The organism is Pseudalkalibacillus hwajinpoensis (assembly GCF_039851965.1).
GTDB lineage: Bacteria > Bacillota > Bacilli > Bacillales > Guptibacillaceae > Guptibacillus > Guptibacillus hwajinpoensis_E.
The window spans coordinates 57672-115342 of record NZ_CP156675.1; the positions used below are offsets into that span (position 1 = coordinate 57672).

At 37.5% G+C, this 57671-nt stretch carries 53 protein-coding genes and 4 pseudogenes (2 of these 57 cut by a window edge); 44 read left to right on the forward strand and 13 right to left on the reverse strand.

Going from position 1 to position 57671, the window contains the following annotated elements:
- Both ABFG93_RS21415 and ABFG93_RS21420 read right to left on the reverse strand, forming a co-directional pair.
- Positions 1-252, reverse strand: partial view of an NAD(P)/FAD-dependent oxidoreductase gene (locus ABFG93_RS21415; protein WP_347553136.1) — the 5' end (the start) only. It extends 930 nt beyond the left edge of the window; 252 of the gene's 1182 nt are visible here — the first part of the coding sequence; its start codon is at positions 250-252; its stop codon lies beyond the left edge, outside the window.
- Between the two features lie 37 nt (positions 253-289).
- On the reverse strand, positions 290-724 hold the full coding sequence (locus ABFG93_RS21420; protein WP_347553137.1) for a DUF1641 domain-containing protein: 435 nt from the start codon (positions 722-724) through the stop codon (positions 290-292).
- Between the two features lie 722 nt (positions 725-1446).
- Here ABFG93_RS21420 and pfkA point away from each other — a divergent pair.
- Positions 1447-2403 (forward strand): 6-phosphofructokinase, encoded by a 957-nt coding sequence (gene pfkA / locus ABFG93_RS21425; protein ID WP_347553138.1) that lies wholly within the window; start codon positions 1447-1449, stop codon positions 2401-2403.
- Positions 2404-2850: 447 nt separating this feature from the next.
- Positions 2851-3368: pseudogene (locus ABFG93_RS21430) on the forward strand (macro domain-containing protein).
- A 134-nt stretch (positions 3369-3502) separates the two neighbouring features.
- On the opposite strand, the gene helD reads toward ABFG93_RS21430, so the two are convergent.
- Both helD and ABFG93_RS21440 read right to left on the reverse strand, forming a co-directional pair.
- Positions 3503-5818, reverse strand: coding sequence for an RNA polymerase recycling motor HelD (helD, locus tag ABFG93_RS21435; protein WP_347553139.1), 2316 nt, complete (start codon positions 5816-5818; stop codon positions 3503-3505).
- 184 nt (positions 5819-6002) lie between these two features.
- Positions 6003-7580 carry a peptide chain release factor 3 gene (locus ABFG93_RS21440; RefSeq protein ID WP_347553140.1) on the reverse strand — a complete coding sequence of 526 codons (1578 nt, stop codon included), beginning with the start codon at positions 7578-7580 and terminating at the stop codon, positions 6003-6005.
- A gap of 200 nt (positions 7581-7780) precedes the next feature.
- Between ABFG93_RS21440 and ABFG93_RS21445 the strand changes: the two genes are divergently transcribed.
- From ABFG93_RS21445 to ABFG93_RS21470, 6 genes are all read left to right on the forward strand, one after another.
- Complete coding sequence (locus tag ABFG93_RS21445; RefSeq protein WP_347553229.1) at positions 7781-7942, forward strand: helix-turn-helix domain-containing protein; 162 nt, start codon at positions 7781-7783, stop codon at positions 7940-7942.
- A 17-nt stretch (positions 7943-7959) separates the two neighbouring features.
- Entirely contained in the window at positions 7960-8577 is a 618-nt protein-coding gene (locus ABFG93_RS21450) for a class I SAM-dependent methyltransferase (RefSeq protein ID WP_347553141.1), read from the forward strand.
- 63 nt (positions 8578-8640) lie between these two features.
- The gene (locus ABFG93_RS21455) at positions 8641-8793 is read left to right on the forward strand and encodes a hypothetical protein (protein ID WP_347553142.1); all 153 of its coding nucleotides are present in this window, start codon (positions 8641-8643) and stop codon (positions 8791-8793) included.
- A gap of 18 nt (positions 8794-8811) precedes the next feature.
- The gene (locus ABFG93_RS21460; protein ID WP_347553143.1) at positions 8812-9099 is read left to right on the forward strand and encodes a hypothetical protein; all 288 of its coding nucleotides are present in this window, start codon (positions 8812-8814) and stop codon (positions 9097-9099) included.
- A gap of 252 nt (positions 9100-9351) precedes the next feature.
- The gene (locus ABFG93_RS21465) at positions 9352-9513 is read left to right on the forward strand and encodes a hypothetical protein (protein WP_347553144.1); all 162 of its coding nucleotides are present in this window, start codon (positions 9352-9354) and stop codon (positions 9511-9513) included.
- Between the two features lie 1146 nt (positions 9514-10659).
- Positions 10660-12540 carry an LTA synthase family protein gene (locus tag ABFG93_RS21470; protein WP_347553145.1) on the forward strand — a complete coding sequence of 627 codons (1881 nt, stop codon included), beginning with the start codon at positions 10660-10662 and terminating at the stop codon, positions 12538-12540.
- Between the two features lie 88 nt (positions 12541-12628).
- Here the strand turns inward: ABFG93_RS21470 and ABFG93_RS21475 are convergent, their stop codons facing one another.
- Both ABFG93_RS21475 and ABFG93_RS21480 read right to left on the reverse strand, forming a co-directional pair.
- Entirely contained in the window at positions 12629-13054 is a 426-nt protein-coding gene (locus ABFG93_RS21475) for a universal stress protein (RefSeq protein WP_347553146.1), read from the reverse strand.
- Positions 13055-13136: 82 nt separating this feature from the next.
- Positions 13137-14612 carry a SulP family inorganic anion transporter gene (locus ABFG93_RS21480; RefSeq protein ID WP_347553147.1) on the reverse strand — a complete coding sequence of 492 codons (1476 nt, stop codon included), beginning with the start codon at positions 14610-14612 and terminating at the stop codon, positions 13137-13139.
- A gap of 341 nt (positions 14613-14953) precedes the next feature.
- Between ABFG93_RS21480 and ABFG93_RS21485 the strand changes: the two genes are divergently transcribed.
- Positions 14954-15166, forward strand: coding sequence for a helix-turn-helix domain-containing protein (locus ABFG93_RS21485; protein WP_347553148.1), 213 nt, complete (start codon positions 14954-14956; stop codon positions 15164-15166).
- A 465-nt stretch (positions 15167-15631) separates the two neighbouring features.
- Positions 15632-15760, forward strand: coding sequence for a hypothetical protein (locus tag ABFG93_RS21490; RefSeq protein ID WP_347553149.1), 129 nt, complete (start codon positions 15632-15634; stop codon positions 15758-15760).
- A gap of 72 nt (positions 15761-15832) precedes the next feature.
- Here the strand turns inward: ABFG93_RS21490 and ABFG93_RS21495 are convergent, their stop codons facing one another.
- Positions 15833-16093 (reverse strand): GlsB/YeaQ/YmgE family stress response membrane protein, encoded by a 261-nt coding sequence (locus ABFG93_RS21495; RefSeq protein WP_347553150.1) that lies wholly within the window; start codon positions 16091-16093, stop codon positions 15833-15835.
- Between the two features lie 183 nt (positions 16094-16276).
- The gene (locus ABFG93_RS21500) at positions 16277-16486 is read right to left on the reverse strand and encodes a hypothetical protein (protein WP_347553151.1); all 210 of its coding nucleotides are present in this window, start codon (positions 16484-16486) and stop codon (positions 16277-16279) included.
- A 1103-nt stretch (positions 16487-17589) separates the two neighbouring features.
- Here ABFG93_RS21500 and ABFG93_RS21505 point away from each other — a divergent pair.
- The 9 genes from ABFG93_RS21505 to ABFG93_RS21545 all read left to right on the forward strand — a co-directional run bounded on the left by ABFG93_RS21505 (position 17590) and on the right by ABFG93_RS21545 (position 25706).
- A complete protein-coding gene (locus tag ABFG93_RS21505) occupies positions 17590-18609 on the forward strand; it encodes a LacI family DNA-binding transcriptional regulator (RefSeq protein WP_347553152.1) in 1020 nt (339 codons plus the stop codon).
- A 145-nt stretch (positions 18610-18754) separates the two neighbouring features.
- Entirely contained in the window at positions 18755-20035 is a 1281-nt protein-coding gene (locus ABFG93_RS21510) for an ABC transporter substrate-binding protein (RefSeq protein WP_347553153.1), read from the forward strand.
- A gap of 63 nt (positions 20036-20098) precedes the next feature.
- Complete coding sequence (locus ABFG93_RS21515) at positions 20099-20977, forward strand: carbohydrate ABC transporter permease (protein ID WP_347553154.1); 879 nt, start codon at positions 20099-20101, stop codon at positions 20975-20977.
- Positions 20977-21819, forward strand: a complete 843-nt coding sequence (locus ABFG93_RS21520; protein WP_347553155.1) for a carbohydrate ABC transporter permease — start codon at positions 20977-20979, stop codon at positions 21817-21819. Before ABFG93_RS21515 ends, ABFG93_RS21520 begins: the two co-directional genes overlap by 1 nt.
- 30 nt (positions 21820-21849) lie before the next feature.
- Positions 21850-23331, forward strand: coding sequence for a glycoside hydrolase family 32 protein (locus ABFG93_RS21525; RefSeq protein ID WP_347553156.1), 1482 nt, complete (start codon positions 21850-21852; stop codon positions 23329-23331).
- Positions 23332-23403: 72 nt separating this feature from the next.
- Positions 23404-23745, forward strand: coding sequence for a PfkB family carbohydrate kinase (locus ABFG93_RS21530; RefSeq protein WP_347553230.1), 342 nt, complete (start codon positions 23404-23406; stop codon positions 23743-23745).
- Between the two features lie 495 nt (positions 23746-24240).
- A complete protein-coding gene (locus tag ABFG93_RS21535; RefSeq protein ID WP_347553157.1) occupies positions 24241-24507 on the forward strand; it encodes a CD3324 family protein in 267 nt (88 codons plus the stop codon).
- Positions 24508-24641: 134 nt separating this feature from the next.
- Entirely contained in the window at positions 24642-25277 is a 636-nt protein-coding gene (locus ABFG93_RS21540) for a FusB/FusC family EF-G-binding protein (RefSeq protein WP_347553158.1), read from the forward strand.
- Positions 25278-25583: 306 nt separating this feature from the next.
- A complete protein-coding gene (locus ABFG93_RS21545; RefSeq protein ID WP_347553159.1) occupies positions 25584-25706 on the forward strand; it encodes a hypothetical protein in 123 nt (40 codons plus the stop codon).
- A 38-nt stretch (positions 25707-25744) separates the two neighbouring features.
- Here the strand turns inward: ABFG93_RS21545 and ABFG93_RS21550 are convergent, their stop codons facing one another.
- From ABFG93_RS21550 to ABFG93_RS21560, 3 genes are read right to left on the reverse strand one after another with little or no spacing between them, the layout of a single operon-like run.
- Positions 25745-26815 (reverse strand): Ger(x)C family spore germination protein, encoded by a 1071-nt coding sequence (locus tag ABFG93_RS21550; protein ID WP_347553160.1) that lies wholly within the window; start codon positions 26813-26815, stop codon positions 25745-25747.
- The gene (locus ABFG93_RS21555; RefSeq protein WP_347553161.1) at positions 26812-27873 is read right to left on the reverse strand and encodes a GerAB/ArcD/ProY family transporter; all 1062 of its coding nucleotides are present in this window, start codon (positions 27871-27873) and stop codon (positions 26812-26814) included. The genes ABFG93_RS21550 and ABFG93_RS21555 overlap by 4 nt, the downstream gene beginning before the upstream one ends.
- The gene (locus tag ABFG93_RS21560) at positions 27866-29200 is read right to left on the reverse strand and encodes a spore germination protein (RefSeq protein WP_347553162.1); all 1335 of its coding nucleotides are present in this window, start codon (positions 29198-29200) and stop codon (positions 27866-27868) included. Before ABFG93_RS21560 ends, ABFG93_RS21555 begins: the two co-directional genes overlap by 8 nt.
- A gap of 264 nt (positions 29201-29464) precedes the next feature.
- Between ABFG93_RS21560 and ABFG93_RS21565 the strand changes: the two are divergent.
- The 13 genes and pseudogenes from ABFG93_RS21565 to ABFG93_RS21625 form a co-directional block, all read left to right on the forward strand.
- A pseudogene (locus ABFG93_RS21565) lies at positions 29465-29928 on the forward strand (FMN-binding negative transcriptional regulator); the annotation flags it as partial.
- A gap of 146 nt (positions 29929-30074) precedes the next feature.
- Positions 30075-30245 carry a GNAT family N-acetyltransferase gene (locus ABFG93_RS21570; RefSeq protein ID WP_347553231.1) on the forward strand — a complete coding sequence of 57 codons (171 nt, stop codon included), beginning with the start codon at positions 30075-30077 and terminating at the stop codon, positions 30243-30245.
- Between the two features lie 189 nt (positions 30246-30434).
- Positions 30435-31160 carry a polysaccharide deacetylase family protein gene (locus tag ABFG93_RS21575; RefSeq protein ID WP_347553163.1) on the forward strand — a complete coding sequence of 242 codons (726 nt, stop codon included), beginning with the start codon at positions 30435-30437 and terminating at the stop codon, positions 31158-31160.
- Positions 31150-31740, forward strand: coding sequence for a DedA family protein (locus tag ABFG93_RS21580; RefSeq protein ID WP_347553164.1), 591 nt, complete (start codon positions 31150-31152; stop codon positions 31738-31740). Before ABFG93_RS21575 ends, ABFG93_RS21580 begins: the two co-directional genes overlap by 11 nt.
- A 5-nt stretch (positions 31741-31745) precedes the next feature.
- Entirely contained in the window at positions 31746-32918 is a 1173-nt protein-coding gene (locus ABFG93_RS21585; protein WP_347553165.1) for an MGDG synthase family glycosyltransferase, read from the forward strand.
- A gap of 541 nt (positions 32919-33459) precedes the next feature.
- Complete coding sequence (locus ABFG93_RS21590) at positions 33460-33792, forward strand: hypothetical protein (RefSeq protein WP_347553166.1); 333 nt, start codon at positions 33460-33462, stop codon at positions 33790-33792.
- A gap of 172 nt (positions 33793-33964) precedes the next feature.
- Positions 33965-35509 (forward strand): nickel ABC transporter substrate-binding protein, encoded by a 1545-nt coding sequence (gene nikA / locus ABFG93_RS21595; protein WP_347553167.1) that lies wholly within the window; start codon positions 33965-33967, stop codon positions 35507-35509.
- A 63-nt stretch (positions 35510-35572) separates the two neighbouring features.
- Positions 35573-36532, forward strand: coding sequence for a nickel ABC transporter permease (gene nikB / locus ABFG93_RS21600; RefSeq protein ID WP_347553168.1), 960 nt, complete (start codon positions 35573-35575; stop codon positions 36530-36532).
- Positions 36532-37386: a nickel transporter permease gene (gene nikC, locus ABFG93_RS21605; RefSeq protein ID WP_431522112.1), complete on the forward strand. Its 855-nt coding sequence runs from the start codon at positions 36532-36534 to the stop codon at positions 37384-37386. The genes nikB and nikC overlap by 1 nt, the downstream gene beginning before the upstream one ends.
- Entirely contained in the window at positions 37383-38189 is an 807-nt protein-coding gene (locus ABFG93_RS21610) for an ABC transporter ATP-binding protein (RefSeq protein WP_347553170.1), read from the forward strand. Before nikC ends, ABFG93_RS21610 begins: the two co-directional genes overlap by 4 nt.
- 2 nt (positions 38190-38191) lie before the next feature.
- Complete coding sequence (locus ABFG93_RS21615) at positions 38192-38956, forward strand: ABC transporter ATP-binding protein (protein ID WP_347553171.1); 765 nt, start codon at positions 38192-38194, stop codon at positions 38954-38956.
- 413 nt (positions 38957-39369) lie between these two features.
- Positions 39370-40758 carry an MATE family efflux transporter gene (locus tag ABFG93_RS21620; RefSeq protein ID WP_347553172.1) on the forward strand — a complete coding sequence of 463 codons (1389 nt, stop codon included), beginning with the start codon at positions 39370-39372 and terminating at the stop codon, positions 40756-40758.
- 99 nt (positions 40759-40857) lie between these two features.
- On the forward strand, positions 40858-41280 hold the full coding sequence (locus ABFG93_RS21625) for a hypothetical protein (protein ID WP_347553173.1): 423 nt from the start codon (positions 40858-40860) through the stop codon (positions 41278-41280).
- A 967-nt stretch (positions 41281-42247) separates the two neighbouring features.
- On the opposite strand, the pseudogene ABFG93_RS21630 reads toward ABFG93_RS21625, so the two are convergent.
- Positions 42248-42352, reverse strand: a pseudogene (locus ABFG93_RS21630) (AraC family transcriptional regulator); the annotation flags it as partial.
- A gap of 120 nt (positions 42353-42472) precedes the next feature.
- A complete protein-coding gene (locus ABFG93_RS21635; RefSeq protein ID WP_347553174.1) occupies positions 42473-43852 on the reverse strand; it encodes a PLP-dependent aminotransferase family protein in 1380 nt (459 codons plus the stop codon).
- Between the two features lie 128 nt (positions 43853-43980).
- Between ABFG93_RS21635 and ABFG93_RS21640 the strand changes: the two genes are divergently transcribed.
- From ABFG93_RS21640 to ABFG93_RS21695, 12 genes and pseudogenes are all read left to right on the forward strand, one after another.
- Entirely contained in the window at positions 43981-44595 is a 615-nt protein-coding gene (locus tag ABFG93_RS21640; protein ID WP_347553232.1) for an FMN-binding negative transcriptional regulator, read from the forward strand.
- A gap of 178 nt (positions 44596-44773) precedes the next feature.
- A pseudogene (locus ABFG93_RS23210) lies at positions 44774-44848 on the forward strand (hypothetical protein); the annotation flags it as partial.
- Positions 44849-45537: 689 nt separating this feature from the next.
- Positions 45538-45729 carry an EamA family transporter gene (locus ABFG93_RS21650; protein ID WP_347553233.1) on the forward strand — a complete coding sequence of 64 codons (192 nt, stop codon included), beginning with the start codon at positions 45538-45540 and terminating at the stop codon, positions 45727-45729.
- A 421-nt stretch (positions 45730-46150) separates the two neighbouring features.
- A complete protein-coding gene (locus tag ABFG93_RS21655) occupies positions 46151-47158 on the forward strand; it encodes a DUF3231 family protein (protein ID WP_347553175.1) in 1008 nt (335 codons plus the stop codon).
- Between the two features lie 6 nt (positions 47159-47164).
- On the forward strand, positions 47165-47632 hold the full coding sequence (locus tag ABFG93_RS21660; RefSeq protein ID WP_347553176.1) for a hypothetical protein: 468 nt from the start codon (positions 47165-47167) through the stop codon (positions 47630-47632).
- A gap of 508 nt (positions 47633-48140) precedes the next feature.
- Positions 48141-51893, forward strand: coding sequence for a GH32 C-terminal domain-containing protein (locus ABFG93_RS21665; RefSeq protein ID WP_347553177.1), 3753 nt, complete (start codon positions 48141-48143; stop codon positions 51891-51893).
- 266 nt (positions 51894-52159) lie between these two features.
- Positions 52160-52780 (forward strand): YesL family protein, encoded by a 621-nt coding sequence (locus tag ABFG93_RS21670; RefSeq protein WP_347553178.1) that lies wholly within the window; start codon positions 52160-52162, stop codon positions 52778-52780.
- Between the two features lie 51 nt (positions 52781-52831).
- The gene (locus ABFG93_RS21675; protein ID WP_347553179.1) at positions 52832-53809 is read left to right on the forward strand and encodes a LacI family DNA-binding transcriptional regulator; all 978 of its coding nucleotides are present in this window, start codon (positions 52832-52834) and stop codon (positions 53807-53809) included.
- 254 nt (positions 53810-54063) lie between these two features.
- A complete protein-coding gene (locus ABFG93_RS21680; protein ID WP_347553234.1) occupies positions 54064-54948 on the forward strand; it encodes an ABC transporter permease in 885 nt (294 codons plus the stop codon).
- Between the two features lie 22 nt (positions 54949-54970).
- The gene (locus ABFG93_RS21685; RefSeq protein WP_347553180.1) at positions 54971-55858 is read left to right on the forward strand and encodes a carbohydrate ABC transporter permease; all 888 of its coding nucleotides are present in this window, start codon (positions 54971-54973) and stop codon (positions 55856-55858) included.
- A gap of 19 nt (positions 55859-55877) precedes the next feature.
- Positions 55878-57482 carry an extracellular solute-binding protein gene (locus tag ABFG93_RS21690; RefSeq protein ID WP_347553181.1) on the forward strand — a complete coding sequence of 535 codons (1605 nt, stop codon included), beginning with the start codon at positions 55878-55880 and terminating at the stop codon, positions 57480-57482.
- A protein-coding gene (locus ABFG93_RS21695) for a glycoside hydrolase family 32 protein (RefSeq protein WP_347553182.1) crosses the window boundary here: on the forward strand, positions 57483-57671 show its 5' portion. 609 nt of this gene lie beyond the right edge of the window; the window shows 189 of its 798 coding nt (coding positions 1-189); its start codon is at positions 57483-57485; its stop codon lies beyond the right edge, outside the window. It begins immediately after the preceding gene.

Consider the following 57671-nt stretch of genomic DNA (forward strand, 5'->3'; position numbering starts at 1 on the left):
GGAAAATGAAGCTACCGTTCCAATCTTTAGATTGATATCCTTTCCCTTCAATAACTTTTCTAAAGGTAGTGCTGCAGCTCGTTCAGAAATATTTCCAGCTGCCAGACGGTGTAATTCTGTAATAATTTGGTGTGTTGGTGTTTTGTTGATCAAGGTAACAGTTGCTTCTGATTCACTTAAGTATTGACGTACGGATAAAGCAGATAGAAGCCCGCCATAACCTGCGCCCAAAATGACTATTTGTTTTGACATAATTGTTCCTCCATTTCTTCGTAACTACTCGTAACTATTAGTTATTGTTATTATTTCGTTCTGCTGAAACGTTAAGATAGGCGTTAACAAATCGGAAGAGCTTCTGAGCTTGTGGGTCTTTTAGCATTTTTAAAAGGCCGAAAATGCCGATTACTTCAGAACTTTTTTCTGCCTGGTCTTTCGACTCAATTACAGTTGCTGCTACACCTTTAACGGAAGATTTCATAGGTCCCACTATTTCGGTGAGAAATTCAGAAGTATCACTCTTAAGAATGTCATCTGTAGCCAGTGACTGAACCGTATCATATGATTTTGAAAGGATGTTTACTAACTCGGTTAATTTAGGTAGCTCTTTAATGAGGGTGGTCAATGACTCTTGTACCTGCGGATCTAATAGCTGATCTAGTAATTCACGTTCATCTGGCGTGACACCTTGTTGTTCGTTTTTTTCTGTTGTTAATGGTTCTGACATAACCAATTCTCCTTTTTTTTTGCGAATTCTTTTAATTAATTTATAGTAAGGTAAAATCCCGTTAAGGTGTTTAAGCAGCAAATAAATTCATGTTAACATTCAATTTTAATGTCTGTTTTTCTAAAATCTTTTATACCTACTATAATAGAGTAGAATACAATGATATAAATTTCAATACATAACTCTAAACTTAAGCGGTTACAAATATTCTTTTTATAAATACTAGGAAATGTGGGGGTTTTGGGGAAGGGGTGGAGGGAAATGAATATTCGTAATTAAAGTTCGAATGAAATCAGGATATAAAGTGAAACTTCCATGTAAGTTGACTCCTACCGCATAGCAAATTTTACAGTAGAGAATTAGTTGCTGTTGACCAACGTCGTTCATTAACAGGTCTTTATAGAATAACAATCTCAACAGTGAATAACACGATTTGATATAATTTAGTTAAAATTAATTTAAATAAATATAAAATACTACAAATAAGGCAATTAATTTGATAAAATTTCATTTATAAAGAGATACACCCCTTCTGTCTCTTTATACAATGAAAGACTGCAAACATTCTTATACTCTTTTAACTTGGTCTCTCTTTTGAGACCATGCTTTTTTGAATATAATGGACGGTTTATGTCCCGACAGGACGTTTTTAGCCCATTAAACCATGAAAGATGTTTGGTTTCTACATAAAAGACTTTAATCAGGTGCAAAGGAGTAGAATAATGAAAAGAATAGGTGTCTTAACAAGTGGCGGTGATGCCCCTGGTATGAATGCTGCAATTCGAGCCGTGGTGAGAAAATGTATTTATCATGATATTCAACCATATGGAATCTCCTGTGGATACTCGGGTTTAATTGACGGAGATATTAATGAAATGAATGTCGGAGATGTGGGTGATATTATCCATAAAGGTGGAACAATTCTTCATACCGCACGTAGTGAAGAATTTAAGACACCAGAAGGTCAAAAGAAAGCTCTCTTTCAAATTTATCGACATCAACTTGATGCACTTATTGTAATAGGGGGTGATGGTACTTACTGTGGAGCTCAGGCATTGATTAATCAAGGGGTTCCTATCATGGGTATACCAGCTACAATTGATAATGACGTAGCATATACAGACTTTACTATTGGATTTGATACAGCTTTAAATACCATAGTGCAAAGTATTGATCAGATTAGAGATACAGCTACTTCTCATGAAAGAACGTATTTAATAGAGGTGATGGGAAGGGATTCAGGGGCGCTTGCTTTACGGGCAGGTTTAGCTGTAGGAGCTGAATCAATTTTGATTCCAGAATCTAGAATGAGTATGGTAGAACTAATAGATCGAATTAAAAGTGGAATAAGTCGAGGGAAGAAACATGCTCTCATTGTTGTTGCTGAAGGGGCAGGTAGTGTGGTTGATTTAGCTAAAGTAATAAATACAGAAGCGAATCTTGAAACGAGAGTGACTATTCTTGGTCACACACAGCGTGGTGGGTCCCCAACTGCCTTTGACCGTGTTCTGGCAAGTCGATTAGGTGGCTATTCAATCGAGCTACTTTTAAATGGAATAATGAATAAAGCTGTTGGTATGCGAGAAAATCGATTGATTCATTACGATTTTTCTCAAGAGGATGACAATAGTATGGAGATAGAGAAGCTCTATTCTCTATCTAAAGAAGTATCAAATTAGATGGACCTAGTTATGGACTTTTTCTTTAATCTTCAGAACTAGTATGTCATAACATATTTCTGAAAGTAGATTTGCTTTAAAAGTTTTAGTAGCAAGAATCCATTATAAGAAAAGCTTCAGATTCTGATCTGTAGCTTTTCTTTTCACTGACCTGGTAATTTATTCCTGGCTTATCATTTACAGTAAGTAACCTCTCGATAGGTCGTGAGTTGTGACAACTGTGATGATAAAGACCATCACGACGGTATCCGATTTAGGCATCTTATAAAGATGGTAAGGGAAGACCAATCAAATGTACCAATAACTAACATTAATATGGCGCCGTCAAGAGCAAATGATCGCTATGCACTTGTAACAAAAAATCAGTTAGAACTGCATCAGTCTAGATTAAACGAAGCAATGATGTGGAAAGAACTTTGTAAAAGCTTTACAGAGGAGAGGAATCTAATGAGAAAAGAAGTAAACCGTGTATGTATTGAAGCCGTAAAAGGAGACATTTCAATTCAAGGTGATATCGAAGCTGTTGTAAATGCAGCGAATGCTGAGCTGTTGCCAGGAGGAGTAGCGGGTGCCCTGCATAAAGCGGCTGGAACAGAATTAGCTGAGGCAGGAGCACCCTATGCTCCTATTTCACCTAGCGAAGCGGTGCTTACAAAAGCTTTTGAACTCCCCAATGATTATGTCATTCATTGCCTGGGACCTGTGTATGGGCTAGACCGACCTGAGAAGAAATTGCTGAGAAATAGTTACATTAATGCATACAAATAGCAGAAGAGAAAGGTATAAAAAGCATTGCCTTTCCTTCCATTTCTACTGGTGCTTTTGGCTATCCCATTGAAGAAGCAGCCCATATCGGGATATCGACAGTAATGGACTTACTAGACGAGCTTCGATCTATTAACCATATTCGATTTGTGTTGTATAGCGAGCAAGACTTGAGGAAATATTTGGCTATTCTAGGTTAAAGAAAGGAGTCCTTTATAACAAGGGCACTCCAAGAACGGACCTATCTTAATCCAGGTTTATTAGGATGTTCCTATAAACTACATGACTTGTATAGACGTGAATTTGACCAGTGGCAGGATCAAAACGCCACTTCTCAACCACTTTGCGCTTCTTCTTTAATAGAAATGCCGGTGTTATCCATCTGGATATAGTCAATTAAAAAAGAGGATGGATCTGTAGCCAATAGAACCAGTCGGTGGAGTGGTCTGGTCATAGCTACATATAAAAGCTTGATGTCAATTTCCTCTAATTTGTAGAATTCTGTTAGATTTACAAGAACCACACCATCAAACTCTAACCCCTTTGCCAGTGCCGCTGGAACAATAACCAAATCATTCCCCTGGATTTCTACATCTTCTGAAAGAAGTAGGAGATCAAGTCCAAATTTTTTATTGAGTAGTTTTTGAATCTGCTTACATTCGCTTTCTGTTCTCCCAACAATCGCAAAAGTTTTCAATCCTTCTTCTTTCATCGTTTTTATTTCCCTATAGACTTTATCCGCCATATCTTGCGTTGAAGAAAAAGTTGAGAATATAGGCTGCTTTCCGTGTCGTACGACTGGCTCTGCCTTTATATCATCGGGAAGTTGAATGAGTGAAAGAATTTGATTAGCAAGATGCATAATTTCGACCGTTGTACGATAGCTTTTATTTAATGTTAAATAGTTTGCCTGTGGGAAAATAGGATCAATAATTTCTCTCCAATCCTGAATGCCTCGATAAGAATGAATACCCTGTCCTAAATCACCTAAAATAGTAAATAAATTTGTGTTTAGTACAGTTTTAAGGGAATAGATCTGAAATGGACTGTAGTCCTGTGCTTCGTCAATCACGACATTTTTAATATCGTTTTTGGTCTTGAGGCCAAATAAACGGTGTTGCAAATAGAGTAATGGAGCTAAATCTTCTACCTCGATCTTATTTTTGTTCAATAATTCAAGTGATTTGTTCATTAGAAATGTTAATATATCCCAAGGAATAGGATTTTCTGTTAATGAGTCGATAAGATCGGAATCAGCAAGAAGATCTTTATAATAATCTAATACAGTTTTTTTATCAAAATAAGACATATAAGACTTAACTGCTGTTCGTGATTTCTTTATGATCATTTGTTTTTGTACTTCTTGCCGATCCATCAATTTAGTAACTCTACGTCTTCGCTTTTCTTTATCTTTTAGATTATAGATGGCATCTTGTATTTTTTCTTCATATGTTTCATCAATTCTTTGAAGAATCGTTTTCTTCTTTGCCTTTAATTGATTTTGTAGCACTCGTTTAATTTTTTCTAGACGCTGATGGAAGGGGAGATACGTATATTCTTTCTGAAACAGTCGTTTTATTTTGTTCGCTCGATATAAAGTAAAACGATCGACTTTAAAATCCATTTCAGGGATGAATTCGGTTTCAAGCTTATCGACGTATGATGCAACGATCTTTTGAAATTGAAGCGAACCTTTTATCCTCGATGCCCACGTAATGTTTTCTGTTTCCGTGTCATTCTCTACCAATATATGGGAAAGTTTAGTGTCAGGGACCAATTTCAACGATGGGCCAATTTCTTTAAGAACATAATCGGTAAAAGTGATTTGAGTAACGCGGTCTACACCAAGTTCTGGAAGGACGTCAGAAATATAATCAATGAATAATCGACTGGGGGCAAGGATCATTAAATTCTCCGGAGAGAACGTCTTAGCAAACGTGTAAATAAAAAAAGATACCCGGTGTAGAGCGATTGTTGTTTTCCCACTCCCGGCTACTCCTTGTACAATCAATGGTTTTTGCATATCTGCTCGAATCACTTTATTCTGCTCAGCTTGTATTGTAGAGACGATTTCCGTTAGGCGATTAGTCGAACTACCAGCTAATGAATTCTGAAGTAAATCGTCTCGTGTTGTTAAATCGACGTCTCGATAATCAAGTAATTCACCTTTATCTATCGTATATTGTCGCTTGAGGGAGAGGTAACCATGAATGGTATCACCCTGGGATTCATATGAAACTTCTCCCAGTCTGCCTTCATAATAGAGATTTGCAATCGGAGATCGCCAATCGATAATCAAGGGTTCGTGACTATCTTTTCGGAAAAGGGAAGTTTTTCCTATATAAAACGATTCACTTTTCTTTGCCTGTTCTCTCATGAAATTCATCCTGGCGAAGTATGGTTTTGACTCAATTGCTTTTAATTGTCTGAGTTCATCATTGTTCATTTCTAAAAAATTCGTGTTCGTTAATACGTTAATGTAGCTTAAACTGCTATCGACCCAATCTAAATCCTCCATCGCTTCCTGGATGTTTGCTTTGTAGGTTTGTTCGTTTTGTTCTACTGCTTCTAATATCTTATGAATATACAGTCTGGTGTAAATCAGTCGTTCTTTCTCGAATTGGTATTCTGATTTTTTTTCAGGGTTCATACCTTGTCACCTCTTATAGATTTCGAATATCTTTGGACAGTTTAGCTTTGCTTTTTAAGATAATGTAGCGAGGATAGTACTTTTTAAATTCATCTAGATTCTCAATATTGTCAAGGCGTTGTTCTAAAATTTTCATTTCATTTATTTCTTTTGCTGTGAGACCATCATAGTTGTCTATCATCATTCACTCCTTTCTCTCTGGAGGGGATTCAAAAAGTGAAATGTTGGGATGGTGTTGTTGAAACCATCTAAGTGAAAAGTTTGATGCAAATAGGATGACAGGTCGTTGCTTAACGTCATAAACGAGAAGGTTGGACGACCCCTTGAGAAGTGTGGCTGGATTTTCATATTCGATCCATTTGGCAAGTATGTGGGGAAGGTCATCCATTTGTAAATCTACGCCGTATTCGTGTTTCATTCGGTATTCGAAGATCTCATACTGTAATTTTCCAACCACTCCCAAAATGACATCTTCAGAAGGAGACGATCGGTATACCTGTATAGCACCTTCTTCTGCTAATTGTTGAATGCCTTTATAGAAATGCTTCTGTTTTAGAGCTTTTCTTGCTTTTACTTTTGAGAAATGCTCTGGAGGAAATTGTGGTAAGGGACCATAAGAAAAAGTGTCCTTTGTGCCACAAAGCGTATCACTAATCTGATATGCTCCAGGATCATAAAGGCCAATGATATCACCAGGATATGCTGTATCAATGTTATTTCTATTTGAAGCGAAAAATTGCTGTCCCTGCGAAAGTCGTATAGCTTTTCCAGTTCGATCAAGGTAGGCAGTCATCCCTCTTTCAAAAACACCTGAACAAATTCTTAAAAAAGCAATACGATCACGGTGTGCAGCGTTCATATTTGCTTGAATTTTAAATATAAAACCCGAAAAGGTTGTATCTACAGGGTGAACTTTTCCGTTAGAAGTTTCTCTTGGAAGCGGAGAGGGAGCTAATTCAATAAAGTGGTTAAGAAAAGAAGGAACACCGAAACTTGAAATAGCACTTCCAAAAAACACTGGGGTTTGATTACCTGTTTGAATCTTCTCATTAGAAAACGAGTTACCAGCTTCATCAATTAAAAGAAGGTCTTCTTTTAGTTTTTTGAGGTCGGGAGCTGGAATTTTTTCTTTTATCGAGTTATCAATTAATTTAATTGTTTCTAGTGTTTTATTGGGTTGATACAATTCAACGTGTTCTAATTTTCGATCATATACTCCTTTGAATTGTTGCCCCATTCCAATTGGCCAATTCATAGAAAAGGTCTCTATATTTAGAACAGATTCAATTTCCTCCAGGAGTTCTAAGGGTTCCTTTCCATATCGATCCATTTTATTAATGAATGTAAAAATCGGGATACCATGGTCCCTACAAACTCTAAAAAGTTTTTTTGTTTGAGATTCAATTCCTTTTGCTGCATCAATAAGCATCACCACGCTATCAACTGCAAGTAGTGTTCGATACGTATCTTCACTAAAGTCTTCGTGACCAGGTGTATCTAGAATCGTGATTTCATAGTGATGATAAGTGAAATGCATGACGCTTGACGTAACAGAAATTCCTCTTTGTTTCTCAATTTCCATCCAGTCAGAAGTTGCGAAGGTAGACGATTTACGAGATTTAACAGTACCCGGTGAACGAATAGCACTGCCAAGAAAAAGCAATTGTTCGGTTAAAGTGGTTTTGCCTGCATCAGGATGGGAAATAATAGCGAAAGTTCTGCGCTTTTTTATTTCTTTCTCGTTAAGTTCGTGGTTCTCCATAACCAATATCCTTTCTTGATTAATTCATTCATAAGATATCATAGATAAAATGATAAGTAAAACCTATTAGAGGTAAATTCATTATAATTTATTATAATTAGATATAAATTGAATGTATTTATTGATAATTAGTTTATTTTGAGTTAAAGTAAAATAAATAAAGCACAAAGAAGGAGGGACTTCTAGTGCAACGAGACATTATGACCATTACCCAAGTCGCAAAATACCTTCAAGTAAGTGAAGTAACTATGTACAAACTTCTTCGTGAAGGGAAAATACAGGGATTCAAAATTGGTCGCGGTTGGAGAGTAAGAAGTGCAGATCTTTCCCTTTATATAGAGGATTGTAAAGGTCTAGACTAGTAAAGCGGTGATAGTTAATGTTACACGATACAGGGGAACGCGTGATTCCAGACTTAGTGAAAGCAACGAATGGTTTATATTTAGAGCATATTGCTAGGTACTATTTTTCTACACCTTATGTAAGGGGAAGGGTATTAGATTTTGCATCCGGGTCTGGGTATGGCACGTTCTTTATTGCTAAATCATGTAAAAAGGACTGTGAAGAAGTGATTGGTATTGATTTAAGCGAAGAGGCAATCGCGTATGCAAGCAAGCGATACCACCATCCTTTAGTTCAATATCATGTAGCAGATGCCTTGGACCCCAATTTGATCAACAAAATTGGTCAATTCGATACTATATTAAGTTTCGAAACAATCGAACACGTGCAGGACGACTTTGCTTTTTTAGAACAAGTTTTTCGATTACTGAAACCCGGGGGTAAGCTCATTTTATCAACTCCGTATGGGCAAGGAAGAAATGAACCATGTCATTCACCTTTTCATTATTTTCAATTAACGCCAATTGAATTTAAAGATCTATTTAGTCACTTCCCCTTTAAAAAGGTGGAGTTGTATCAACAAAGAGGCGTTACTATTGAAAATCCTCGCGAAGGAGTAAAATATTATTTGGGTGTTGCTGTTGCAACCAAATAATTTTGTCGGTTTTCTCATTCTGAAGATGGTGTACATATCTAACAACAAAAGGAGTGCTATCTTATGGAACAAAAAGTTCTGGGAATCAGTCTACACGTAGCTGGCGATGGTTTACAATACTTCATTCATTTCAATGATGTGGGGACGATTCAAGTTTCTCAAAAAGCTTATGATCAAGCTTACCAAGAACTTACCCACCATCAGAAAGCTATATAATGGAGAGGGAGCGATATTATGGTGAACAAAGTATTAATCGAGAGCCATGGAGAAAATGAAGTAAGATTTGCAGTAGTTATGGATGGACGTTTATACACCTTTCAATTGATTAATGAGCACATGCAGTGGACATTTAAGGCTTACGATGAATCATTAATAGGGGATATCCACTTAGTTCATTTGATTTTTCGAGAAATTGTAAAACATAAGAAAGTAAAAGCGAAGCTTGAAGATCTAAAAGTAGATCCAAAAGATATCAATTTTGAACTTGTTCAACCCGCTTTTGGTTTATCAAAACCGTATTAAAGGAGTAGAGAATTGTGGCAGTTGAGTTGGTTTGCAGAAAATGTAGGGGAACTGGTGAAATGACTACTCTTTTTTCCGTAAAGAAGAAATGCCCTCGTTGTAAGGGAAAAGGGAGAATAAAAACCAAAAAAAGATTGTTTCATAAGATATGATAATTGGTTGCAGATTAAATAATAGATATGAAGGTAGTGGTTGATTTTATAATTAAGGAACATCCATTGGTTAAGTTAGAAAATGTTAGGGAGGTCGCTTATGTTCAAAAAAGGCGATAAAGTACGATATAAGCAGATTATTTATCGCGTGTTATGGACTTATGATAACGGGTATTTAAAGATCACAGAAGAAAATGGATCTGCTCAAGGAGAGGTAATGATCATATCAGCAGAGGATGCAAGCAATTTAAATCATGAATAAACCAGCCTAAGTACTCCATCTCCTTCAAGACTACCTTTTTATGTGAATAATTGATCATGATATGAAGTGAGGTTTTTGATAATTCAAAGAAATGTTTGAAAAATATAAGTAGATTCATTATAATAATATTAAATGAAAGCGATTACATTAAAGGGAGTGGTATTTTTTATGATAGTAAATGAAAAAAACCTCCGTAAATCAGACCTTTATGTTGTCCGGAATCTAGATGATGAGCATAGTCACCAAGAAAATAATGGTTTGTTCAATTACACTGTTGTTCTACTGGGTACTGTAATCGTATTTTTGACACAATTCTTCGACCTAATGTAAAATCTGCTGAAAGAAACTAATGAGATTGGTGATTAGTTTCTTTTTATTTTTTATCCCAGCCTTAAGGGGCAGTAGACCCCCACCTAAAGTATAAATCAATCGAGACGTTTAGGTGGGGGTCTACTGCCCCTTAAGGTCCGATTGGTTCAACTAACCATCAGAGGGGGATGAAGCAAAACCCCCTCTGATGGAAGTTTCACTTTATTTAATTTTAGGATACATATTTTTATTATCTAGATAAACTTCATATAAAAATATATAAATTAATACAAAATAGTTTTATTTAATGGTAAGATCTAAATGTACAGATTTTAACCCCTTCTGTACGCCATCAGTAACTTTCACCTTTTGCATACCCATTAATGTCTATAAGGACATTAATGGGTATGCTGCATTTTATCCCAGCCTTAAGGGGTAGTAAAACCCCCACCTCAGGGATGTAAATCAATCGAGACGTTTATAGGTGGGGGTCAACTGCCCCTAAAGGTCCGATTGGTTCAATTAACCATCAGAGGGGGATGAAGCAACCCCCTCTGATGGAAGTTTCACTTTATTGGGCATATACCGTTAGAGTGTAGGTTGGCATAACGATATACAACAAAATTTTCTTCAAGTTAATGAGGCTAGGAGTAAAAAATGTGTCTAATAGCAATGATTTCCTCCACCTTTTAATGAAATATTTTCAAATGAATTGGAATAGAGTGGAAAACAGTGATAAAGGGACTAAATTAAACTAATATAGTTAAAAGTAGTCACACCTATGGTATACTTTTATCTTAAGTATCACCAAAAATTCAACAGAGTGAAGGAGTTTATATGGATAATAAAAAAGGTTTGCTTATATACGGAATAGCGATCTTGTTGATCTGGCTAAAAACGTATGTTTCCTATGAAATGAATTTTAATTTAAATATTGAGAATGGCAAACAACAATTTCTCCTGATTTTCAATCCACTTAGCAGTATTGTTTTATTGTTGGGTATTACGCTGCTTTTTAAAGGAAAGGGTCAGAAAGTTACGATTCTATTATTTAGTTTTATGAGCGGCGTTGTATTATTTAGCAATGTTTTATACTACAGGTTTTTCTCGGATTTCATTACCATCCCTGTTCTTTTCCAGACTGGGAATGTAGGAGATTTGGGAGGAAGCTTCACGGAGCTTCTCGCATTTAGTGATCTTTTCTTATTCACAGATACTCTCATTCTAGCCATATTGATGCTGGTCATGAAGTTCGAACCGCTTGTATTAAACAAAAGACAGATCGCATCAATGTTTGGCGCAGCGCTTATTCTCTTCACTGTCAACCTTGGTATTGCTGAAACAGAACGGCCTCAATTGCTTACACGTACATTTGATCGTGAAATGCTCGTTAAATTTATCGGGCTTCAAAACTATCATGTGTATGATGCCGTACTTCATACAAAAACAAAAACGCAAAAGGTTTTTGCGAGTGAATCTGAAACAGCTGAAGTTCAAAATTACGTGAATGCGAATTACAAAGCTCCTAATGAGGAGATGTTCGGGAAAGCAAAAGGGAAGAATGTTTTTGTGATTACCCTTGAGTCAACTCAGGCATTTGCAATGGAGGAAAAGGTGAATGGCAAGGAAGTGACTCCCTTTTTAAATCAGTTGAAGGCTCAAGAGGATACCTATTATTTTGAAAACTTCTACCATCAAACACAACAGGGAAAAACGTCCGATTCTGAATTCCTACTTGATAATTCTCTTTATCCATTACCAGGGGGTGCTGTCTTTTTTACTCATGCTCAGAATGACTACAATGCCACCCCTAAAATCCTACAGGATTCAGGTTATCAAACAGCAGCTTTGCATGCGAATAATAAAGGGTTTTGGAACAGAGATATTATGTATCAGTCGTTGGGATATGAGTTATTTTTCGATGAAACGAACTACGATATAAATGAAAGTAACTCATACAACTGGGGTATGAAAGACATTCCGTTCTTTGAACAATCCATTGACCATTTAAATAACATGAAACAGCCTTTCTATACAAAATTTATTACCTTATCAAATCATCATCCGTTTATCTTAGAAGAAGAAGACAAGTACATCGATGAATTGAACACTAATAGTACAACAGTTAATCGATATCTTCCAACGGTTAGATACACAGATGAAGCACTTAAAGTCTTCTTTGAAGATCTTAAAAAAGCAGGGCTTTATGAAGATTCGCTCTTTATCATTTATGGGGATCATTATGGGATTTCAGAAAACCATAACAAAGCAATGGCAGATGTTATTGGAACTGAGGTCACACCTTTCGAATCAACACAGTTGCAGAGGGTTCCAATGCTAATTCATATGCCAGGAGAAGGAAGAGTGGACAATATTGATACATCTACAGTATCTGGACAAATTGATTTAAAACCAACGATTCTGCATTTACTCGGAATTGAAACAAAAGGTTCGATTCAATTCGGGGAAGATCTTTTCTCACCTGAGCGAGATGAATTAACGATTCTACGAGATGGACGTTTTATTACAGACGACATTGTGTACGCTCAAAACACGTTCTATTGGAAAGATACAGGCGAACCGATCGAGAAAGATACTCAGAAATGGGAAAAGTACAAAGAAGTCGCTAATGAGGAATTAGCATATTCGGATCAAGTGGTTTATGGGGATTTACTTCGATTTATTGAGAATTCACCATTTGATAACCAAGCTGAGTAATAAAAAAAGAGGATGCTGCCATGATGCAGCATCCTCTTTTTAATTTCTTCTGAAGGAAAAGAAGTGCAAAAGGTGAGTCTTTACTAACTTACTTTACTATGAGAACAGGGCAGTGTGCTTTCTGAATCACCTTATGGCTGACACTCCCCATGACCATTTCTTGAAGGGTGTTTAGCCCGCGATTACCTATCACGATAAGGTCGATATTATTCTCGTCTGCATATTTAACAATTGTACTACCAGGTTCGCCTCTTAAAATTTTGAGAGAGTAGTCAACACGTGCCTTAAAGGCTTTTTGTTCAACGGCACGAAGTTTTTCTTTGCGTTCTTCTTTAATGCCAAGCGAGTCCCAATTCCTGAGTACATCATATTTTGATGTATTTCCATCTACTACATAGACAACTTCAACCAGTGTTCCTTCTTCCTGGTGCACTTTCGCTAGTTCAATTGCTTTTTCAGCAGCTTTGATTGAGTCGGCTGATCCATCGGATGCAATTAGAATTTTTTTGAACATTATTTTTCCTCCATGTAAAATAAATTTATTCTAAAGTATATTTTAAGAAATGCCACAGATCTTAATCTGTGGCATTTCTTTTTTAGTGACCTGATATTTTCTTTCCAGGCTTATCATATACAGCCAGCTTATCAATTAACTGTGTACTGTCTTGATTAACCCCGGTTAATTTAACCGTTTTGTCGTTCTGTCGGAACTTCATCACTACTTTATCAATCGCGCCGACAGCTGAGTCATCCCAGACGTGAGCGTTTGATAAGTCAATTTCAATTTCCTGCAAGTTTTCCTTTTTAAAGTTGAAGCTATTCACAAAATCTGTAACAGATGCGAAGAATAATTGTCCATGAACCTTGTAAATTCTCTTATTATGATAGTCATCCACTTCTTTTTCAATCCGAACTTTAGAGATTTTAGCTGCAAAGAAAATCGCGCTAAGCACAACACCTGCCAACACACCTTTGGATAAGTCGTGTGTAGTAACCACCGTAATCACTGTAACAACCATAACAAGCGTATCTGATTTAGGCATTTTGTGTAGATTGGTAAGAGATGACCAGTCGAATGTACCAATAGATACCATTATCATGACACCAACAAGAGCTGCCATTGGGATCATAACAAGAAGGTCATTTAAAACAAGAATCAAGAACATTAAGAACACACCGGCTACAAGTGTTGACAAACGTCCACGTCCGCCTGACTTAACGTTAATAACGGACTGACCAATCATCGCACATCCAGCCATACCACCAAAAAATCCAGAAACAACGTTTGCAATTCCCTGGCCTTTTGCTTCTTTGTTCTTATTACTCTCCGTATCCGTCATATCATCTACTATTTGAGCAGTTAAAAATGACTCTAGTAATCCTACAATGGCTAGTGCAAATGAATAAGGAAAAACAATGGCTAATGTTTCAAAATTTAATGGAATACTTGGGAGTAAGAACATTGGCAACGCCTGAGTTAATTCGCCCATATCTCCTACTGTTCTTGCCCCACTTCCAGTCATTACCGCAATTACTGTAATAACGACAATGGCGATTAATGGAGATGGGATCGCTTTTGAAAAGCGTGGAAGAATATAGATGATCGCTAGTGCCCCAGCAACCATTGCATACATGCCCCATGACTCTCCAATAAAGTGTGGAAGCTGAGAGGTGAAAATGAGAATACCAAGCGCATTTACGAATCCTACCATAACCGATCGAGGTATAAACTTCATAAAACGAGCTAATTTAAATACACCGAGTAAATATTGAATAATTCCTGTTAAAATAGTAGCTGCAAGTAAATATTGTAATCCATGGTCTGCAACGAGGGTAACCATTAGAAGGGCCATAGCTCCTGTAGCTGCCGAAACCATCCCTGGTCTACCACCAACAAATGCGATCACCACAGCGATACAAAAACTTGCGTATAACCCAACCATTGGATCAACACCAGCAATGATAGAGAAAGCAATAGCTTCTGGAATTAAAGCAAGCGCTACGACCATACCGGCCAGTGTATCGTTCTTAACATTGCCAAACCAATTTTCTTTTATTGAACTTAAATTCAAATGTTGCACCTCTTTCTAATTTATTGTATATCTTGACTTTTAACTTTCATAAAAGTCGTGTTCGTAAGTCAACAAAATGAATTGTAGCACAAAATCTACATAAACAGAAAGGTCTATGTAAGCGCATAAAAGTCCGGTTTTATTTCGAAATACTACCTAATGCTTAGATATACTGTTATTTTCTTAAAGTGAAATATAATTGAATTTAGTTAAATACAAATGCTCATTAGGTATAATCTACATCATTTGATATAATTAGTTATGTTATAGTCACTTTTGATGGCTAATTATAATAGTATTTGACCAATAGGAAGTAAAGTTTGTTAGAATAAAGGAGACAAATGAGAAGGAGCGATAATATGGCCCAGGATAACGAGCATGATATTATGACGATATCCCAAGTAGCGAAATATTTTCAAATCAGTGAAATGACCACATATAAATTGGTTCAGGATGGCAAAATACCAGCATTTAAAATTGGTAGTCATTGGAGAGTTAAAAAGTCTGATCTAAACGAACTTATTGATCAGCTCAAAAATGGCCAACGTATCTAATACCTTTTATAATAATTAAGAAGTTATATGCTTTAGCATGTGACTTCTTGTTTTTTAGTATGAGACTGAAACTAATATTCAAACGCGAATCATGGGGTTTAAAGCTTGATGCTAAAGTAAATAACACTTATATTGTTTACGAAACTGAAAATGGACTCGTGAAAGAGTATCCCGATGGACCATTGTAAAGTCAAGCTCCCCCCAATGTCATAAGTGTCCTGTTAGCTTTTAGGGATAAGATAAGAAGCGAAAGAGAGAATCTCACCTAGCAGTTAATATTTAGGATGAACCTAACTGTTCCTATCGTGGAAGAGTGGATCCGGGGTAACCTTTCCTGTTTGGGGCATTCAGAAAGGTATTATTCGATCTGCAGAGAAACATGGATTTCAGATCAGTACACAACGTTTAAGAAATATTTCACGACATTTAATCATAAGCATCCTGTAAATCTTTATGATTCTCCTTATGATAGCGAAGCTGACTTTGTTAAACGCGTCAATCCAGTGGAAAGATATTATTCATAATGCAGTTGGAAAATATGAATTAGGCGCAGAGGAATGGATCGATGCTAAATACTTAAAAGTAACCAAATAAAAGGAAGAAGCGGAAATCTACAATAGAATTCCGCTTCTTCCTTTTATTCGATTATCACGCTTGTGTTGAAGGTTAGGATTCTCTCTTTTTGCGACTTTTTCCCATAATAAAGCTCACAATTAACACTAAGATGATTGAACCTATGATAGCAGGGATGATGTTAAATCCACCAATATCCGGTCCCCAACTACCTAATATCAACGTACCTAACCAGGCACCAACAAATCCAGCAATAATATTTCCAAAAATTCCACCAGGAACATCTCGTCCCGTGATTACACCAGCAAGCCAACCAATAATACCACCAATGATTAAACTCCAGATAAAACCCATTGAAAACACCTCCCTATAATTCTGTTTTAATCTTTCTGTATTGTTTTATCCTAAGAGGAATAATCCTATTCGCGTCTACAACTCATTAGCCGTTATAAAAAAACTTTGGCTAACAAAGTCCTTCTAAGTCTATGGAAGGTTGACGCAAAGATGATTGGCTCTTACTTTGCCAAATACCTCATTCTATTCATTTTCGTAAGTTTTATGGTGATATTTTTCTGTTTGATTCCAGATTCGCTCAAGATTTAAAGGAACATAAATGGCATCGCCATGAACCTGACGATGAAGAATCGGTTTATGAAATGACGACCCCAAAAGAGGAGCATCACCTTTTCGTCGTGCTCGATAAGTAACTCCAAGTAACTTATCAAAATTTGCAGAAGAGGATTTCATCTTTATTTCACTCCTTTGGTTATAAAAGGTTAGTACTAATATAGAGAGAAATATTTGATTAGTGTCCATTTTCTAATCTAAAAGGAAAAGTTGCGATAGTGGGTAAAACCTCGTGTATAATACTTATTTTGCGAGAATATCAACACCTCTCTCAGTGCCAAGATATTCATCCAGAAATAGGTCTGACTTATTGAACCTAATAGAATGTACAAACAGCAATCCGCCACACTTTAAAGTGTGGCGGATTGTATTATTTATATTTAATCAAGGGGGAAGGAGTTAGGGGAAACTCCTTGGAACATAGATTATCATAACAAGCATTATATTCTAAGAATATGGGAGAGTTTTGATAATTTAGCATTTTTGACCTAACAAAATACTATTTTATAATTCTTGTTTGAAATTGATGCGTAAATAGAACAATCACTTGTGAAAGTAATAGTGATTTGAAATAATTGGTATTAAGCAATCGGGCAGTTAAACTGAACAAGAGATTGTTATATTTGATCCATAAAAGGGCCATATTGTTGAGGAAACAGACTCCTTTATACTTGGATATTTATGTCAAAATGCATTAAGGATTGTGTGAAAATGTTTTTAGTTAACGAAGTATTTGCTTGCAAAAATAATAATCGTTCCTTTATAAGATTAGATTTGGTATGTCTTAATAAAAAGGAAAATATATTTGGTAGATGAATATTAGTATAAAATTAAACATAAATGATGTCAGATTTATTCCGAAATAGGTTTCTAATCAACTTAAAACATGTAGAGGTAGAATATAATTTATATAACAAAGGAGTTTCATGGATAGAATCATTTAATGACGAAAAATTTATCTAGTATGGATTTGCCAAAGGTGAAGGGTTGGAATGCATGGTTTTTGAAGCGAGAGAACCACGCACCCATGTGAGTTAAAAGAAATCCTGGATACGCCGACTGAGTAAAACAATTCATAATAATAGGGTTCTTTCGGGGAACCTTTTTTCTTTAAAGTGTGATAAGATTATTCTCGGTAAATTATTGAATTTTATATGTTTAATTGTCATGTAACAAACCTTTTTATTCTATAATTCACTAATGAATAGTGGGAGGAAAGAAGTATGAAACCTAAAATTACGGACGGTACTAAAACTGTTGATGTTTCATCTAGTACTAAGCCCAAAATTGCAGATGTAGCTAAAGTTGCTGGTGTCTCACCAACAACTGTCTCTAGAGTTCTAAATAATCGTGGCTATATAGGTGAAAAGACAAGAATAAAAGTCCAGCAGGCGATGGAGCAGTTAAATTATTTTCCGAATGATATTGCTAGATCCCTATTTATTAAAAAAACTTACTTAATTGGCATTATTTTTCCCACCACAAGCAATCCGTTCTATGGACAACTTATCTTCCATTTAGAAAATATTTCTGCGTCTTTGGGATATAAGACTTTGCTATGTAACAGCCAAGGCAGAGAGGATAAAGAAAAAAACTATTTAAAAATGCTTCAAAGAAATCAAGTGGATGGCATAATAGCTGGTGCTCATAATAGGAGAATAGAAGAATATGATATACCATCATTACCCGTCGTCGGAATTGACCGTTATTTATCAGAAACGATTCCTGTAGTTTCAAGTGATAATTATGATGGAGGAAAACAAGCCACTCAATTGTTAGTTAATAAAGGTTGTAAACACATCATCCATATAAATGGACCAATTTCTTTAGAGACACCTGCCAATTTAAGAAGAAGGGCATATGAGGATACTATGAGAGAAAATCATTTACCTTATCTTACCTATGAAGTTGATGGAAATGATCAAGAAATCATAGAAAAGTTATTTGACGAAAACCCGCAGGTTGATGGAGTTTTTGCAAGTGATGATATTATTGCGTCGAGGGTTATAAGAGAAGCAAAGAAAAGAAAAATCGATATCCCATCTAATTTAAAAGTAATAGGATATGATGGTACTGAAACAACTAGATTATTGTTACCGGAATTAAGTACAATACAACAACCCATAAAAGAAATAGCAGAAAAGACCATTGAGATTTTACTTAAACAAATAAGTGGTGAAAACGATGATGTTCATCCAGAGACAGTGCTCCCTGTTACACTAATTGAGAGCGAAACAACGTAAATAATAGTGAAATTCGACTCTTCAAAAGCAAAATTTAGACGCGTTAAGAAAAATTTTTTCGAGTATATGTCATCCGGTTGACACATGAAACCGGTTGACATATACTTTGTTTGAAGGCGATTACATTACAGGGAGGAATTAAAAAATGAAGAGGTTTACATTTTTGATTTTTTGCACATTGGCAGCTTTAGCACTCTCAGCTTGTAGCGGAGAAACATCTTCAGGAAGCAATAACAACGAAGTTGATATTTGGGTTCATATGTCTAATGAAACTGCTGAAGGAGAAGCAATTCAGAATATAATAAATAGATTTAATCAGGAATATGAGGGCGAATATAAAGCAAACGTAGAATTTATTACGAGAAGCGGAAGTGGTGGCGGATACGAGGATAAAATAAATGCTGCTCTTACCACTAATTCATTACCAGATGTACTGACTTTGGACGGACCAAATACAGCGGCTTATGCTAAATCTGGGGTAATAGCCCCAATAGATGATTACATAAGTAATAAGGATGATTTCTTGCCTAGTATTATTCAGCAAGGGACATATGAAGAAAAGTTATATGCTATAGGTTATTCAGAGTCTAGCGTTGGTATTTACTATAATAAACAAATGTTAGAAGAAGCAGGTGTTGATTTATCTACTTTACCTACTGTGGAAAATCCCTGGGATTGGAATCAATTTATGGACTTAAGTGAGACATTAGAAAATCATTACAATGCCCCTGCAATTAATATGGGCCTAGACGATAAAAGCGAATGGTTAATGTATGCCTTTACACCTTTTCTATGGTCACAAGGCGGTAATATAGTGTCTGAAGATGGAACTACTGCAACTGGTGCCTTTAATGACGAAAACAGTGTAAAGACTTTCAATTTCATTCAAGATATGGTTGAAGAGGGTTACACAACAATTGATCCGGTTGAAAAAGGATTTCATACTGGAGAATATCCAATGAAGTTGAGTGGATCATGGACGATTCAAGAACTGGAAGAATATCCGGATGTAGAATACGGTATTATGCCATACCCAACATCCCCAGACACGAATGAATTAGTTTCGCCTTCGGGGAGTTGGCAGTTTGCTATGTCAGGTACAACAGAAAAGCAAGAAGCAGCTGGTGCATTAATTGATTTTATGACATCTACAGAATCTCTAACAGAAATAACTATAGCAAATAGTGTTCTTCCGGCTACTAATTCAGTAATAGAAGAGGTCCGAGATAAAGTTTCAACGCAGATGAATGTCCTTATTAATCAAAACTCAAATTCAGCGAAAGCTCGACCAGTTTTACCGGCGTATCCTCAAATTAGCCGAATCTTCCAACAAACTGTAAGCGATGCAACTTATTACGAAGAAAATGATAATATCCAAGAACTGTTGGATGATAAAGCCGCGCAAATGGATAATGCGTTGAACTAGAAAATCAGTAATCCCGGCTTGGATTATTCCGAGCCGGAAGATTTTTAAAAGGAGTTTTCACTGATGAATAATATAAAGGATAATCAAAATTTCGTGGCATACTTATTTCTAGCCCCAGCTTTTATCTTGTTAGGACTTTTTTTAATTGTGCCTGCGACGCTGGCGATTTATTACGCTTTTACGGATTATTATTTATTAACGCCTGGCGATAGACAGTTTATCGGCTTAGATAATTTCATTGAAGTCTTTAAGGATCCCATATTTATTCAAAGTCTTAAAAACATAATGATATTTGTAATTTGTATAATTCCTATCCAAGTGGGTGTAGCTCTTGGATTAGCTTTATTAATAAACAAGCAAAGAAGAGGAAATATTTTCTTTAAAGTAGCCTTTTTCTCTCCGGTTGTTCTATCGTTGGTTGTTATATCCGTTTTATGGCTATATTTGCTTAACCCTTCAGAAGGTTTAATAAATAGCCTTTTAGTAAACATTGGGTTAGATCCACAGCCCTTTTTAAGCAGCCCTAATCAAGCAATTTATACCATTGTTTTTGTTTCCGCTTGGCAAGGCGCAGGTTACCAAATGCTGATTTTTCTGGCGGGGCTTCAAAATATCCCTTCGGATGTTTACGAAGCAGGTAAGATTGATGGTGTAAATCGATGGCAGAAATTCCTATACATAACCATGCCTTTGCTAAAGCCTACTTCTATTTTAATTATGATCACGACATTAATCTCGGCTTTTAAATTAATCATACAACCAATGATTATGACACAAGGTGGACCAATGAATTCTACTATGACTCCCGTTTACTATATTTTCCAAACTGGATTCACTGATCGAATGATTGGGTACTCGAGTGCCATGATGGTCACTTTTGGGATATTAATTGGAATTGTAACGTTTGTTCAAAGTAAAATCTCCAAGGAGGATGAATTTTAATGAATAAAAAATTTAAAAAAACGATAGAATATCTTTTCATGCTTTTCTTAGCGTGTATTTTCATCTTTCCTTTGATATGGATGATCGTTTCCTCAATGAAACCTGAAGGAGAAATCTATGTTGATATGGGTGGTATTCAAGCTTTACTCCCTTCTATGGATCCATCTCATTGGTTTGAAACATATCAAGAATTATTTTCAAGATTTAATATTATTCAATATCTATTCAACAGTGTGTTCTATGCGGTCATGATAACAGCAGGCTCTATTGTGGTAAATGCAATGGCAGGATATTCGTTTGCTAAGTTTGAATTTAAAGGAAAAAAAATTCTGTTTGGTCTTTTAATTGCATTGTTAATTGTACCAGCCGAAACAATTCTCATTACCCAATTCACAGTAGCTCACAGCTTAGGAATACTTAACACCAGATTAGCAGTTATATTACCATTGATTGCTAACATGTTTTTCATTTACTTATTTAGAAATTTCTTCAAAGCAGTTCCGGATGAGATTATAGAATCTGTTAAATTAGATGGGGCAAATTACTGGACTATCTTCTGGAAAATAATGTTACCAATGTCTAAGCCTGCAATTGCGACAGTAGGAACATTAACCTTTATTTTGAGCTGGAACGATTACTTATGGCCATTAATGGTTTTAACAGATACGGATAAGTTACCTCTTCAAGTAGCAATTACAAATATAAATACAACAGAACCTGTCTTTACAAACCAGGTAATGGCAATTCTTACACTTTCAACAATACCTTTAATTATTGTCTATGTTGTAGCTCAAAAATATCTACTTCAAGGAATGGGTGGATCTGGAACCGGTATAAAGTAAAAGTATGGTTGATTAAGGGAGGAGTATTGAATGTATACATTAGAACGTGCAACTAATTATATTAGAACAAATAGTAATCAGGTAAAAGATGATTATCGCCATCACTATCACATTATGGCACCTATTGGCTGGATTAATGATCCAAATGGGTTTATCTATTATAGAGGAGAGTATCACTTGTTTTATCAGTACTATCCATACAAGGCTGAATGGGGGCCGATGCATTGGGGTCATGCTAAAAGTAAGGATTTAATCAATTGGGAAACCGCCCCAGTTGCTTTAGCACCAGACCAAACTTATGACAAAGACGGTTGTTTTTCAGGAACGGCAATAGAAAAAGACGGGGAAATGTATCTCATGTACACTGGGCATATCATGGGGGAGAAGGACGAAGATATCAGGCAAGTCCAGTGTATCGCTGTTTCTTCAGACGGCATTAATTTTGAAAAAGTCCAACAGAACCCGGTTATAGCAGAAAACAACCTTCCTAAAAACGCTAATCCTCAAGATTTTAGAGATCCGAAAGTGATTAAAAAAGGTGAGTTTTATTATTCTTTAATTGCTTCCAAAGCGGAATATGGTGGAGGCCAAATCCTTCTTTACAAATCAAGGGATTTACTAGATTGGGTATTCGTCTCTGTCATGTTAAAAGGAGAAGAAGGCGAAGGTATAATGTGGGAATGTCCTGATTTATTTAGCTTGGATGGGAAAGATGTTCTAATTATTTCAGTCGAAGGGTTACCAAAACAGGGAATTAAGTTTCCTAATACCCATTCTGTCATTTCAATCATTGGTAAAATGGATTGGGAAGAAGGGACTTTTCATAAAGAGAAGACGGAGGAGTTAGATTACGGTTTAGATTTCTATGCCCCACAAACCATCACGGATAATAAACATAGGAGGATTATGATCTCTTGGATGCAAATGTGGGGGAGAAATATTCCAACCGAAACAGAAAACCATGGTTGGGCAGGAGCCATGACATTACCAAGAGAACTGTCTATCAAAAATAACCATATCTATCAAAGTCCTATAGCAGAAATTAAAAATTATTATAAAAACAAACAAAGCATAAACAATATTAGATTGAAAGACGACAGTAAAGAATTTATAGAACTATCAGGTGAAGTCTATGCTCTTGAATTAAATTTAAACACAAAGATGGGGAAACGTTTTGAATTAGAAGTACGCTCAAATGAGGAAGAAAGAACGCTAATAGCATACGATTGTGACTCTGATCTGCTTGAGCTAAATCGTAAGAGTAGTGGGGTGGAGATAGTTGGCAAGGAAGACGAGCATGTACATAAACGAGCAGTTTATTGTGATTCGGAGAGAGGTAAATTAAACTTAGAAATTTTTATTGACAAGGCTTCTATTGAAGTGTTTATAAACAAGGGAAAGTTCACTATGACATCTACTATTTATCCAAAGAAAAAGGCAGATAAACTAAAAATTGCCGCTGAAGGAGACATAGAAATTGTCAGTTTAGATAAATGGGACATAGAGGTTTAGCCATGAAAAAAGTTTATACGATAGGAGAGGCCCTTATTGATTTTATCCCTCATGAAATAGGAGTATCAATAAATTGTAGAGAGTTTTAAAAAAACCCCAGGAGGCGCACCTGCCAATGTCGCTGCTACTATTGCAAAACTAGGAGGACAAAGTACTTTTATTGGTCAGGTAGGAGATGATATGTTTGGTTACTACCTAAAAAAGGTGTTAGATGAAAATGGGGTAGATGTGACTCAAATAATTCATACGAGCGAAGCGAATACAGCTTTGGCTTTTGTTTCATTAAAAGAAGGTGGCGAAAGAGAATTTGCTTTCTATCGAAAACCTAGCGCAGATATGCTGTTGGATAGAAAACATATAGAAACAATGGAATTACCAACAACGATATATTACATTTTTGTTCTGTTAGTCTGATTGAGAGCGAAGTTAAATATGCTCATATAGAAGCAATTAAGAGAATAAAGGAACAAAACGGATTGGTAGTTTTTGATCCTAATGTTAGAAAGAATCTTTGGGAGGACAAAGAACTAGCTTATTGGCGCAAGCGATGATGGCTACTTTATGGGGCATGTGCCATATCTGAGAGAAAATTTTCCCACCGGCCTCAGGGGCGAGTGCTTGTATAAGCATTTGCCTCTTATTTTTCATTGGACTATACCAAATGAATAATAAAGATTGCTATAACTACCTGTTTGGTGTAAATTTACAGCTAGAAAGTGAAAATTTCAATGAAAAAGGGTGATGATGGCAATGAAAATGCCTTATATTGCACCAGCTCATGCAAAGTCTTATTGTTAGACTGGCGACACTTTGCATGAGAAAAACACCTGCTGTCGCTTTTACAAGCCGTAACAATAGACTTTGCTACCTTCACTATTTACAGATCACTAAATAGAAGGGGCTGTCTATATGAATTATGTAAAAGCTAATGACGTTTTGCCGGAAGAATTGATTACAGAAATTCAAAAATACGTACAGGGAAAAACGCTGTACATTCCAAAACTTAAAGGAAATTATGAAAAGTGGGGCGAATGTTCCGGAATAAGAGCTTATATAAAGGCACGTAACCTTTCCCTGAAAAAAGACTTTGCTGCCGGAGCAACTTTCGAAAGCCTGATGGAGAAATACTGGCTTTCTGAGGAAACAATTAAAAAAGTGGTTTATTCCACGAAATAATCCAGGAGCTGAAGACCTATGCGTAGATCTTCAGCTTTTTTATGATGAGTTTGTTTCTAAATCAATTTTGGCATAGGGGAGCGCTTCGTTAGGGTTTACACTTAAGATAAATTGAAAGAATGGGAGCGGTTGGAATGCAGCCATTTATTTATCCACATCAATATCATTATTTGAAGAGCCAGGTTTATAAGCTTATTAAAGCGCGTGTCAGTTCCACTGATAAAAATGTAATCAATGCGGTCAAGGGGCTTGTGGAAGACAATATTACCAGCGATTTTGCCCATTGTTCCGCAGAAGAACAGAAAAAATTTGCCAAGGCCGCTTCTGTAAAGGACGAAAGGGAAGCGGAATCTTATTTAGAGGATTTAAAAACATATGTGATTCCATTTAATATTTCTGAAAAAGAAATAAAAAAACTATTTCCTAAGGTGAAAAAATTGAAAATTCCTGACCTCAACCAGTTTGATAAAAGAGAATTGACGTATTTAACTTGGTGGGATGCAGCGACCCATAGGAAATTCATAGTGACGAGAAAGGATGGAAAACCATATGGGGTCGAGGGTACGTTTACGAATAGCTCACAAAAAGGGGTTTGTTCTGTTTGCAATCAATTAGCTCCCGTGGGACTGTTTTTAGTTAAAAAGAAGGGAAAAGAAATAGGAACGTATAAAAAAAAGGGAAATTATATTTGCGCTGAAGGAGACGGATGTAACCAGAACATCACATCTAGCAAAAATCTGGAGGATTTTATAGCCAGGCTAAGCAAATAATGAAGATTTAAAACCAAGGTTCTCTGAAAATTCGTAGCAATGGCTGAAATTTTTTTCAAAAGGTGTGAATCAATAATCGGGGAATATGTGTGGCTAATGAGGTCTTCGCGGCACATGAAAGGTTTTAAGAAAGCAGGGCTGGTTTTCAGTCGGTGTAATTGTTTTTTATTAAGTGGCGCTTTAAATTCTTTTTTAGAAATCTTAGTTCATTCACAATCATTCTGATTTCGATCGTTTTCGATATAGGATACGCTACCATATAACACTCACCTTCATACTTATAGCATATAAAATTAGAGGTGCTGTATGGCAAAAAATGAAGTAACAACTCAAAGTATTATAGCATTAGGTGCTGGAAGTATTGTCATTGGTGCATTGGTTGTATTTATTGGCGAATATTCAAAGCTTCTCCAATTACAGTCAAAATGAAGGGAATTATTACTAATGGATGATTCTTCAAGGTCGTATTAATCAGTCATTAATTTTAGCTGCCCTTCATTTTGGATTACTGTATGGACTTCAATGTCAATTCTTAAGTTTGGATATTGTGTAGATCGCCATTTTTTTAGTTTTTCCTTGGGTATTTGGGTCCGGAAATATTGGCCAACCCCTAAAATATCAGCTTCACTCTCCTGTATTTTAGTAAACATCTCATTGAAGCGATTTGTAAGGAGTGTCTCTAAGGAAGTCCTGATTTCTTTTACAGTAGGGTTTCCTTTGGTCTCTAAGAGGACGACTTTTAAATGAAGCTTGCTGTTCAAGTAAGGCACTTGATCGATGACCTGACTTTTATGATCCATAGAATTTTTAACAATCATGACTGTTGCTTCATCCATGACCTCTACTTTTCCATAGGTGCTTTCCTCATAGAATGCATTGACGAGCAATGTTTCTTCTGTATTGATCTGTTCAACCATCTTGCCCTTCTTAATGACAGCGGAACCAAGGTGTTCAATGATTGTACTATCGCCGGATTTTATTATAGGCAAAGCAACATCTCTCGTATAGGAATGAATACTGCGATAGACTTGCCATACCCTTGTAAGTGCAATTTCCGGGTTCCATCCTGCATTCTTATCAAAAAAATCAAATAGGGTGGTACTCTGGGGTTCTGTAGTATTTTTTAAATTAGAAAAGAACGGCTCAATCTCCTCATCGCTGATCACAACCAAAGCTTTTGGCGATACGTCACGAGACCTCATGAATCCAGAAATGAGGTCCTTAACTCCTTTCTTCGCCAACTCCTTGTCGATTACAATCACTTTTACATGCAGCAAATTGATACTACTTTCCAAATTGGCACTAAGTTTATCGACTGCTTTACTGACTGTTTCTCCGGTTTCTGAAACGATTCTAACCTTCATCGTAGTTGGGCTAGGATCTGGTATTTGCAGATGAACTTTATACTGGTCATCTTCCATGGCAACACCCATTACTATGGGCAAAGAACGATGATTGATATCTTTAGTGTCCCAACACCCGCTTAATAGAAATAAAGCACATAAAATAATTAATATTTTGAGGGAGTTTGTTCTCATGCTCGTCCCTGCCTTCGGAGTCCTATACAATAGATCGATAATGGAACTGTGACTATGACATAAAACCGTAAAAATGAATTTAACCATAACAGCTGCTCAACAATATGCCAATCAGTAATCATCAGGGAAGTGATGAAGATGATAATAGCTAACGTAGCAACACTGAAAATAGGGTTATGCGGAGCCCAGTGATTGAGAATCTGATATGCCATCCACAATAACAGTGAAACTTGAAGCATGATAAACGTAACGAGAGATAAGATGAAGAATATCGTGATCCTCTCGAACATCAGCCAATTGATATAGGTCGAGTCAACGGTCATCATATATGGAAACACAAAAGTTGAAGCAGTCCCATGTCCAAAAGTGAGAACTGGTATATAGACGGCCAAAACAAAAAATGGGATGAGGATTGCTGATGCAATCAGCACTTTTTTTCGCTTATAGGTAAGGTATGGCGCCAAAAATCCGAGAAACAGAAACCCTCCTGTAAAAGCAGAAAAACTTTTCAGATAAGAAGGAGACGTTATGAACTTGAAATCATCGCCGATGAGGGGAAAAAGATATCGCCAATCAACATTTTGAAAGGAAGCAATTAATACAAAAAAAACGATTGGAAAAAACACAAGTGCTAATATGACCCCTGTACGGAAGATCGCTTCAACTCCTTTAGCAGCTAAATACGCTGAAATAAAAAGGAACAATACAATGATGGCCCAGGAGGGAGTATTTGATAGGAAGATGATGGTTATAATTTCGGAATAAGCTCTAACTCCAATGATATCCACCAACAAAAAATAAATAAAAACCGGCAAGAGAAAAAAAGCTGCAAAGCCTTTGCCAGTCTGTGAATAAATATGGATGATGTTCTTTTTCGGGAAAAAGCTAAGTCCCTTCATATAAATCCAAAGAAAGACAAAATGAAAAATGAGCCCAATTATAATCGGTATCCACTGTGCTTCATCGGAGCTGGTAATGATATCGTTGGGGTACAAAAAGAATATGAACCCTAAATGTATCATAATGTACATCAGGAACACATGAAAACTCCTATCCATATTTGGTTCCTTCCTTTTCATAATTTATATGAAGATAAGATATCTCGAATGTTTCAATACTGGCTAGATACGCACTTATCAATACGATACCTCCCAATATCCCCAAAATGCCATAAATGGATGCCAATATAACCAACACATATTTTAAAAAACGTACGGCCAACGTATTTTGTATTCCTACCAATGTCGAATTGGCGATTGTAGTAGCTGCGAGTATGATGATCAGAAGGGTGCTCACCAGTTGTGCTTCCACTACAGCTTGTCCAAGAATGATCCCGCCGACCATTGTGATTGTCGGACCGATAGAACCAGGCAGCCTGACTGATGCCTCAATAATCAATTCCAAAATAATAAGCATCATTAATATCTCAACTAAAGCAGGGTATGGAATGGCTTCTCGACTTTGTGCAATGCTCAACGCAAGCTCTATTCGTAAAACTTCAGGGTTGACTGCCACAAGGGCAACATATAAAGCTGGTAAGATTAATGCTAGCAGAATACCGATGACCCGTACTATTCGTATGGAAGCCATCAAAGGGATGGGATAGTTCCGATCGTTTTCGGTCGCAAACATATCCCACAAAAAACACGGGAGAATAATAGCGAAAGGATAACGATCAATAAACAATGCTACCCTCCCTTTTCTTAAGAAAGGAACCGTTTCTGAAGGAAGCTCTGTCGTATATATTTTGGAAAAGACAGACCATCCTGAAAATCCTAATGTTTTCGCCAAATTTTGCAAGTTATTTATTTCTCGGTCTTGATTCTTTTCAATTACCACCTTTATTCTCTCTACCAACTTTTTATCTACTTGTCCATCAAAATAAAGCATTGAGATTTTCGTTTTCTGATCAGGACCGACTGAAAAGGATTCCGCCCGTATGTTACTAGAGTTGATTTGCTTTCTGATTAGGCCCATGTTCGTCTCGATATCTTCATTGAAAGAACTTAAGGAACCTTGTAGTACATTTTCATTGGTAGGTGGTGCAATAGCCCGATTCAAAATTTTAGGAACAGATTCCATGGTAATGTATGTAGGGTGATTTTTGATGGCAATAAGTAATTTCCCTGTCATTATTGATGAAACTGCTTCTTCTACGTTTTTTTCTTTCACCACACCTATTTCATTTATTAGTTCACTTATCGTTTTTTGGGAGTATATAGCGGTATCTATGTACCTTTGAAGGGTCATTTTGGTTTTGGTAAGATCAATCAACGTCTTGAAACCTATTAGGATTACGGAAACATCAAGGATTTCTTCCTCCTGAAGGAACAAATCATCGCTGTTCCTTAACCTTTCTTTTAGCTCTATTAAGAATTGGTCCATGATACGATGTTCCTTTCCAAAAAGACTATTGTTATGATTGTTTCCTTGTGAAGGCTATTTATACAGGCTAAGGGAATGTGCAATTGGTATTAAATAAACATGGATATAATTACTCGAACGGGCCATATAATTCACATAAATACCTTGAAATCGAGTCTTCAGGCAAAGGGGGCGCACGACAAGTTCTGCTATAAAAGTTTTTCAGCATGAAAGGCAGGAAGTTTATTTGATTAAATTTCAACTTTACAACGGAGGTGGATGATTATGTATATACCTAAACATTTTAAAATGGATGATGAAGAAATAATTTATGATTTTATTGAAAAAAATGGATTTGTAATCTTTTTTTCAGCATAAAGGAGTACCATTTGCTACTCATCTTCCACTGATAAATCTGAAAATGCTTTATATGGTCATTTTGCACGTCCGAATGGACAATGGAAGGATGCTGAAAAACAACAAGTCCTTGCGGTTTTTCATGGCCCCCACTGTTACATTTCACCAACCTGGTACAAAACAACTAAAGCAGTACCTACTTGGAATTATGTATCTATCCATTTATATGGAAAATTGGAAATTGTTGAAGATAGAAAGATTATTTTCGATTCTTTGAATGACATGACTTGGTAACTAAATATGAAACTCCTGATAGTACATACAATTTAAATAATATCGAACCTAGTTTCATCGAAGGAATGAGTAAAAGAATTGTAGCGTTCAGAATAAAAAACTTATTGATCCTAATAGAATGTACAAACAGCAATCCCCCACACTTAAAGTGTGGGGGATTGCATTATTTATATTTAATAAAGGGGAAGGAGTTAGGGGAGACTCCTTGAGTCATTGATTATCATAACAAGCATTATATTCTAAGATTGGATATACAAAAGAAGCAAGGAAACTAATATATGATTTTGCTTTCGAAGAGTTAGATATTGAAGAAATCTATGGACAAGCTTGGGATTTCAATATTAATTCCTGTATTTCAATGGAGAAGAGTGGTTTCAAGTTAGTAAGTTCAGAAAAGAAGTTGTTTCCATACTAATCAGGAAAACCTTGATATCAAAACTACATCACTTTATGATGGATGAAGACTTTAGGGAGGAGTAGACGCGTTGTTTTTCTGGAATGAATGGTTATGATGAACCATGTAACTTAAAAAGGGCGCTTCAGAAGCAGAATAGTTTCCTTTTTTAAAAATAGAAATAAAAACACTTTTGTGGAGTTGTGAACAATGATTTGGGTATATATTGCTTTATTTGTAGTGCCGTTGTTTTTAACATATTCTATCTTTAGCACAATTTATATTCGGAGAAGGAACCTCTGTATTAGTAGAAGGGTAAATAGTCGTAATGCGATTGCTTTAACTTTCGATGATGGGCCAGACCCCATTTATACTAGTCACCTACTCGATATTCTGGCAAAGTACGGTGTAAAGGCTACTTTTTTCGTGGTCGGAAGCAAGGTTGAAAAATATCCTGAACTGGTCAAACGGATGAAATTAGAGGGGCATTCTATAGGAATTCATCATTATTCTCATGTTTCTAGCTGGTTTTTAAGTCCTCTACAATTAAAGAAACAGCTGAACCAATGTCGGTTGATTATTGAGAAGTACACCCAGGAAAAACCGGTATATTATCGTCCGCCTTGGGGTCATTTTAATTTATTCGCACTGCTTATAGCGAAAGAATATGAAGTGGTCTTGTGGTCGCATATCTTTCAGGACTGGAAAGTGAAAAAAAGTGGGGATTTGATTCGTCGGATGAAGACGGTGGATAGGGACGGGTCCATTTTCGTTCTTCATGATAGTGGAACTACATTTGGTGCCGATGAAAGAGCACCCTATTATATGATAGAATCTTTAGATGAATTCCTTGCATATGCATTGGGAAAACAAATCAGATTCACTTTATTGGAAGGGAATTTGACTTCGAAGGAGCAGACAGGAAGTGGGCAGTGAAGAGCTTATCCAGTACATCTTGAGCTATGGTTATTTTATCATTTTCCTGTTTCTCTTCTTCGGTATAGTGGGAATACCAGCACCAGAAGAATCACTTCTGTTTTTAGTGGGACTGTTGGCATCAAATGAGCAGTTAATGCTTTCTTTGACTTTGGTATGTACATTCCTTGGTGTCTATTCTGGAATGGTTACGGGATTCTATGGTGGAAGATTCATTGGCTCACCACTTATAGAGCGATACGGAAGATGGATTGGATTAACGAAAGATAGGGTTCAAAAGTATGAAACCGTATTTAAGAAGCATTCAACTAAAACCTTATTGTTGGGTATTTTTTTGCCGGGTCTACGACAATTGATTCCTTATCTGGCAGGGATTTTCGGTACCTCGCACGTGAGATTTTTATCCTTTACAATCGCAGGTTCAGCAATTTGGACGATTTCGTATGTTTTATTAGGTTATTGGCTTGGAACCACTCTTTCCATTGACCCATCCTATGTTCCATATGCAGGAGTCGGATTATTATTGATTTTCATCCTTACGACTGTTTGGGGATACGTTAAAAAGAAAAGAGAGAGGTAATTGGAATGAAGATTGTTATTCTATCCATGTTCAGTGTTCCAACCGGTCACACTAAAGTAGCTGAGGTCCTCCGAAACAGCTTAAGTCAGGAATACCCGAACGCTGAAATAAAAATTATTGATTTCCTAACTTTTTCGAGTTCTCTTCTGGAAAAAATGGTTTCCAATATATATTATAAGTGGATTAGAGAGTCGCCGGAAAGTTACAAAAGCTTTTACCAAAAGGTGATGATGAAGGAAAGCGATCAGAGTGTTTTTTTGAAGAGTATTTCAAGGTTTTCCCCTTACTTTGAAAATAAAGTGTTGACGTTAGTAAAGAATGAAAAACCTTCCTTGCTGATGTGTACACATTCCTTTCCTTCGAGAATCATTGGAAAGATAAAGTCACAATCCAATAATCTTACATGTAAAACAGTGAATGTTTATACGGATTTTTTTGTTAACGATGTGTGGGAAAAAGAACAAATCGATTATCACTTAGTGTCGACTGAGCAGGTAAAGCAAAAATTAGTTACAGAGCATCGGATTTCACCGGATCGAGTGTATTACACCGGGATCCCTGTATCTGAAGTGTTTAAACGAAAAAATCCTTCTCTTCCTCTTCAACGGAAAGGTCGAAAGCATGTTTTGGTAGCCGGTGGGAATAGTGGATTATGTATGGGGAAGAATGTTTTCAGGGATTTTTCCGAATCCAAACATCTACAGTTCTCAGTACTATGCGGTCATAATCATCGGTTGTACCGTTCACTGCTTGAGAAGCCCAATATTACTCCGTACATGTATATAGAAGATCTGGAAAGACTGAATGACATTTATGACTCAGTTGATTGTATTATTACAAAACCAGGTGGGGTAACGATAAGTGAGGTCCTCCATAAACAAATTCCGGTCTTTATTTTTGCGTATCTTCCCGGGCAAGAAGAATTTAATTTAACGTACCTTTTAGAGCGAAATCTCGTATTTCATTTTGATGAGAAAGAGCCATTTTCTTCTTTAGAGGAAATACTTTATGATCCCAATGAGGTGCAACGAAAAGTAGAAGGTGTGGAGCGATATTTATCCTCACTACAATACGGTTTACCAGAAGTATGGAAAAAAATCCAGGTAAATACCCGACAAAAATTCAATATGAACCCAGTAGATCAAAAGCCAAGTAGCGAGATATTCCTATCAGGTTAAGGATCTCATTGAGAATTCTATATGCACACAGCAATCCCCCACACTTTAAAGTGTGGGGGATTGTATTATTTATATTTAATCAAGGGGGAAGGAGTTGGGGGAAACTCCTTGAGTCATAGATTATCATAACAAGCATTATATTCTAAGATTATGGGAGGGTTTTGACAATTTAGCATTTATTGACCTAATAAAATGCTTTGTTTTAACAAATCTTGTTTGAAAATGATGGGGAACATAGAATAATTTCTTGTGAAAGTGAAGCTAAATTGAAATAATTGGTATTAAGCAATCGGGGAGTGTGGAAGACTCAGTTTCGAAATAACCATAAAAACCCTTTACAAAACGAGCATTCCATTCTATGATAAATCGTAATTGTTACTATTTGCTTCAAAACCTCCTATGCGGAAACATCAAATCTCTTTTTCTAAAAAGGGGAGCCCTATGCTTGCACTAAGAGGAGCGCTGGGGTCGCTTTATCTGTTTAGCCTATTTCTTTACCATTGCTCATATTCCTCTGGGGGATGCCAGCATACTGGCGCATATGTCACCTTTCTTCGCTTTTTTGTTTTCCATGGTTATGAAAGAAAAAGTGAGCAAACAGACCGTCTTGTACCTGCCTTTGTTTATCATTGGTGCCATTATCCTGATCGATCTGTTCCAGTTTGACAGCTATACGGTTTATGCATGGGCTGGAGTCGTGAGCGCCATGCTTGCTGGAGGTGCAGCTACAAGTATCCGATATTTGAGCCGCTCGCATCATACATACGAAATCGTTTTTTGCTTTCTGGCTACAGGAACTATTGTCGCTCTTCCTCTTATGTGGATGAATATGTCCTCCCTTCTGCTGATGGGTGGTTTTATCTGCTTGGAGTAGGGATTGTATCATTGATCGGACAATTTGCCTGGACGAATGCCTTCACTCATGAAAGGGTCCTAGTCGCTTTGACTCGAAGGAAGGAAAAGACGAAAGGTAAAAAAGCGGCATAGAAGGGCTAGTACACATATTTTTAAATAGTAATGATTACGAAAAAGAGAGGAAGAAATCAATGAAATGTTTAATACGCAATTTTATGTTTTTAGTACTCGTATTATTTTTGGCGGCATGTAATGGAGAGAGTGAAAGTACTTCCAATGAAGGAACAAAAGAGGAGGCTTCCGGAGGAGATAAATCGTTGACAATGCTGTTCAGCTTTGCTTCTGACTCTTTGGACCCCCATCAGGATGCGATAGGAGTTCGGGCAGGGATTACTGAAACGCTGTTGAAGATTGATGAAAATTTAGAAATACAACCATGGCTGGCAGAAGATTGGAAACAAGTAGATGAAACGACTTGGGAGTTTGATATTCGTGACGGTGTAACCTTCCATGATGGTTCAAAAGTGGATGGAAAAGCGGTGAAAGCCTCTTTTGAACGAGTGATAAAAGAAAACGATGCGATGGATGCTGCCTTAAAAATAGATTCCATCGAAGCGGATGGACAAAAGGTGACGTTCACAACCCGGGAACCTCATCCGATTTTTATCAGTGAACTCATTCACACTCATGCTTCAGTAATTAAGGCAGACGAAGATCAAATTGCTGAAAAGCCGATCGGAACGGGACCATTTACAGTAGCTGATTTTACCCCGGGAAGTGAAATCAACCTGGAACGTTATGACGATTATTGGGACGGGGCGGCAAAGCTTGATGAGGTAACCATCCGTTTCAATTCTGATGCAAGCGTCCGAGCATTAAGTCTACAATCGGGCGAAGCAGATATTGCCTATCACTTGCCTCCAGAAGGCTTGGATTCAATCGAGTCGAATTCTGAACTGAAGGTAGAATCTGTACCGAGTATACGTACTCATTTCTTCCTCTATAATCAACAGAACGAAAAATTGAAAGATCAAAAGGTCCGTAAAGCGCTGGACATGCTGATCAATCGTAAGGTGATGGTCGAGGAAATCATGAACAATCATGCCACAGAAGCTGCAGGGCCTTTCAATCCTGATTTTCCTTTTGCTGGAGAGGAAGAATCCGTGGAGTACGATCCAAAACAAGCAGAAGCTTTGTTGAAAGAAGCCGGTTATGAGAGAAATGAACAAGGCATGATGGAAAAAGATGGCGAACCGTTATCACTGAAAATTGCCACCTATGTCGCTAGACCTGAACTGCCGCTTATGGCTCAATACTTTCAAGCAGAAGCAGGCAAAATAGGCGTTGATGTAGAGATTATGAAGATTGAAAATATCGACAGTTATTTACATGAAAAACAAGAGGCGTGGGATCTCGTCACATACAGCAATTTGACAGCGCCCCGAGGGGATGGCGGTTATTTCTTGAATGTTGCTTATCTGCCGGACGGATCCTTGAATCCTGGACAAATAAATATTTCTAGGATTAATGAGCTCACAGAGCAATTGAATGGAACAGCTGACCCTGAACAAAGAACAGCCCTCCAAAAAGAAGCCGTGGCTATCATCAATGAGGAAGTCCCTCACTCATTCGTTATGCATCCGCATATTATCGTTGGTGTCCACGATCGAGTGAAAAACTGGACACCTGGTTCAGAAGAAAATTACCTAATCACCAATGAAATGGATGTAGAGTAAAGATCCGAGTGGGAGTGTTTGCAGACGCTCTCACTTTCCTGTTTATAGAAAGGAGGAAGTGTGATGGGAATGGCGAGACAAGTGTTTCGGATAGTAGGAAAAAGGATCTTTCAATTGGTTCTTACCATTCTTATTTTGTCCTTTGTTACATTTCTTATGATGAAATTGACCCCGGGAGACCCGGTACGTACGATTTTGAAAGTTGAGGATATGGAGACCTCTGTGGCAGACGAAGAGGAGCTCCGTGAAGCGTATGGCTTCAATGATCCTCTCCCTATCCAATATGGACAGTGGTTATGGAAGGCAGCTCAGGGGGACCTCGGTGCATCGTTTATCACCAAACGACCGGTCCTGGATATGTTGATGAGCCGTCTGCCGGCTACGCTAGGGTTGACGTTTGGCGGGTTGTTAGTCCTTTTTGTCATTGTGTTGCCTCTCGGGATCATTGGTGCTGTTTACAAAGACCGCTGGCCGGATACGCTTAGTAAATGGTTCGCTTTAGCGGGAGCTTCTATCCCTAGTTTTTGGCTCGGACTTTTATTGATTCATTGGTTTTCATTGGAACTTGGTCTCCTTCCCGTCATGGGTACAGGGACATGGGCTCACTTTGTCCTTCCTTCTGTTACTTTAGGTGTAGCGATGGCCCCGATGTACATTCGCTTACTTCGGGAAAGACTCATTCAAACGATGAACAGTCCTTACATTGAAGCAGCGGCAGCAAGGGGAGTGAAAAGAGGACGTATTCTTATCCGCCATGTTTTAAGAGGCAGTTTGATGTCAGTTGTGACCCTCTTCGGGTTAAGTGTCGGAGGATTATTGGGGGGAGTGACCGTTGTTGAAATTCTTTTTTCCTGGCCGGGCATGGGGGAGTTGATCGTTCAGGCAGTTTCCCAACGAGATTACCCGGTGGTCCAAGGATACATCTTGATTATTGGTGTGATCGTCATTGTTGTCAATCTCCTTGTGGATTTGCTTTACACTTTACTTAACCCAGAAATTCGCTACGGAAAGGAGGAAGGATGATGGAGGGAGTATTAAATACGGGGGTACCTGGTAGTAAGAAAAACAACCGGGGACTTCTATTCGGGTTGTTGCTTTTCGTTGGACTGATGGTGACGATTGGTTTCGGGTCCTTCTTGACGCCACATGATCCGTTCGCGATTGACATGGGTAACCGGCTTCAAAACCAGTCCTTCACTCACTGGTTGGGGACCGATCAACTCGGAAGGGATGTTTTCTCAAGAATCATTTACGGGGCAAAAATTACGGTCGGCTTAGGTGCGTTAACCGTTCTGTTTTCATTATTGATCGGAGTCCCACTGGGATTGTGGTCTGGTTACACTGGCGGAAAAATAGATCAAGGATTAATGAGAATCGTCGATGGTATTCTTGCCTTTCCTGATTTTATTCTTGCGATAGCCATTGCCGGCATCCTTGGACCTAGTCTAACGAATATCATCATTGCCTTAGTTTTAGTGAAGTGGATCACTTATGCGCGTATGGTAAGAAGCCTTGTTCTGGCAGAAAAGGAAAAAGAGTACGTAATAGCAGCGAAGATTGCTCATTCTGGTACGCTGAAAACGATTCGGATGCACCTGCTTCCACATATCCTTCCAGACATCACCGCCATGGCAGCGATTGATATCGGAAAAGTTATTCTTATGATTTCGGCACTATCTTACATAGGGTTAGGAGCGCAGCCGCCAATTCCCGAGTGGGGTGCGATGCTGAACGAAGGCCGTGGATACTTTCAAACCCTGCCAGAATTAATGATTTATCCCGGAGCAGCCATCATGATCACTGTGCTCTGTTTTAATCTAATCGGTGATGGTTTGAACCGCCATTTTGATAGAAGCCAAAGGGGGCATAAAAAATGAGTGAACCAATTCTGTCTATCGAAAACCTTTGCATCAAAAGCGATCGTTCCCTCATTCGTAATCTTTCCATGTCCGTCCATGAAGGCGAGATCGTTGGTCTTATTGGAGAGAGTGGAAGTGGGAAAAGTTTGTCGGCAAGGGCTGTTCTTGATCTGCTTCCTAAAGGAGTAAACATGGAGTCAGGGTCGATCCACTATTTCGGACAGAATCTTTCCAAACTTGGAAAAAGAAAAAGACGTTCGTTGGCTGGAAGTGAGATGGCTATGATCTTTCAAGATTACCGAGGCAGCTTTACCCCTTATATTAAAATGGGCAAGCAAATGATAGAAGCCATCCGTTCCCACCAGAAAATGAGTAAAAAGGAAGCAAAAGAGAGGGTCCTTCGTGCATTGGAGGAGATGAATCTTTCTCCGGAACGTATATTCTCCAGTTATCCTTTTCAATTGAGCGGCGGACAAGTTCAACGGGCTGCGATTGCCACAGTAAGGTTGCTTACCCCCTCGCTTATTTTATGTGATGAAGTCACGACTGCTCTAGATGTCATTAGTGGAGAAATAGTCATGGATGATTTGGAGAAAACGTGTAAAGAAACGGGAAGCGCTTTGCTTTTGATCACCCATGATTTAAGTGAAGCCTTCCGGAGAGCTGACCGTATTTACGTCATGCACAAAGGAGAAATTGTAGAACAAGGACCCACGGATAAAATAAAAGAATATCCCAGTCACCCTTACACCAAAAAGCTTTTTTCTTCCCTCTTGAGTCTCCCGGTGAACGTGGAAGCGGAAAGGAGGAGAGTCCTTTAGATATGGAAAGATTAGAAATGAACCATGTATCAAAGTGTTTTAAACATGTGAACGCCCTGGATGATGTGTCTCTGCGCCTTGAAAAAGGTGAATGTCTCGGGGTGCTAGGGGAGAGCGGCAGTGGAAAAAGTACGCTTGCTAAACTTCTATTAGGCATAGATACGGCCACCTGTGGACAAATCCTTATGGATGGAAAACCGCTCAACCTTAAAAAACGTGATACTGTAAGGAACTTTAGAAAAGAAGTGCAAATGGTTTTTCAGGATGCGACAAGCTCCTTAAACCCGAAACTTCCGTTGTGGAAATCCATACTGGAACCGCTGAGTAATTTCAAGGAAATCACGCCATCGTACATGAAACACGAGAAGAGTGGGGAAAAGGAAACGGCCGCTGATCTTCTTTCCTTGTTTGGAATGGAAAGGGAGATGATTGAACGTTATCCTGACGAGCTTAGCGGCGGACAGAAACAAAGGGCGGTAGTGGCTAGAGCTTTAAGTATTGAACCGTCTTTTTTAGTTTGTGATGAACCGACTTCAAGTCTTGATGTCACGGTCCAATTGGATCTTTTACACTTGCTGAAAGAAAAACAGCAAGAACAGCGTATGGGTCTCTTGTTTATCTCCCATGACGTGAAAGCGGTCGTTTTTTTATGCGATAGAATTGTAGTAATGAAAAACGGCAAGGTTGTGGATGAATGTAAACGGAGCGAGTTATATTCAGAAGATCGACACCCTTATACGAAAGCACTTATAAAGGCAGCTCGTTGAAAGAGTTTCCTATGATGTTCACTATGGAATCGGTGCCTTTCCCCCCACTCCGTTATTCCTTTATTATTGTAGGGATCAGGCACTGAAATATGTATAAATTGCTTCCTAACTAATACCTGCCACTCTCAGCTCTCCCTTCAGGTAGAATGAGGGTGGCCGGTATGATTTATGGCTCAACCATTGCAATATCCTTTTAAACTCTGTTCTTCTCTTTCAATGTTTTTAGAAGAGAAAGAGCGAACCATATTGTAAACAAAACAACTACTATAGAAAAAAAGTTTACTAAAAAATTCAGTTCCTTTATTGGCGCCTATTTATGTAAGAGAGTCATTGTTCCAAAAAACGGAATCATGGTTGATGGGTTCAGAAGGATCTTTATCCTTATACAAAAGCCCTTATCGAAGCAGCTTCGATTGAATAAGTTATATAATAAAGTAGGAGGGTTTTACGAATTGGCACTAGAATCAAAGACCTTACATAGCACTACATCCTTTAGCCATAGGGAGTATTTAGTGATAGCCCTTCCGCTTATTATATCAGGCATTTCTACACCCATTTTAGGGGCTGTTGATACAGCAGTAGTTGGAAGAATTCCTGATCCTGCTTCTATTGGTGGAGTTGCTGTGGGGGCTGTTATCTTTAATACGATGTATTGGCTGCTTGGATTCCTTCGAGTGAGCACAAGTGGATTTACTGCTCAGGCAGAAGGCGCGAAAAATCAAAATGAAATGATCCTATCCTTACTTAGGCCAATGATTTTAGCTATCTTGTTTGGTATGTTCTTTATCATTTTAAAAGGCCCCATCTCAACCATTGCCTTATCATTAATTGGAGGAAGTGAAGAGGTATCATCTTTCGCTTCCACCTATTTTTCTATTAGAATTTGGGGAGCGCCATTTATTCTACTAAGCTATGTCATTATTGGTTGGCTTATTGGGATGGGAAAGGTTCGCTTAGCTTTAGCTACTCAAATATGGATGAATGTTTCAAACATTATTTTGGATCTTGTTTTTGTTTTAGAGTTAGGAATGGGAGTTAAGGGCGTTGCCTATGCTACTCTTATCGCTGAGGTTAGTGCTGTGGTTTTAGGGACATGGCTTCTGTATTTGACAAATAAAGAGAGAATAGCTCATATTAAGTTATCCATGTTACTAGAAAAAGAACCCATTCTAAAGATGATGAAAATGAACAGAGATTTATTTCTACGGACTTTATGCTTGCTTACTATGACCATATTGTTTACTTCTATTGGTGCAAGTATGGGCGAAGTGACGTTAGCAGCAAATGCCATCTTATTACAAATTCAATATATTATCGCTTATTTATTTGGTGGCTTCGCGAATGCTTCAAGTATCTTGGTTGGTAGAGGTATAGGTAAATCAAATTTGTTTCTTTATAAGCGTGCGTTTACTCTCTCCGCTCAGTGGGGATTTGCTTCGGCGATACTCTTGAGTTTAAGTGTATTTATTTTTGGTGAGAGTATAGTCTCCTTATTTACGACAATTACAGAAGTGAAAGCAGTGTCAGAGGATTTCCTAGTGTGGATGCTTGTGTTTCCAATCGTTGGTTTCTGGGGTTTGCAGCTAGAAGGAATCTTTTCTGGTGCTACTGAAGCGAAATCGATTAGGGATTCCATTGCTTTAGCATTGATTGTCTTTATAATGGCGCTTTGGTTGTTTATCCCCCTATATCAAAATCATGGATTATGGCTTGCGTTTATCGCATTTAGTTTATCTCGATCCTTATTTTTATCGTTATTTGTTCCAAAATTAACTCGTGAAAAATTTATAAGCATCAATTAACTGGGATGCCGCTTTATCCATGGAAGAAGCTTGTTTGCGAGTGAGAGGTATTTTGCTGATATGCAGGTATTCTTTTAGTTCCATGATATAAAGGATAGCTTGAGTTTTCTAAAAGATCATCCTGAAATCACCTTTATAATTTTAGGTCAAGGACTAGGCATTTTAATTAATACAGGTCTATGGAGGGTTGGTTTACCGATTTATCTCGAAGGATACTTGAATGAAAATATCATCACTTTTGGATACATAACTGGTGTGATGGGTGCTACCTCTTTTATTACCTCAATGGCACTGGGAATTTCAAAAAAATACAATCCTCTGGTAGTTTTTAACGTTGGAATGGGATTGTGGGGATTAGGATTGCTTATGATCGGGACACCTCCTACCATGTCGGTCATTTACATAGCTACTACTTTAATCGGAATGGATCAAGCATCAGAAGGTTTATCTCGGGTGGTTATTCTTCAGGAAAAAGTTCCTGCCAATATTCTTGGTAAAGTGTTTAGTAGTCGTCTTCATTAAATTATGCGAGTGATACGATTTCATTGGGTGCGATAAGCACTATTCTTGGTCTATTTACAACCGCAATGCTTTTTAGTAGTGGAGGACTCTCATTTTATTGATTGTGCTACTGGGAGCTATCCTAGGAAGGACTCGTAAAAATGGCAAGGTTAATCTTCAAACAACAAAATCAGGTTGATTGTGAATAGTCTTGGGATAAATAATCATCGCTTCCATTCTCATTCATTCTTGGATGTGATGAAATATAGGATATACATATTGGAGGAATAATACCTTACGATTGAAGGTCTGAGTTTCTGGATATCTAAGCTTCATATTTATGGGGCTTTTGCGATTTACACAATTCATACAATATATCTTGGTTTCGAGTCTTGAACAATCGGGAGCGATTGTTTAGTAGTGTGTTAATCCTTAGACCCAAAGTGAGCATGTCACTCTCTTTATTTCAACTTCTTGTATAATGTATTTTGCGAGAATATCAATTTCTCACTCAGTGCCAAGATATTCATGCAGAAATAGGTCTGACTTATTGATCCTAATAGAATGTACAAACAGCAATCCGCCACACTTTAAAGTGTGGCGGATTGTATTATTTATATTTAATCAAGGGGGAAGGAGTTGGGGGAAACTCATTGAGTCATAGATTATCATAACAAGCATTATATTCTAAGATTATGGGAGATTTTTGACAATTTAGCATTTATTGACCTAATAAAATGCTTTGTTACAACAAATCTTATTTGAATTGATGGGGCACATAGAATAATCAGTTGTGAAAGTAATGCTAATTTAAAATTGTATTAAGCAATCGGGCAGTTATCTGGAAGACTTGGTTGAAAATAGAGGTTGGGCTGACTAGCAAAGAATTATGATTCACAATTTGTTGGTTATATAATTTTTCCTCTTGATCTTTTCTCTAAATGATTGTCCTTTTTCTCTTCAAAAACCCCCACCAAAAGGAAGGGGGTTATAGATTTATCTTTTGGTCATAGGTTTCTTTCAGTCGTTTAATATCCTCTTTAGGCGGTAAACCAAACATACGGGAATATTCCCGGCTGAATTGAGATGGACTAAAATTATAAAAAGCCTAAAAAATAAGGGAGAATACATATTATTAATGACTAATATGTATTCTCCTTTTTATTCCATTAAAGCGCCCGATTGCCGAAGAACGTCCTTCTAAAAAGATTTTTTATAACCATGCTTTTCTTAAAAAATTTACACCAAGTTCGATTTCATCATAAGAAAGACCACTAAACCCTAGTTTAATCATTGGCCTATCCGGATGGTTTTTTATGAAATAGATCGAAGTTGGCCGCACTTTAACACCATAAAGGAAAGCCCGCTCGATTAGCCATTCTTCTGAATGCCCTAGATATACCTTAATTAAAACGTACAAACCGGACTGTTCGCCAATAATGGATATATTTTGCCCAAAGTGTTTTTTTAATAATGAAACGAGGTATTTCATTTTTCGTTTATAAACAAGGCGCATTCGCTTAATGTGCCGATTCCATTCCCCGTTTTCCATAAATTTAGCCATTGTAATTTGGCTAAAAAGTGAAGTTGAGCTTTCAAAGTTCAGGAACTGATTTTTATAACGGTTTAAAAGCTGCTGTGGTAACACCATATAGCTTAAACGTAGTCCCGGAAGAAAAGCCTTTGAGAAATTTCCCAGATAAATGACTCTTGTTGAATCAATAGAAGCGAGTGCTGGAAACGGGCGTTGCGTATATCGGAACTCACTATCATAATCGTCTTCAATAATGTATCCCTGTACCTTGTTTGCCCATTGAATGAGCGTTTGTCGTTGTTGAATGGACATGCTTACACCGTACGGACTGTGATGAGAAGGTGTTACATAGATTAAAGCTGAATCCATTTGTTTAAGTTGCGAAAGATCTGCACCTGTTGCATATACCGGCAAATATTCAAGCAAAAAGTGATGGAATTGAAAAGCTTCCCTGGCACCATCGAACCCTGGATCTTCTACGAGAATACCTGAATAATCTTCCTGTAGTATATGGCCTAGATTGATAAGCATTTGTTGTGTACTGCTACCGATGAAAATGGCATCTGCATCTGTTCTTACCCCACGTGATTGGAGTAAGTATGCGGCAATTTGTTCGCGCAGACTCACCTCTCCAAAAGGTTCCCCATACCGAAAGCTCTCAGGTAACGTTAAGACCTGATTCGCTATTCGCCTCCATATTTTTAAGGGGAAATGGGATTGATCAACAGCATCTGTCCGAAAATCGACACGAACGGACGCTTCCTTTCCCACCCTCTTTTTGTTAAAGGGAATTGGTGGTTCCTGGTATAAAGATGGCTCTAATTGATTGACAAAATAACCTTTTCTCCCTTCCCCGCGAATATAACCCTCTGCTACAAGCTGATTATATGCTGTTAGGGTTGTATTACGGCTTACTTGGAGAGAATCAGCAAGTTGCCGAATGGAGGGTAGTTGTTCATCAGCTTTCACATTGCCTCGTTCAATAAATGATTTAAACTGCTCGTAGATTTGTTTGTATTTGGGAGAGCTTTCGTTTAAGGCAAAAAGATAATTTTTCATATACAATTTCTCCTGACATGCTTATTTATTTTAAATTGTATCTTTTTAAATGTCAGTTTATATCATAATATATTTTATATGAGCGATAAAATATTTTCAAACACAAAATTAGATGAGGAGTGATGATGATGTATATTCCAAAGCACTTTGAAATCAAAGATGAAGAAGTGATTAATGAGATTATTGAGGAAAACAGCTTCGCTACTCTATTTTCCCAACATCAGGGTCATCCGTATGCGACCCACCTTCCTTTGATTTTAGATAAAGAAAAAAGATATTTGTACGGCCACTTTGCAAAACCGAATAAGCAGTGGAAAGATATAGAGGGACAGGAGGTACTTGCCATTTTTCAGGGACCGCATTGTTATATCTCGTCTTCTTGGTATGAAACAAATAAAGCTGTTCCGACATGGAATTATGTAGCTGCTCATATACACGGAAAGGTTGAGATCATAGAGGGGGAAGAAATGATGGATTCCCTTCATCAAATGGTGTTGAAATATGAAGATCCAAATAGTTCATATCAATGGGACCAACTGGATGCTCATTTTTTAGAAGGGCAGGCAAAAGGCATTGTTGGATTCAAAATCAAGATCGATAAAATCGAAGGAACGGCAAAGTTGAGTCAAAATCATTCCGCTGAGCGATTAAAGCTTGTTATTTCACAACTTGAACAATCTACAAGTGAGGATGAAAGGGAAATTGCATCTCATATGAAAACAATTCTTAGAAAGAAAGCTTAAAGGTATAAATGTACTCTTTGGTGAACAAAACTTATTAAAATATCTCAATTGAAGCAAACAAGGATTCATGATAACACATCATGACAATAATCTTTGAAAGCGAGGAATATGTATGCGTTTTGAAACAAAAGCCATTCACTCCGGGCGTTCGATTGACAAATCAACGAGCTCGGTCACCATGCCAATCCATCTCTCTACGACATTCGAACGAGCTCAAGATGGATCTTATCAAAATGAATTCGTATATAGCCGTGAAAATAATCCCAATCGCCGGGAAAAAGCTTTACGCTTTGTACTATCCAGTAAACGGGCGTACCGAAGTGTCATTTCGGGTGAGGCATGTGCTAATACCCTATACTAGCGCGTGGATACAACGAAAATTGAATATTTTAGCAAGAGAGCGAAATCGTTACATAAACTGGATGTGCGTTGCCACTGTTTTTACATCGTTTATCCTTTTAATCGTAATATCACCTAAAACAATGGCAGTAACAGAAGATACATACCAAATGTTAGCTACACGAAAATGAAAAGATTTTATGTTTACACCCACTACTGTCTTATTTATTGGTGGGAGCATAGTTCTTCACCTATTGTTATTTCAAGGATATAAAGTAGGGGACTTATCCATTGTGTACCCTGTTTCGAGAGGATTTGCACCAATGGTTCCAACTATACTAGCTATTTACATATTTAACGAAAGCCATACAGCTATCGCTCTTATGGGATTTTGATCGGCCTAACAATTGCTAGTTATACTCTTCTAGATAAAGCAGCAGTGAGCTTGGTTTTTATTTCTCCAATTATTTTAGATTATTTTAATACTGTGGGTCGTCTAGCCTTTTTAACACCTACAGTACTTTGGAATTGGAAAGGTGTTAAAGAACAATGGATGGTAAATAAAAAAGAAGTATTTGGCGTCGCAGTGTTGAATTCGTTAGGATATATTCTTGTGTGTTAACTGCTTTGCAATTTACACCTGTGAGTTATGTTGCTCCTTTAAGAGAGAATAGTATTTTATTTGGTACGCTTATTGGAGTGGAATGGTTAGCGGAAGAATTTGGTTATCAGAGAGTGATTTCGTCTGTAATCATTCTAGCAGGGGTAATGATTATCGCTTTTACTACTTTATGACTTGAGGTAATAAATCCTAATTATCTTGAAGTCAAGTCTTCATGAATAGGGGTCGATCGTATTATAAGGTTAATCAGAATTTATCTGATTGACCTATTTTTTATGGGTTATATTTTAGTTGTAGCCGGGGTAGAACGTAAGGGCCATGGGACATTCATTTGATCTCTTGGGTAAAACTGTTCAACCCCTGCTTGTTCAAACATGTGTGAGGCTGGTTGGGACATTATATTCTAATGATCTCGTATAACAAGCGAATGCATGAAAGGGCAAGTGTAAAAGGGGCACCGGCATAATATCAAGGAGAGGAAGTGAGGCTAATTGAATCCAGTCTTAGGTCTGGAAATTTAATCAGGTGGTTCCTAAATATTTTTCCTGTTTTTGAGAATATTATGCTTGATGCATTAAAATAGGAGGTTGTTTAATGGAAAGTAATCACAATCATATTAAATTGACGTCTAGTGAAGTTGCAAAATTATGGGGTTCCTATCTGAGCGATTCATTAGGCATCTGTACGATTTCGTATTTTTTAAAAGATGTAGAAGATCCTGATATTCGCGAAGTGTTAGAGTATGCCTCAGATTTATCCAAAAGACATATTGAGATAATAACTGATATTTTTAAGGAGGAAAAATTCCCTATACCTGTGGGATTTATTGATCAAGATGTGAATTTAAATGCTGCAAGACTTTTTTCCGATTCGTTGATGCTTTATTATATTCAAAATATGGGTATGATGGGGATTAACAGTTATAGCGTAGCTTTACCTAGTACGGCTCGGAAGGATATTCGAGAATTTTATACAAATTGTATGCAATCATCAATGGAGCTTTTTAATCGAGCAAGTAATGTGTTGCAGGAAAAGGGCCTTTTTATTCGTGCACCTCATCTTCCTTATCCAGCTCAAGTGGAGTTTGTTCATAAGCAGCATTTCTTGGCTGGATGGCTAGGGAAACAAAGACCACTCACAACGACTGAAGTCTGTTTTTTATTTGAAAATTTGTACCGTAATTCGCTTGGAAGTGCTTTGCTAACAGGATTTTCTCAAGTGGCACAGTCGAATGAAGTTCGTGTTTATATGGCGCGTGGAGCAGAGATAGCGAAGCATCATAGTGCTGTATTTAGTAAGTTTTTAAGTGAAAGTAATATTCCCACTCCAATGAGTTGGGATCTATCACCGTTAGCGTCAAAAGAACCTATCTTTAGCGATAAATTATTAATGTTTCATACCACAGCATTAAACAATGCAGGATTAGGTTACTATGGGGCAAGTATGGGTGGAACACCTAGAAAAGATGTGTTTGGAGCTTATGCCCGGTTAATGGTGGAAGTCGGGGAGTTTGCAGCAGATGGGGCAAATATTATGATTGATAATGCTTGGTTAGAGAAACCGCCTTCAGCACCTGATCGAAAAGATTTGGCAATGGGTTAAACTAATGTGGCTAACCCAAAAGAAAAATTATTATGGAGTATTGCTCTTCCAGGCTTTGGTCAATTTTTAAACGGAAAATTGATAAAAGGTATTGTCTTCTTATTCTTAGAATTTTTGATTAATGTTCAGGCGAACTTCAATGAAGTGATTATCTCAAGTTTTCAAGGGGACATTGAAAAAGCGATTGGACAAGCTGATTATCAATGGTTAATGTTTTATCCTTGTGTGTATTTTTTTGCAATGTGGGATGCCTTGAAAGATGCAGGTGGGGGTAAAGAAAAACATTCTTTTCTTCCTTTTGCGTTTGCTGCTTATTTTGTAACTGTTGGCTGTATTTACTCTTCAAACTTTCGGCTATTTGGCATTTTATTAGGACCTGTTTGGCTACCAATGTTGTCTGCAATACCAGGCCTAGCTGTGGGAGTTATAATGGGGAAAATAATAAGAAAAACGACTGGCGTTTGTGGGAAATGAGTATTTTAGAGAATGAATGGTCTGAAAGAAAAAAAGATTAGAGAATACGAAAACAAACCGTTGTGCAAATCATTCTTGTTATCTTGATTTCAAGTCTTCCAGATAATCGGAGCGTTTCTGGAGTAACTAAAAAAGTCCAATTTCTCAATTTTAATACTGAGAAATTGGGCTTTTTAATATTGTAATTTCCTTAACGTTGTAAATCCGCATTTTCCTGACGCTACCCCAATGCATTCTTGTAGTTACTAGACTTTTGAAATTCGAAAATGATAAATAAATTCAATTGTTAATATCATGGAATTACCATAATTGATTTTCATGTCAACCGATTGACACATGAAAGCGCTTACTATATATTGGTTTGTAATAAGTTGCTTTTTTAAATGTCAACCGGTTGACTTGTAGTGGTGGAACTACTTTGTCTGAACGAAGAAAGGTAGGGGAAAGAAGGTGATTTGAGGTAAAGCAAGAGGAGCAACCAAATTAAATATGAAAAGGAGTTTTGTTTTTGAATCTTGTAATGAAAAAAGAAAAAGGCGTTCGCAGTCTGTTTTTATTCATTGCAATCGGTTTAATCATGACTTTACTAATTTTCAATAAAGTAATGGCAACAGAGCAGGCGGAGGTTACAGCAATGAAAGCAACAACAAATTTAACTGATTGGGTTATTCATGGTAAAGGTACACTTGAAGATACGGTACAAGGATTAAAGCTTACTTCTGAAACAAATGAGAATGTAATGGCGATTTCAAGTGTTCAATCAGAAGATTTTGTGTATCAATCTGATATACAGATATTGGATCAATCAGCAGATGTGACTTTGATATTCCGATCTAGTGAAGAGGGCTGGGATTCTTATATGGTTCAAATAATACCGGAAGCAGGCCTGATTCGTATGCGTGATGCACGTGACGAAAATAGATTAATAGAGGAAGTAGACGTAAACATTCAAGAAGGAGGGATCTATCATTTAAAAGTGAAGGTAGTGGAAGATAATATTAAAGTATACTGGGAAGACCAATATACCCCCGTGATAGATTCCAATGTATCGCTTTATGATTACGGATACCTGGGGCTCCATGTATGGAATGGTTCTGCCCTATTTCAAAATGTGAAAGTCAGTGAACTTGAAACAAGTTTGGGGCCATCTCTATTTGAAGAAGGGAATTGGGAACCAAACATAAAAGGATTAAAAGGAATAGCTGGAGAGAATAAAATAGCTAAAAAAGTGTATGACACACAAACCAACAACTTCGTTTTAGAAGGCAATGTCTCCTTTGATGAAAACCAAATGGAGGCCGGTTTGACATTTCGCATGAATAAGGATGGAACAGAGGGATATCAAGCTTTGCTTAAGAAGCAAGGAGATGAAGTTGTAGCTAGATTACAAAAAATGGATGGTACGGTACTTGGAGAATCAAGTCGAAGTTTCGAATCACAAATTAATACCAAACACCATCTGGAATTAATAGTGAATGAGGAGCAAATTACAATATATCTAGATGGCTATTCAGATCCTGCAATTGAAGTAACAGACAGTAGTTATACGAATGGCTTAGCAGGGTTGATCGTTTTAAACGGTGCAGCGTATTTTCAAGATATTTATTTAGTACCTACGGAGAGTTATTATAAAGAGAATTACAGACCCGATTATCATTATACACCAGCTCGAGGATCGGTCAGTGATCCAAATGGGCTTGTATATTTTGAAGGTGAATACCATCTATTTCACCAAAATGGCGGAAAATGGGACCATGCAGTTAGTGAGGACCTAATTAATTGGAAGCATCTACCTATCGCTTTGCCTTGGAATGAATATGGACATATATGGTCTGGATCTGCTGTGGCAGATTTGGATAATGATTCTGGGCTTTTTTCAGACTCAGGGGGAAAAGGCCTGATTGCCTACTATACTTCTTTTAATCCTGATGCCAATAATGGAAATCAACGAATTGGACTTGCTTATAGTACGGATAAAGGTCGTACGTGGGAATATTCAAAAGAACATCCTATTGTTATAGAGAATCCTGGAAGTAATGGGGAGGATTCAGGTGGTTGGGATTTTCGTGATCCCAAAGTGGTGCGTGATGAAGCGAATGATCGCTGGGTGATGGTTGTTTCGGGAGGGGATCATATTAGATTCTTTACTTCTCATGATCTTATACAGTGGGAGCATACCCAGAACTTCGGGTATGGTGATTATATTCGTGGTGGAGTATGGGAATGTCCGGATCTGTTTCAGCTTGAAGTTGAAGATACAGGAGAGAAGAAGTGGGTCCTCATGCTCAGCACAGGGGCAAATCCGAATACAGAGGGATCGGATGCAGAGTATTTTATTGGAGAATTAACCCCTGACGGCCAATTTATCAATGACAATCCACCTGGAGAGGTATTAAAAACAGATTATGGGAAGGAATTCTATGCATCTATGTCTTTTGCAAATATGCCGGATAATCGTCGTGTTGCAATGGCATGGATGACAAATTGGGACTATCCATTTTCATTCCCAACAGAAGGATGGAATGGTCAATTAACTATTCCGAGAGAATTACGGCTGACCTCAACAGATCAGGGCGTTAGGCTTGCCCAATCTCCAATTGAAGAATTACAAACGATTCGAAGAACTGTTTTTGAAACAAATAATGAGCTTGTATCTCCAACTAATGCACAAAATTTATTAAGCAAAGTAAACGAAGCTTCCTATCAAATAGAAGCGGAAATTGAAATCCCAGCTGGCAGTGATGTGACAGAGTTTGGTTTTCAAGTTCGAGAAGGTTCAGAAGAAAAAACTGTAATTGGATATAATAAATCGGAAGAGCAAATATTTGTTGACCGTTCTGAATCAGGCAGGACAGATTTTTCGAATAAATTTACAACAACTCATGCGACGGAATTACAACCACAAAATCAGCGAATTAAATTGAATATTCTGGTGGACAACGGGTCTATTGAGGTTTTTGCAAATAATGGAGAAACTGTTTTTTCAGATCTCATTTTTCCGGATTCCACAAGCAGAGGAGTTAGCTTCTATACTGAAGGTGGCAATGTTCAAATTATTTCTTTGAAAGTACACTCTTTAGAGGATATTTGGGATCGAGATATTGATGATGGAGCCCAGATTGTACTCGATACACGCGAAAAAGAAATGAATATTGGGGATACGCTAGCTGTTAATGCGGCAACTATAGGTATTAATGGGAATGGAACGAAAAAACTTAAATGGAAATCGTCGGATCCCGATATTGTGAGTCTTCTACCTTCCACTAATAACAATACTTTAATCGAAGCTTCTGGTGCTGGAAAAGCAACGATTACAGTTTCCACGCCAAATAACAAGGTGTATGAGAGTTTTAAAGTGAATGTATTTGAGGGGAATTTTAAGACTAATCTTAGTGGATGGAAGTCAGATATTGATACCGTCAAGTGGATTGCAACTGAAGAAGGAATTCGCGGGTTACATACCAGTGATTCCAATTATATGGCTGAGGGTACTGGTGGCGACTTTGTTTATGAAGCAGAGATGACACTTCATGAAACTGGAGGTGCCGGATCCATTCTTTTTCGTGCAAGTGAAGACGGTAGAAGTGGTTATTATTTTAATTTAGATCCTAATATGAACGCTTTCCGTCTTTTTTATAAAATGAATGGAAGTTTTGAAGAACGTATGGTAATCGGTAACGTTCCAGCATTCATTCAGCCTGGGAAGACCTACACTGTGAGAATATTAGCTAAAGGTCCTCATATTCAAATTGAAGTAGATGGGGAAAAGGTTATGGATTTAAGAGATGGAACCTTTGCAGAAGGACATTTTGGTTTAAACGTATTCGGTGGAAAAGCTACCTATCAAAATGTAAAGATCAGTAACGTATCTGAAGCTGCCTTACAAGAAACGACCTTTTTCAATCAAAAAACAGGTCAATCACTTTATGTAACCTCTTCACAAAACGGCGTACCAGTCACTGCTGACGAAGAGATGACAATATGGACACTTATACCTACCGGTGATGATCATAGCTCGTATTCTATAAGAACGGAAGAAGGTAAAGCTATTGATTTTGATGCAGCACAGAAGAAAATTCAATTATATGATTATCTCGGTTATGATAACCAAAAGTGGATCATTAAAGAAAACGATAACAAAACCTTAACCATCTTATCTGAGTTTAATGAGGAGGCATTGACAATATCAGAAGAAGGGAACATCACGCTTCAACCATATGATCCAGCCAACTCACGCCAACAGTGGCTACCGTCGTATTAAGAATATAAAAATATTGAAATTCTCTCTCTTTCAGTATCCACCAGTAATTCTGTGGCTTGTTAAACAAAATGGGAAGTGGTTAGGACTTCCCATTTTTCTATCTATTACCTTGAGTTCCTCCAATCCAAGCTTTAAAATGGGTAAAACAAAACGTTCTAATACAATGAAGGAACTGTGACTGATTTATCTGGATTGAAGGTTTTGAAGATTCTCCCACAGTTTCTTTTCAGCAAAGATATTCATTCTAGAGGAGGAGGGCATTAATAATGGATATGTCACGCTGGTATTTAAGACTTGGCACCTGGGCGTATAATCTGTTTTTGTTAAATTTATTATGGTTTTTTTGTACGTGTGCTGGCTTTGTTGTACTGGGATTCTTTCCAGCTACTGCGGCTCTATTTTCCGTTCTTCGTCGCTCCATTATAGAAGATAATGATATTCCAGTATTAAAGCTTTTTGTGAGGAATTTTAAAACTGAATTTTTAAAATCCAATTTTTTAGGTTATCTTTATGTTTTATTTGGTTTGTTGTTGTACATGTATTTTCAAGTTGTTCAGCTTATTCCTAACAATCAATTCCAAAGTATTTTGGTTAATATAACGGTTGTTATGACCGTAGTCTATTTCATTACATTCTTGTATGTCTTTCCGTTATTTGTCCATTTTGACCAGAAGAGTTTTCAGTACCTGAGAAATGCTTTAATATTAGCAGTAGGCAGGCCGATACGAACGATAATAATGCTCCTAGGTTTGGGGGTGTTATCGTACATATGTATGCATATTCCAGTGCTCATTCCTGTAATTGGTATTAGTTTGTCTGGCTATGTGATCATGTGGACGGCTTTGAAATCGCTACCAAAAGAAATGAAAACTACTGATTTTGACTAAATATCTAAATATAAATTAGTAATTAATAGGGTGAAGATGTGAGGAGAATGGATGATGAAAAGGGTAAAGTTAGACGATGTAGCAAAAGCAGCAGGAGTAACACTGACAACGGTTTCTAGAGTGATTAATAATCGAGGGTACATTAGTGAGCGTACGAGAAAAAAAGTCAAAGAAGCGATGGAAGAATTGCATTACTATCCGAACGATCTGGCACGGTCTCTATATAAAAAAAAGACACGCTTTATTGGATTAATTGTACCTACTATAAGCAATCCTTTCTTTGGAGAATTGACTTTTTATGTTGAAAATATGTTAGCTGATTTAGGCTATAAGGTGGTTTTGTGTAACAGCTTAGATAATCAAAAAAAGGAAGAGTCTTACTCTGAAATGCTGATTAGGCATCAAGTAGATGGAATAATAGTTTGTTCCCATAATAGAGGAATTAGTACGTACCAACGCCAAAATATTCCTGTTGTCGCCATTGACAGGTATCTATCAACAACAGTTCCTGTCATATCTTCAGATAATTACAAAGGGGGAAAAATGGCAGTCGAGCACTTGATTGATAAAGGTTGTAAGAATATTGTACATATCAATGGTCCTGCTCAGCTTGAGACGCCTACACAGTTAAGGAGAAAAGCTTACGAGGACATTGTAACGAACCCGATTACGTATGAAATCCAGGATGTATTTGATGGGCAGCAAGCTATAGAACTCATACGAAAGATATTTTCAGAGGTTCCGCAAGTGGATGGCATTTTTGCAAGTGATGATATGATTGGTGTTTCTTGTTTAAATGTAGCTAGGGAGAAAGGGATTAAGGTTCCTGAGGAATTGAAGATTGTTGGTTATGATGGCACAAAAACACTAATGAACATTCAACCTAACCTAACAACTATTAGGCAGCCCATTGAAAGCTTGGCGCAGACTACGGTGAGTACCCTTTTGAAATTAGTTGATGATCCGGAAGCAACTGTTGATTTGGAAACCATACTACCTGTGAAATTATTGGAAAATCGAACAACTTAATTTTTTATTCAGCTTGGTTTTTTTCTGTCAACCGGTTGACATTTGTAAACGCTTCCTATATCATATAAAGAAATAAAGTAAAAAAATGGAGGGAGAAAACACGCAATATGTCAACCGGTTGACTTATGGTTTGATTTATATGAGGGGGGAGTTTTTTGGAGAATAAAAACGCACTATCTAGTATTATGCCTAAAACCAGTAAAGCCACAAAGTACAAAGAGAAGACGCGCACCCAACACCATCTTAGAAAATATATGCGTAATAACTATATCCTCTATTTATTTTTACTTCCTGCGATTATTCTGACACTTATATTTCATTACCTCCCTATGTATGGAACAATTATTGCATTTAAAGATTTCAGTCCAGTAAAAGGGATTTGGGGAAGTGACTGGGTTGGATTGGAGCATTTCACGAATTTTTTAAATTCACCAAATTTCTTGAGTATCATGATGAATACCATAAAGCTGAGTTCTTTTGATTTGTTAATCGGATTTCCTGTTCCTGTCATCCTAGCACTAATGTTAAATCAATTAAGGCGGGCTGGGGTCAAGAAAAACATTCAATTAATTCTTTATGCGCCACATTTTATTTCGGTGGTAGTAATTTCTGGAATGCTGTTTATATTCCTATCTCCCACAGGGCCCATAAACAGTTTAATGACCATTTTTACAAATGAACCATATTCATTTATGTCTGATCCAGATGCGTTCCGCTCCATTTATATTTTTTCTGGCGTATGGCAAGGCGCTGGATTTGCATCAATCATCTATGTGGCGGCGCTATCAAATGTTGATCCACAACTTCATGATGCTGCCACGATTGATGGAGCATCTTTGCTCCAAAGAATAAAACATATTGATCTTCCTACTTTAAAGCCTGTTATGGCTGTTCTGTTCATATTGGCTGCTGGAGGCATTATGGCGATTGGATTTGAAAAAGCCTACTTATTGCAAACAAGTATGAACTTGCCAGCTTCCGAGATCATACCAACCTATGTTTATAAACGTGGTCTACAAGCAGGAGACTATTCATTTGCAACAGCAGTTGGGTTATTCAATGCCATTATAAATGTCATCTTATTGTTTACTGTGAATCATGTCGTCAAGAAACTTAATGATGGTGATGGTCTTGTGTGAAAAACGATAGAGGGGGGAGATTATGAACCATTTAATAAACAACTCAAAGAAAGACCGTTATCTACTGTTAATCAACAAAGTTCTTTTATCGGTTATTGTTTTAATCGTGTTAGTGCCTCTTATGTATGTCTTACTGGGGTCGTTTCTACAGCCCAATATCTTGTTAACGCAGGGATTCTCACTGAATCCGGATCATTGGACGATTGATGGCTATTCACGAATTTTTGCGGATGGGACTATTATGAGGGGATTTTTTAATTCCATATTATATGCGACTGCTTTTACTGTTATATCTGTTTTAGTAGCCATTCTTGCAGGCTATTCGTTATCTGTTGATAGTCTAGCTTGGAAAAAAACCATTATGTTTTTCTTCTTGCTTACCATGTTTTTCAGTGGCGGGTTAATTCCTACATACTTGGTTGTTCGTAATCTTGGATTGTTAGACACGATGTGGGCAATAATTTTACCCGGTTCTGTCTCTGTTTGGAATATTATTTTGGCAAGAACCTATTTTAAAGGACTTCCAAAAGAATTAAAAGAAGCAGCCAAAATTGACGGTGCCTCCGATTTTATGATTTTCCTAAAGATCATTATTCCATTATCAAAGCCAATTATATTTGTGCTGGCACTATATGCTTTCATTGGACAGTGGAATGCTTACTTTGATGCAATGATTTACTTGGAAAATCAGAGTAAATATCCGTTACAGCTCATTTTGCGTTCTATATTAATTCAAAATGAAGTCGAGCCTGGAATGATCTCAGATCAACTTGCCATGGCTGAAATGCAAAGGATATCAGAAATGATTAAATATTCATCCATTATACTGGCTAGTTTACCTTTACTAATTATGTATCCGTTTTTCCAGAAGTACTTTGAAAAAGGCGTTATGGTAGGGTCATTAAAATAATGAAAAGAGGAGAAGCGTAATGAAAAAGTTAAAAGGTGCGTTGTATGGAGTGGTATTAGGGTCATTGCTTCTTTCGGGATGCTCAAATGAACAAAGTGCTGCGAAGGATTACGAGCTATCCGATATTTCCTTCCCTGTAGAAGAAGATGTCACGCTTAAATTTATGACCGGAAGCTCGCCGATGGCTCCGGAAGATCCTAATGATAAATTAATAAGTCAACGTTTGGAAGAAGAAACGGGAGTGCATATAGAGTGGGATAGTTATTCAGGAGAAGCATTTGTTGAAAAAAGAAATTTAGCCATGTCAAGCGGTGACTTTCCAGATGCGATAATGAATTCTGGATATAGTGACTATGAATTATTAAACCTTGCTGATGATGAGGCAATTATCCCAGTCGAAGATTTAATTGAGGATTATATGCCAAATTTACAAAAGGTATTTGAACAAGCGCCGGAATATAAAGAAATGGTAACTGCCCCGGATGGTCATATCTATTCTTTCCCATGGATTGAAGAACTGGGCACAGGTAAAGAAAAGATCCAAGCAGTAGGAGGCACCGGTTGGATTAATGTGAAATGGCTGGAAGAATTAGGGCTAGAAATGCCTCAAACAACGGAGGAACTAGAAGAAGTACTCAAAGCGTTTCGTGATCAAGATCCTGTTGGTGATGGTCAGACCATTCCAATGTCCTTTATTTTAAACGGGGGACAAGAGGACCCCGCCTTCTTATTCGGCTCGTTTGGTGTGGGGGACAATTGGGATCATACAGTCGTTACTAATGATAAGAAAGTTGTATACACGCCAACCACAAACGGATATAAAGAAGCTATTAACTATTTCCATGGTCTTTATCAGGAAGATTTAATTGACGTAGAGGCATTTGAACAGGATTGGAACAATTATGTTGCCAAGGGTGCTAACGAACGCTACGGTGTATATTTCACCTGGGATAAAAACAACATTTCGGGTGAAAATTATGAGATGTTGCCTGCTCTAGAAGGACCGGACGGTCATAAAAATGTAGCTATAAGCAATGCGCTCGGTTTTGATCGATCGAGAATGGTCATTACCAGCGCTAATCAGAATTTAGAGTTAACAGCAAAATGGATTGATCAAATGTATGCTCCTCTTCAGTCTGTTCAAAACAATTGGGGTACGTATGGAGACGAAGAGAAACAAAATATATTCAAATATGATGAAGATGAAGACATGCTAAAGCATATGGATCTGGAAGGAACAGCGCCTGTGGAATTACGGGAACAAACAGCGCTTGGTGGGCCATTGGCCATCCTGAATAGCTACTTTGGGGAGGTTACAACAATGCCAGACGATGCCGCCTGGAGATTGGATTTACTACATGAGAAGCTAGTACCATACATGAACGCCGATTATACGTATCCTAATGTATTCCTCCAATTAGAAGAGCTTGAAACGATTTCTAAAATTGAGGCAGATTTGTCTCCTTATGTAGAAAGAAAACGGTCAGAGTGGATTGTCAATGGGAAAGTGGATGAAGAATGGGAAGCTCACTTAGAAGAAATGGACCGTTTAGGTTTGCAGGAATGGATGGAAATCAAACAAAATGCTTTTGATGATTATATGGAATCACAGGAGGAGAAGTAATTGCCAACACAAGACTTGCTAACATATAGACCTTACTTACATTTTGCACCTAAAAAGTATTGGATGAATGACCCTAATGGCATGGTTTACTTTAAGGGTGAATATCATCTTTTTTATCAGCATAATCCGAACGATTGTATACATGGCCCCATGCACTGGGGTCATGCTGTAAGTAAAGATATGATCACT

Excerpts from the sequence above, each read along its gene's own strand:
- ABFG93_RS21460 (WP_347553143.1), top strand. The coding sequence starts at position 8,812 with ATGGTGAACAAAGTATTAATCGAGAGCCATGGAGAAAATGAAGTAAGA.
- ABFG93_RS21590 (WP_347553166.1), top strand. The coding sequence starts at position 33,460 with ATGTCACCTTTCTTCGCTTTTTTGTTTTCCATGGTTATGAAAGAAAAA.
- ABFG93_RS21510 (WP_347553153.1), top strand. The coding sequence starts at position 18,755 with ATGAAGAGGTTTACATTTTTGATTTTTTGCACATTGGCAGCTTTAGCA.
- ABFG93_RS21440 (WP_347553140.1), bottom strand. The coding sequence starts at position 7,580 with ATGGAGAACCACGAACTTAACGAGAAAGAAATAAAAAAGCGCAGAACT.
- ABFG93_RS21635 (WP_347553174.1), bottom strand. The coding sequence starts at position 43,852 with ATGAAAAATTATCTTTTTGCCTTAAACGAAAGCTCTCCCAAATACAAA.
- ABFG93_RS21535 (WP_347553157.1), top strand. The coding sequence starts at position 24,241 with ATGAATTATGTAAAAGCTAATGACGTTTTGCCGGAAGAATTGATTACA.
- ABFG93_RS21615 (WP_347553171.1), top strand. The coding sequence starts at position 38,192 with ATGGAAAGATTAGAAATGAACCATGTATCAAAGTGTTTTAAACATGTG.
- helD (WP_347553139.1), bottom strand. The coding sequence starts at position 5,818 with ATGAACCCTGAAAAAAAATCAGAATACCAATTCGAGAAAGAACGACTG.
- ABFG93_RS21640 (WP_347553232.1), top strand. The coding sequence starts at position 43,981 with ATGTATATTCCAAAGCACTTTGAAATCAAAGATGAAGAAGTGATTAAT.
- ABFG93_RS21420 (WP_347553137.1), bottom strand. The coding sequence starts at position 724 with ATGTCAGAACCATTAACAACAGAAAAAAACGAACAACAAGGTGTCACG.
- ABFG93_RS21505 (WP_347553152.1), top strand. The coding sequence starts at position 17,590 with ATGAAACCTAAAATTACGGACGGTACTAAAACTGTTGATGTTTCATCT.
- ABFG93_RS21555 (WP_347553161.1), bottom strand. The coding sequence starts at position 27,873 with ATGGATAGGAGTTTTCATGTGTTCCTGATGTACATTATGATACATTTA.
- ABFG93_RS21485 (WP_347553148.1), top strand. The coding sequence starts at position 14,954 with ATGAGAAGGAGCGATAATATGGCCCAGGATAACGAGCATGATATTATG.
- pfkA (WP_347553138.1), top strand. The coding sequence starts at position 1,447 with ATGAAAAGAATAGGTGTCTTAACAAGTGGCGGTGATGCCCCTGGTATG.
- ABFG93_RS21690 (WP_347553181.1), top strand. The coding sequence starts at position 55,878 with ATGAAAAAGTTAAAAGGTGCGTTGTATGGAGTGGTATTAGGGTCATTG.
- ABFG93_RS21525 (WP_347553156.1), top strand. The coding sequence starts at position 21,850 with ATGTATACATTAGAACGTGCAACTAATTATATTAGAACAAATAGTAAT.
- ABFG93_RS21610 (WP_347553170.1), top strand. The coding sequence starts at position 37,383 with ATGAGTGAACCAATTCTGTCTATCGAAAACCTTTGCATCAAAAGCGAT.
- ABFG93_RS21455 (WP_347553142.1), top strand. The coding sequence starts at position 8,641 with ATGGAACAAAAAGTTCTGGGAATCAGTCTACACGTAGCTGGCGATGGT.
- nikA (WP_347553167.1), top strand. The coding sequence starts at position 33,965 with ATGAAATGTTTAATACGCAATTTTATGTTTTTAGTACTCGTATTATTT.
- ABFG93_RS21670 (WP_347553178.1), top strand. The coding sequence starts at position 52,160 with ATGGATATGTCACGCTGGTATTTAAGACTTGGCACCTGGGCGTATAAT.
- ABFG93_RS21520 (WP_347553155.1), top strand. The coding sequence starts at position 20,977 with ATGAATAAAAAATTTAAAAAAACGATAGAATATCTTTTCATGCTTTTC.
- ABFG93_RS21560 (WP_347553162.1), bottom strand. The coding sequence starts at position 29,200 with ATGGACCAATTCTTAATAGAGCTAAAAGAAAGGTTAAGGAACAGCGAT.
- ABFG93_RS21450 (WP_347553141.1), top strand. The coding sequence starts at position 7,960 with ATGTTACACGATACAGGGGAACGCGTGATTCCAGACTTAGTGAAAGCA.
- ABFG93_RS21445 (WP_347553229.1), top strand. The coding sequence starts at position 7,781 with ATGACCATTACCCAAGTCGCAAAATACCTTCAAGTAAGTGAAGTAACT.
- nikB (WP_347553168.1), top strand. The coding sequence starts at position 35,573 with ATGGGAATGGCGAGACAAGTGTTTCGGATAGTAGGAAAAAGGATCTTT.
- ABFG93_RS21515 (WP_347553154.1), top strand. The coding sequence starts at position 20,099 with ATGAATAATATAAAGGATAATCAAAATTTCGTGGCATACTTATTTCTA.
- ABFG93_RS21680 (WP_347553234.1), top strand. The coding sequence starts at position 54,064 with ATGCGTAATAACTATATCCTCTATTTATTTTTACTTCCTGCGATTATT.
- ABFG93_RS21545 (WP_347553159.1), top strand. The coding sequence starts at position 25,584 with ATGGCAAAAAATGAAGTAACAACTCAAAGTATTATAGCATTAGGTGCT.
- ABFG93_RS21490 (WP_347553149.1), top strand. The coding sequence starts at position 15,632 with ATGATAGCGAAGCTGACTTTGTTAAACGCGTCAATCCAGTGGAAAGAT.
- ABFG93_RS21685 (WP_347553180.1), top strand. The coding sequence starts at position 54,971 with ATGAACCATTTAATAAACAACTCAAAGAAAGACCGTTATCTACTGTTA.
- ABFG93_RS21495 (WP_347553150.1), bottom strand. The coding sequence starts at position 16,093 with ATGGGTTTTATCTGGAGTTTAATCATTGGTGGTATTATTGGTTGGCTT.
- nikC (WP_431522112.1), top strand. The coding sequence starts at position 36,532 with ATGGAGGGAGTATTAAATACGGGGGTACCTGGTAGTAAGAAAAACAAC.
- ABFG93_RS21585 (WP_347553165.1), top strand. The coding sequence starts at position 31,746 with ATGAAGATTGTTATTCTATCCATGTTCAGTGTTCCAACCGGTCACACT.
- ABFG93_RS21675 (WP_347553179.1), top strand. The coding sequence starts at position 52,832 with ATGATGAAAAGGGTAAAGTTAGACGATGTAGCAAAAGCAGCAGGAGTA.
- ABFG93_RS21470 (WP_347553145.1), top strand. The coding sequence starts at position 10,660 with ATGGATAATAAAAAAGGTTTGCTTATATACGGAATAGCGATCTTGTTG.
- ABFG93_RS21500 (WP_347553151.1), bottom strand. The coding sequence starts at position 16,486 with ATGAAATCCTCTTCTGCAAATTTTGATAAGTTACTTGGAGTTACTTAT.
- ABFG93_RS21550 (WP_347553160.1), bottom strand. The coding sequence starts at position 26,815 with ATGAGAACAAACTCCCTCAAAATATTAATTATTTTATGTGCTTTATTT.
- ABFG93_RS21475 (WP_347553146.1), bottom strand. The coding sequence starts at position 13,054 with ATGTTCAAAAAAATTCTAATTGCATCCGATGGATCAGCCGACTCAATC.
- ABFG93_RS21575 (WP_347553163.1), top strand. The coding sequence starts at position 30,435 with ATGATTTGGGTATATATTGCTTTATTTGTAGTGCCGTTGTTTTTAACA.
- ABFG93_RS21540 (WP_347553158.1), top strand. The coding sequence starts at position 24,642 with ATGCAGCCATTTATTTATCCACATCAATATCATTATTTGAAGAGCCAG.
- ABFG93_RS21655 (WP_347553175.1), top strand. The coding sequence starts at position 46,151 with ATGGAAAGTAATCACAATCATATTAAATTGACGTCTAGTGAAGTTGCA.
- ABFG93_RS21465 (WP_347553144.1), top strand. The coding sequence starts at position 9,352 with ATGTTCAAAAAAGGCGATAAAGTACGATATAAGCAGATTATTTATCGC.